The sequence below is a fragment of the Rhizobium herbae genome (assembly GCF_017873135.1).
In the GTDB taxonomy this organism is placed as follows: domain Bacteria; phylum Pseudomonadota; class Alphaproteobacteria; order Rhizobiales; family Rhizobiaceae; genus Pararhizobium; species Pararhizobium herbae.
The window spans coordinates 169,196-226,291 of record NZ_JAGGJV010000009.1 but is presented as its reverse complement, the minus strand read 5'-3'; the positions used below and the strand labels follow the sequence as shown (position 1 = coordinate 226,291).

Here is a 57,096-nt window from a genome sequence, read left to right as displayed (position 1 = left end):
GCTGATGGAGGAGGGGGCGCCGTCGAGCTGGCGGCCGCCGTGGTTGGAAACGATGATCGCGTCGGCGCCGGTGCGCGCGGCCATCTTTGCGTCCTCGACGTCGAGAATGCCCTTCAGAATGAGCGGGCCGCCCCACATCTTCTTGATTTCCTCGACATTTTCCCATGACAGCTGCGGGTCGAACTGTTCGGCCGTCCACGAAGAAAGCGACGAGAGGTCAGAGACGTTCTTGGCGTGGCCGACGATATTGCCGAAGCTGCGACGCTTGGTCTGCAGCATCTGCATGCACCAGAGCGGCCGTGTCGCCATCTGCCAGATATGTTTGGGCGTGAATTTCGGTGGGGCGGAGAGGCCGTTGCGCAGGTCCTTGTGGCGCTGGCCCAGAATCTGCAGGTCGAGCGTCAGCACCAGCGCCGAGCATTTCGCCGCCTTGGCGCGGTCGATCAGGTTCTTGACGAACTCCCGGTCGCGCATGACGTAAAGCTGGAACCAGAAGGGTTTTGTCGTCACGGACGCCACATCCTCGATCGAGCAGATACTCATCGTCGACAGCGTGAAGGGTACGCCGAATTCCTCTGCCGCCCTTGCTGCCAGCATCTCGCCGTCGGCATGCTGCATGCCGGTCAGCCCGGTCGGCGACAATGCCACCGGCATCGAAACCTTCTGGCCGATCATCGTACTTTCGAGCGAGCGGTTGGTCATGTCGACCAGCACCCGTTGGCGCAACTTCACCTTGCGGAAATCCTCCTCGTTGGCGCGATAGGTACCCTCGGTCCAGGCGCCGCTGTCGGCATAGTCGAAGAACATCTTCGGCACGCGGCGCTTGGCAAGGGCCTTCAGATCGCTGATTTCGAGGATTTTGGACATGGGTTCGGGTTTCCATCTCAAGGGATGCCCCGGCAATATCATGTTTCGGGAACGGTTGTTAAGAGCAGAAGGTCAAAGAGGTAAAATTATTTTACCTCTTTGACGGTGAACGGTCAGCCGCCGTCGGCGATCTGTCCGTTCACCGTCGCATGCACCTCGCGCGCCCGCGGCGGCTTGGCGAGACGGCGCCGGAACGTTCCCGGTTTCGTGCCGAACCGATCGTGAAAGGCTTCATAGAAGCGGGAAAGAGAACCGAAGCCAGCCTCGAAGGCGATGGACGTGATCGGCAGGTCGGTGGAAATCAGCAGCGACTGGGCGGTGTCCAACCGATGCCGGATAATCGACTGGTTTATGGTCACGCCGACCGTGCGTTTGAAGATACCCATCGCGTAGTTCGGGTGCAGGCCGACATCGCGCCCGACATCCTCGGCCGATATGTTTTCCAGCGCATGCTCGGTGATGAAGCGCATCATGCGCTCGACATGGAACATGCGGTCGGCATCGTGATGCTCGAAGGAGGCTATGGCCGAGCCCTGCTCGCGCAGGTCCTGCCAGCCTTCGCGGTCAAGCCGGCGCACGCGGGCGCCCAGTTCCTCGCGGACGATCTGTTCCAGCTCCGCGTCTCCGGACAGAAGCTCTTCGCGCCAGCGTATGAAAATGTCGCGGTCATAGGGGCGAATATCCAGCGCCTCGATCATCGCGCCGCGAAACACCGCATCGCGGAAACGGCTGAGGCTCGGCAGCGCGAGGAAAACCGACATCGGCACGTAGAGGCAGATGAACCGGGTCGGGTCTTTGATATCCGTCACCTGATGCGGGATCATCCCCCAGAACAGGCAAAGCCGGCCTTCGGAAACGCTGAGTTCGCGCCCGTCGAACCAATAGGTCATCTCGCCTTCGAGCACGAAGTTGAGTTCGATCTGGCTGTGCATGTGCGGGCCTTCCATGCGCCGCACATTGATGTTGTCGCCGGCACAGAACCGGTGGTCGCCAAAGACCACCAGCGGATGGGCCGGGTCGCGTTCCGGATGCACAGCGGTAGCGCCGAGCAGGTTCACGGGTTTGCGGCGTCTCGTCATGGTATCGTGCAGACCTTAGGATAGCGGAATTTAATGCCGGAATATCGGAAGTAGATTGCGGGTTTCGGCAGCAAGGTCAAGCGGCTCATGCGGGGAAGAGGAACAGACCAGCCGCAGGATGCAACGGCACCACACGCTGATCCTTGGGAGGATATCATGAATTCTTTTAAAGCCGCGCTCGCGCTCGGCTATGCGCTGACCGTCTCGACCGCTTTCGCCGGCGAGCTTGTGATCAACTCCGACCAGTCCGATCCGGCGCCGAAAAAGGCGATGGAAACGCTGCTCGAAGGCTTCAAGGCCGCCAATCCGGACGTTACTGTCAAGTGGAACAATTTCGACCACGAAGGCTACAAGTCGGCGATCCGCAACTTCCTGACCGCCGATGCGCCCGACGTGGTGTCCTGGTATTCCGGCAACCGCATGGCGCCTTTTGTCAAGGCCGGCCTTTTCGAGGATGTGACCGACCTCTGGACCGAAAACAAGCTGGACGACCAGCTGAAATCGGCCGTCAAGTCGATGGAAATTGACGGCAAGAAATGGGGCATCCCCTATTCCTACTATCAGTGGGGCATCTACTACCGGAAGGACATCTTCGAAAAGGAAGGCATCACCCCACCAAAGAACTGGGCCGAACTGATCGCAGCCTGCGAAAAGATCAAGGCGGCCGGCATGACACCGTTTGCAATCGGCACCAAGGCCTTGTGGCCGACCGGCGGCTGGTTCGACTATCTCGACCTGCGCGTCAACGGCTATGAATTCCACATGGACCTCACGGCCGGCAAGGTTCCCTACACCGATCCGAAGGTGAAGGCCGTGTTCGAAAAGTGGGCCGAACTAGTGAAACCGGGCTACTTCCTGGAAAACCATGCCGCCATCGACTGGCAGGATGCCATTCCGCAGTTCGTCCAGGGCAAGGCCCCGATGTATCTGATGGGCAATTTTGCCGTCGCCGCTATGGTGGACGGCGGGTTGAAGGCTGACCAGATCGGCTTCCTGCAGTTCCCGGAAATCACCGCAGGCATTCCGATGGCCGAAGACGCACCGACCGAATCCTTCCACATCCCGTCGGGTGCGAAGAACAAGGAAGACGCCCGCAAGTTCCTCGCTTATCTTGCGACGCCTGAAGCGCAGACCAAGATGAACGAGGTTCTAGGTCAGCTTCCGGTCAACAACCAGTCGGCAAAATCGAACGATCCGTTCCTGAAGGCCGGTTTCGAGATGCTGGCGAACGCCTATGCGCTTGCCCAGTTCTACGACCGCGACGCACCGGCGGAAATGGCCAAGGTCGGAATGGAAGGCTTCCAGCAGTTCATGGTCAAGCCTGATAATGTCGATACGATCCTCGAACGCCTCGAAAAGGCGCGCGGGCGTATCTACAAGTAACGCCCTTGGGTGTCGGCCCCTCATCCGCCCTGTCGGGCACCTTCTCCCCGTTGTGACGGGGAGAAGGGACAAGCGGCAACCTCTGTCGTCCCTTCTCCCCGCCTGCTGGGAGAGGGCTAGGGTGAGGGGCTACCGCCGGTTAAGGTCGATTGTTTTCAAATTACTTCAGCAAAGGGGCCGCGATGAGCAGCACCGTTCCCGCGACGTCGAGTTACTGGAAACGCAACCAGCAGCGCCTGGCGCCCTGGCTGTTTCTGGCGCCCGGCATGATCATGTTTTCGATCTATGTGATCATCCCGATCTTCGAATCCATCTGGATCAGTTTCTACGATTGGGACGGTCTGGGTGCCAAGACCTGGATCGGCATGGCCAACTATGTCGAGCTTCTCGATGACGAGGCGTTCTACACTTCGCTGAAGAACAACATCCTGTGGCTGGTGCTCTATCTGCTCGCAGTGCCTGCCGGGCTTGCGGTGGCGCTGTTCCTCAACCAGACGGTCGCCGGTATCCGGCTTTACAAGTCGCTGTTCTTCTTTCCATTCGTCATCAGTCAGGTCGTCGTCGGCCTGATCTTCACCTGGTTCTATGCGCCGGACTTCGGCCTGCTCTCGGCGCTGATCAAGGCGGTGAGCGGCGAGAATATCGCCATCCTGGCCGACGAGCGCTACGTGACGCTCGGCATCATCGCCGCCGGCCTCTGGCCGCAGATTGCCTATTGCATGATCCTCTACCTGACGGGCCTCAACAACATCAATCCGGAGCAGGTGGAAGCCGCCCGCATGGACGGTGCCAAGGGCTGGTCGCTCTTGTGGAATATCGTGCTGCCGCAGCTTGGTCCCGCCACCTTCATTGCCATCGTCGTCACCGTCATCGGCGCGCTGCGCTCCTTCGACCTGGTGTCGATCATGACCGACGGCGGACCCTACGGATCGAGCCGCGTGTTGTCCTTCTACATGTACGAGCAGGCGCTGTCGGAATACGGCTACCGCATGGGTTACGGCGCGGCGATCGCGGTCGTTCTGTTCATGATCATGATGGTCTTCATCACGCTGTTCATCGTGCGCATGCTGATGCAGGAAAGGAACGCCTGATGTTTCCAACCCCTGTCCAGAAGGCCCCGGCCTGGGTGCGCCACGCCTATACGATTATCCTGCCGATCGCGCTGATCGTCTGGCTGTTGCCGCTGATCGGCGTTGCCATCACCTCGATCCGCCCCTCCGGCGACCTTGCCGCCGGCAACTATTTCGGCATGCCGTCGCGCTTTGCCGGTTTCGAGAATTATACCGCCGTGTTCCGGGATTCGCCGATCGGGTGGTATATCCTCAATTCCTTCAAGGTGACGATCCCGACGGTTATCGGCGCGGTCGGGCTTGCCTGCCTGTCCGGCTTTGCGCTGGCGGTCTACAAGTTCCGCGCCAACCTCATCGTCTTCTTCCTGTTCGTGGCCGGCAATTTCATCCCTTTCCAGATCCTCATGGTTCCGGTGCGCGACATGACGCTGAAGGCGGGGCTCTACGACAGTATTTCCGGCCTCGTGCTTTTCCATGTCGCCTTCCAGACCGGATTCTGCACGCTGTTCATGCGCAACTTCATCAAGTCCCTACCGTTCGCGCTGATCGAATCCGCCCGCGTCGAGGGTGTCAGCGAGTGGCGGATCTTCCGCTATATCGTCCTGCCGCTGATGCGTCCGGCCATCGCGGCCCTTTCCGTATTGGTCTTCACCTTCATCTGGAACGATTATTTCTGGGCGACGGTGCTGGTGCAGGGCCAGCATGCGATGCCGGTGACGGCAGGGCTCTACTCTTTGAACGGCCAGTGGATCGCCGCCTGGCATCTGGTCTCGGCCGGCTCCATCGTTGCTGCCATGCCGCCGGTCCTGATGTTCTTCCTGATGCAGAAGCATTTCATCGCCGGTCTGACGCTGGGAGCGACCAAGGGATGATCGCCGCCTGCTTTTCCACCATTCATCTAATCTCGGGAGGCAAGGCCAATGGCTGATGTCACGCTCCACAATGTCAAGAAACAGTTCGGCGCCGTCAGCGTCATCAAGGGTGTTGACCTCACCATCGCCGATGGCGAGTTCTGCGTCTTCGTCGGTCCGTCCGGCTGCGGAAAGTCCACCCTTCTGCGCATGATCGCAGGCCTTGAGGAAATTTCCTCCGGTGACCTGAAGATCGGCGGCAACGACATGACCCATGTCGGCCCGTCCGAGCGCGGCGTCGCCATGGTGTTCCAGTCCTATGCGCTCTATCCGCACATGACTGTCGCCGACAATATCGGTTTCGGCCTGCGCATGACCGGCCACGACAAGGCCGAGATCGAGAAGCGCACCAAACATGCCGCGAAGATGCTGCAACTCGAGCCGCTTCTCACCCGCAAGCCATCCCAACTCTCCGGCGGCCAGCGCCAGCGCGTCGCCATTGGCCGTGCCATCGTGCGCAATCCGGAGGTGTTCCTGTTCGACGAACCGCTCTCCAACCTCGACGCGGCGCTGCGCGTGCAGATGCGCACCGAGATCAGCACGCTGCATCAGGACCTCAAGGCAACGATGATCTACGTCACCCACGATCAGGTGGAAGCCATGACCATGGCCGACAAGATCGTGGTTTTGAGTGCCGGTTCGATCGAGCAGATCGGTTCGCCGCTCGAACTTTACCACCGGCCGAAAAACATCTTCGTCGCCGGCTTCATCGGCTCGCCGAAGATGAATTTTCTGAAGGCGACGGCAGCACCCGCCGGCGACCAGATCCGCGTCACGCTGCCCGACAGCGTCGATATTCTGCTGCCCGCCGGCAATTCCAGCGTCAGCCAAGGCCAGAGCGTCACGCTGGGCATTCGCCCCGAGCATATCGATGCGGACGCCAGGGACGGGGCCATCCTGCCTGCGAAGCTCAGGCTCGCCGAATATCTCGGCTCCGAGACCATGTTCTATGTAAGCCTTGCCGATGGCAGCGATATCGCCGTCAAGGCCGATGGGCTGGCCACGGCGAAGCCGGGCGCGGATTTCCGCATTGGCATCCCGCCGAAGGCCTGCCATCTCTTTGACGCCTCGGGCGTCGCCATCATCAACGGGGATCTGACGAAATAATGCTTGGCGTTTGTTATTATCCGGAACACTGGCCAGAAGCCTGGTGGGCAAAGGACGCCCGCCGTATGCGGGAGCTTAACATCTCCTTCGTCCGCATCGGCGAATTCGCCTGGTCGCGGCTGGAGCCGAAGCGGGGCGAGTTCGATTTCGGCTGGCTCGACCGTGCGATGGACACGCTCGGTGCCGCCGGGCTGAAGGTCGTGCTTGGCACACCGACGGCGACGCCGCCGAAATGGCTGATGGACGAATATCCGGAGATCGCTCCGGTCGATCATCAGGGCCATGTGCGCGGCTTCGGTTCGCGCCGGCACTACACGTTTTCGTCCGAAGTCTGGTGGCGCGAAAGTGCGCGCATCGTCGAGATCATCGCCAAGCGCTACGGCGAACATCCGGCACTCGACGGCTGGCAGACCGACAACGAATATGGCTGCCACGACACGACGCAGTCCTGGGGACCGGAAGACCTGAAGGCGTTCCGCCGCTGGCTGCGGCTGCGCTACCAGTCGACCGAACAGCTCAACGAGGCCTGGGGCAATGTGTTCTGGTCGATGGAGGTGAACAGTTTCGAAGACGTGGTTCTGCCGAACCTCACCGTCACCGAGACGAACCCGGCGGCACGACTCGATTTCTGGCGCTTCCAGTCGGGGCAGGTGGCGGCCTACGACAAGATGCAGTGCGAGATCATCCGCAAGCATTCGCCGGGCCGCTGGATCACCCATAATTTCATGGGCTTCATCAACGATTTCGATCACTGGAAGGTCGGCGAAAATCTCGATATCGCCTCCTGGGACAGCTATCCGATCGGCTTCGTCGAGAAATTCCCGTTCAGCCAGGAAGAGAAAAACCGCTGGGCCGAGACATCGCATCCCGATATCGCACCGTTCCACCACGATCTCTACCGCGGCGTCGGCCGCGGCCGGTTCTGGATCATGGAGCAGCAGCCGGGGCCGGTGAACTGGGCGCCGTGGAACCCTGTGCCGAAGCCGGGCATGGTGCGTCTCTGGACCTGGGAAGCCTTGGCGCATGGGGCCGAAGTGGTCAGCTATTTCCGCTGGCGCCAGGCACCCTTCGCGCAGGAGCAGATGCATGCCGGTCTCAACCTGCCGGGCTCGGATGAGTTGTCTGTCGGTGGCTTCGAGGCGGAAACCACTGGCCGCGAGATTGTCGAGACCGGCGCGTTGCCGGCAACCGAACAGGCGCCGGTCGCCATCGTCTATGATTACGAGACCTATTGGGCCACCGCCATCCAGCCGCAGGGCAGGGATTTCCAGTATCACGATCTGGCCTTCCGCTGGTACGAAGCGGTGCGCAAGCTCGGCCTGAACGTCGATTTTGTTCCCCCCGGTGCCCCGCTTGACGGCTACAAGCTGGTGCTGGTTCCGTCGCTGATGATGGTATCGGACGCTGCTCTTCAGGCTTTCAGCGCCGCTCATGGCATCGTGCTCTATGGCCCGCGCACCGGCTCGCGCACACGCCAGTTTGCCATTCCTGACAATCTGCCGCCGGGTCCGCTTGCCGCACTCACCGGCATCCGTCTGACACAGGTTTCATCGCTGCGTCCCGGTCTCGAGGATGCCGTTTCCGGCACGGTCTCCGGTGCCGCCATCCGCTGGCGGGAATATGTCGAGACGGACAGTGAAGTGCTGGCGCGCTTCGGTAACGGCGATGCGGCGTTGACCGCGAAGGGCGGGCACCACTATCTCGCCTGCTGGCCGGATCAGAGCCTGCTTCAGCAGACGCTGACTCATCTGGCGGCGAAAGCCGGTCTTGAGACGGTGGCACTGCCCGATCACATCCGGCTGCGCAGGCGGGGCGGGGTGACCTTTGCTTTCAACTACGGGACGGAGGCCTGGGCAAGCCCGGCCGCTGGTAAGCTCATTCTCGGCGAGGCGCAGGTGAAGCCGCAGACCGTGGTGGCCTGGCGGGAATAAGCAATCCTCCTCATTGCCCTTGCGTAAAAAGCGATCTTCGTCACAAGAGGAGATCGCTTTTTTGTATATTGGGATTTTGAATGAGAACCAGCTTGAGAGAGAAAATCATAGAAGTCTGCGATCGCAAGATCGCAGAAAAAGGCCCCGGTGTCGGGCTCTCCTTCTATGCGTTCTTCGCCAACAGGAATGATGACCCCGAATTGCTGATGGAAGCCGCGGAATGGTGGATCCGGACACATAAGCTGGATCACTTCGAAAAGGCCGTGAAGATCAGGGCAATGGTTGAAGAGATGGCTTAGCCGGTCAACTCAGCCTTCGCCGCCATGCCCGCCACATAGGTCTCGGCAATCGCCCGGTCATCCCCCATCGTTTGCAGCAGGAAAAGCTCGTCGGCGAGCGAGGTCACAACCTCCGCCTTCAGCGCCATGGCCGGGGTTGCCGCCATGTTCAGCACGATGAAATCGGCATCGGTGCCGGGCTCCAGCGTGCCGATCTTGTCGGTAAGCGACAGTGCTTCGGCATTGCCGAGCGTCATGTAGTAAAAACTCTCGAACGGGTTTAGGCGTTCGCCCTGCAATTGCTGGATCTTGTAGGCCTCGTCCATGGTACGCAGCATCGAATAGCTCGATCCGCCGCCGATATCGGTGGCGACAGAGACACGGACGGGTTTTTCGCGATTGACCAGCTTTTTCAATGGAAACAGCCCGGAGCCGAGGAAGAGGTTGGACGTCGGGCAGTGGACGGCGATCGACCCGGTCTCGCTCATCGCGTCCATTTCGCGCTCCGACAGATGGATGCAATGGCCGAACAGCGTCTTTGGGCCGAGCAGACCGTAGCGGGCATAGACGTCGGTATAGTCGGCGGCATCCGGATAGAGGGAGCAGGTGAAATCGATCTCGTCGCGATTTTCCGACAGATGCGTCTGCACATGCAGGTCGGGGAATTCGCGCACCAGCGCTCCCGCCGCTGACATCTGCTCGGGCGTCGAGGTGATGGCAAAGCGCGGCGTAATGGCGACGTGGTTGCGGCCCTTGCCGTGCCATTGTTCGATGACAGCGCGGGTTTCGTCATAGCCCATTTGCGGCGTGTCCAGCAGGCCCTGCGGCGCGTTGCGATCCATCATCACCTTGCCGGCGACCATGCGCATGTTGCGGGCAAGCGCTTCGGCGAAGAAGGCGTCGGCGGAGGTCTTGTGCACGGAGCAATAGGCGACGGCGGTCGTCGTGCCGTGGCGGACCATTTCGTCGAAGAAGTGCGTGGCAATGCGCTGCGCATGCGCCGTCTCGACAAAGCGGCATTCCTCCGGGAAGGTATAGGTGTTCAGCCATTCGAGCAGGTTGGCGGCATAGGAGCCGATCACCTGCATCTGTGGGAAATGCAGGTGCGTGTCGATGAAGCCGGGCAGGATCAGGTGCGGGCGGTGGTCGATTTCCGGCACGCCGTCAGGTGCCTGCGTCTTCACGGCCTCGTAGGTGCCGCTCGCGACGATCAATCCGTTCTCGACCAGCAGCGCGCCGTCGGTCTCATAGCTATAGGCGTCAGCGTCATCCAGGCTCGCTGGCACGCGGCGAAAGCTTAATGTGCGGCCGCGAATGAGGGTGGCGGTCATTCTGTCCTGCCTTCCGAAACGGCGCTTTCGAACCATGCTGTCAAAAGCTTGCGTTCGTCATTGGTCATGTCGGTGATATTGCCAGGCGGCATCGCGTGGCTGCGGCCGGCCTGAATGTAGATTTCGCGGGCGTGGGCGGCGATTTCCGCGTCATTTTCCAGCGTCACGCCCTTCGGCGGCCGGTTGATGCCTTCATAGACGGGCTCCGCCGAATGGCACATGGAGCAGCGTGTCGAGATCGTATCCTTCACGGCCGGGAAATGCGCATTGGAGGCGAACTGTTTGAAGGCGGGCGCGACCTCGGCCGTGCCCTCGCCGGTCAGAACCTTCGGTACGGTCGAAAGCCACATGATCACGATGAAGATCAACAGCGTCACCAGCCATGTCCATGTCGGCCGTCCCTTGCGGGCATGGGTGGTGTTGAACCAGTGGCGAATTGTGACGCCCATCAGGAACACCAGCGCCGCGATCACCCAGTTATAGGCGGTGGCGAAGGCCAGCGGATAGTGGTTCGACAGCATGAAAAAGATGACGGGGAGGGTCAGATAGTTGTTGTGTAGCGAACGCTGCTTGGCAATGACGCCATATTTCGGGTCCGGCGTGCGCCCGGCGATCAGGTCGGCGACGACGACGCGCTGGTTCGGCATGATGATGAAGAAGACATTGGCCGACATGATCGTCGCGGTGAAGGCGCCGAGATGCAGGAAGGCGGCGCGTCCGGTGAAAACCTGTGTATAGCCCCAGGCCATGACGACGAGCGCGGTATAAAGAATGCCCATCAGCGTCCAGGTGTTCCTGCCGAGCGGCGACTTACATAGCAGGTCGTAGAAGATCCAGCCGACGGCGAGCGAAGCCAGCGAAATCAGGATTGCCGTGGTCGAGGAGATATCCAGCACATGCCGGTCGATCAGGAAGAGGTCGGCGCCGCCGTAGTAGACCAGACAGAGCATGGCAAAACCGGACAGCCAGGTGGCGTAGCTCTCCCATTTGAACCAGGTGAGGTGTTCCGGCATTGTGGCGGGGGCGACGAGATATTTCTGGACGTGATAGAAGCCGCCGCCGTGCACCTGCCACTCCTCGCCATAGGCGCCGGCGGGAAGATGATCGCGTTTCACGAGGCCGAGATCGAGCGCGATGAAATAGAAGGACGAACCGATCCAGGCGATTGCGGTAATGACGTGCAGCCAGCGGACGGCAAAGGCCAGCCATTCCCAGGCGATAGCGAACTCATACATTCAGTGTCCCCATTCTTGCCTCCCGCTTCGCTACTGTGCGAAAAAATGGCGGCATGGGAAAGAGGCAAACGCGATGTCTTTATCGCCCTGCAAGAATTGCGATCATTTCTTTCGTCTTCACGCCCTGGCGACCCTTCTCAAAGCTGGAATACGACAGGCGCCCGCTGGCGAGTGCAGCGGTCAGGCGCTGGCAGCCGACTTCGAGCGCCTTTGCGGACGACGTGTGCGTATAGACCGCCATTTCGGCGATAATGTCAGGCTTCCCCAGCTTCTTGCGGCAAAGCTGCAAGACTTTTTCCCGCAGCTTGGCATCCTTTTTCAGTTCGTTCTGCATTGCCCTGTAGTCTTTGGCATCCGTCTTTTTCGGTTTCTCGGGCGGAGTGACCGTCAAGGTATAGTCGCGGTAGGGTTTGGGATCGGGAACGAGTTTGCTGAACCGGCGTCGCGCTTCGTTGGCTATGGCGCGATCGCGCGCGTGATCCCCGGAGGACGTGCCAAGCTTCACATCCGCCAGTCTTCCATAGGCGTCGGTTTCAAAATGGACGACGGTTGCCCCGGTGCATGAGGAAAGTGCAAGCATCATGAAAAGGCAAATGGCAAAAGTTTTCGGCATGAATGATCCCCTCGAATGCACGCACTTTTGACCGAAGCGTGGGGAAAAAGAAAGTACGCCCTATGCGTGTTTTACGCATTTCGAACGGAATCCTTCGGACATGATTAATTCGCCGTTTGGTGAGCCGCATCGGGGTTGGAGGCACTTGCGGAGGGCGCGAATTCATTGAGTATCCAGTCGCGGAAGCTTTTGATCTTGGGGGATTTTCGCCTCGCCTGCTGATAGACCAGCCAATATTGGTGGCCGTCATTGCCGCGCAGTTCGAACGGTTGGTAGATTCGTCCAAGGGCAATGTCGTCAGGATAGAATTCCGGGGTGAGGATCGCCACACCCTGTCCGGCAATCGCCGCCCGGGCCTCGAAGGACTGAGCGCCGAGACGACTCGCCGGTCGACTTGCAAGATCTGCGTCGTGTACGCCCGCCGCGGCAAACCAGTGTGTCCACCAAGGATCACCGGGGTCGATAATCGGCAGTTTGAGAAGATCGCGGGGCGTGTGGATGCCGCCGACACTTTCGGCGAGTTGCCGACTGAGCATCGGCGTAAAATCGACGCTCATGAGCGGATGGCTGATCAGTCCCGGCCAATCTCCCGTGCCTGAGCGGATAGCGAGATCGACGGCTTCGTGATTGAAATCGATAATGGTTTCGCTGGTCGTCAGGCGCACGGCGACGCTTGGATGTTTGAGTTGGAACGAGCCGAGATGGTGAGCGAGCCACTGCGACGCGAAAGTCGGCGTCGAATGGATGAGAAGCGTGGCTTCCGCATCGTCGCGAACACTTGCCATGGCGTCCCGCAGCATGTCGAAAGCCTCCCCGACTTTCGGCGCCAGCCTCTGGCCAACCTCCGTCAGCACAATCTGCCGGGGCCGGCGCAGGAACAGCGGTTCGCCGACATTCTCCTCTATCAGCTTGATCTGGTAGCTGACTGCCGTCTGCGTCATGCCGAGTTCAGCGCCCGCCTTGGTGAAACTGCCCAGACGGGCTGCCGCTTCGAAGACCCGAAGCGCATTCAATGGAAACTGTTTCGACATCTTCATGGATAAGTTCTCTTGATGCATCCAGACGGTTGTTCGATTGGAATTTGAGCATGTTTGCGCGCATGCTGCAATCACCTTCACAGGAACAACAGGTGTCGTTATGGATTGCCAAGCAATTGAAAGATATGAATCAATGCCGAAAAAGCGCCGCCAGGGATGGCGTTCGATGCTGGCACGCATGCTGCACGGCCTTCGGCCAAGCTACCCGAAACTCGATCTCGAAGTGATGTCCGACTATATGAAGAGAGATATGGGTTTCATGGATGGTCGCGACTCACGTCAGGATTCGGATCTGACCCGATAGCTCTCGATCGCGACAAGGATTTCGGCCGATGTCATGGCGGCGATTACGGCCGGGCGTTTGTCACTGACGGCCTTGCCGCCAATCGGCAGCACCAGTCTGCCGACCAAATCGTCGCCCAAACCCTCTTTTTTCGCCCAGTTTGCAAAAGTGGCGCGCTTGGTCTTCGAGCCGATCATGCCGATATAGGCGAGATCGTCGCGAGCCAGCGCCTCTTTTGCAATCAGGAAATCGAGCGCATGGTCATGCGTGAGGATGACGACGGCAGAGCCAGGCGCAATATCCTTGACGATTGATTCCGGCATGGCGACCAGCCGATGGCTGGCGCCGGCCGACATCAGGTCGAGTTCGCTTTTTCGCGTTTCCACGGCGTAGGTCTTCAACGGCAGCAGCAACAGCGCATCGGCCAATGCCCGGCCGACATGACCGGCACCGAACAGCCAGACTTCCGGCAGCGTCTCGACATTGTGCTTCAGCTTCGCCTCAAGCGCTTTGCGTGCGGCATCATCGCCGATGCGGAACGTCAGGATCACGCGCCCCCCGCAGCACTGGCCGATATCAGGCCCAAGCGGGATATCCATCTCGACCTGGTCACTGACGCCGGCCAGAAGCGCGCGGGCGTTGTCGATCGCCAGATGTTCCATCTGGCCGCCGCCGATGGTTCCATGTGCATCAGTCGGTGATACCAGCATGAAGGCACCAGCCTCACGTGGCGTCGAGCCGAAGGTCTCCCTGATCTCGACGATGACCAGCTTGTATTCGCGCTCAAGGAAGGCTTCGAGACTATCGATTGCAAAGTTCATTTCAATGTCTCTTCAAGCTTTCGCCGTGCGCAGGCGCTCGATCGCCATCAGCGCGCGTTCCGGCGTTGCCGGCGTGTCGAGCCTTGGGCATTCGCGGTAGTCCGCAACGCTGGCGACGGCCATGGAGAGAGCCTCCAGCACCGAGATCGGCAGCATGAAAGGCGGTTCGCCGACCGCCTTGGAGCGGCCGATGGTCATCTCGGCATTCTCGGCCCATTCCGCCAGTTTGACGTTGAAGATTTTTGGCCGGTCGGAGGCAAGCGGGATTTTGTAGGTCGATGGCGCATGGGTGCGCAGACGGCCCTTGTCGTCCCACCAGAGTTCTTCGGTCGTCAGCCAGCCCATGCCTTGCACGAAGGCGCCCTCGACCTGGCCGATGTCGATGGCCGGATTGAGCGACTTGCCGACATCGTGCAGCACGTCGACGCGGTCGACCATGTATTCGCCGGTCAGCGTGTCTATGGACACCTCGGAGACGGAGGCGCCATAGGCGAAATAGTAGAAGGGCGTGCCGCGTCCGGTATTGCGATCCCAATGTATTTTCGGCGTCTTGTAGAAGCCGGCGGCGGAAAGCTGGATGCGGGCGAAGTAGGCCTGCTTGATGAAGTCGGGGAAGGGCACCAATTCTTCACCGATCTTCACATGGTTCGGCACGAAGCTGATGTTTTCCGCATCCGTCTGCCAGCGCTCGGCGGCAAACTCCACGAGACGTTCCTTGATCTGCCGGGCGGCATCGTAAGCCGCCATGCCGTTGAGGTCGGAGCCGGAAGAAGCGGCGGTCGCCGAGGTGTTCGGCACCTTGCCGGTGGTGGTCGCGGTGATCTTGACGTTGGTGATATCGACCTGGAAGCTCTCGGCCAGAACCTGCGCCACCTTGGTATAGAGCCCCTGGCCCATTTCCGTGCCGCCATGGTTCAGGTGGATCGAGCCGTCCTGATAGACGTGCACCAAGGCACCCGCCTGGTTGAAGGCGGTCATGGTGAAGGAAATGCCGAATTTCACCGGCGTCAGCGCGATGCCCTTGCGGATGATGCGGCTGGTCTTGTTGAAATCGAGGACCGATTGCCGCCGCGCCTGATAGTCGGCATTCTCTTCCAGTTCAGCGACGATACGTCGGATGATGTTGTCTTCCACCTGCTGATGATAGGGTGTCAGATCGCGACCGGACCCTTTCTCGCCGTAGAAATTCAGCTTGCGGATCTCCAGCGGATCCTTGCCGAGCGCATAGGCGATCTCCTCGATGATCCGCTCGCCGCCGACCATGCCCTGCGGTCCGCCGAAGCCGCGATAGGCTGTGTTGGAGACGGTGTGCGTCTTCAAGGGCTGCGAGGTCAGCTTCACATGCGGATAGAAATAGGAGCTGTCGGCATGGAACAGGGCACGGTCGGTGACCGGCCCCGAGAGGTCGGAGGAATAGCCGCAGCGTGCCGCATAGTTGGCCTTGACCGCATGGATGCGGCCGTCGTCGTCAAAGCCGACATCGTAGTCGACGAGGAAATCGTGGCGTTTGCCCGTCGCGGTCATGTCCTCGTCGCGGTCAGGGCGAAACTTGACGGCGCGGTTAAGCTTCTTGGCGGCGACGGCGGCAAGTGCTGCAAACTGGTTGCCCTGCGTTTCCTTGCCGCCAAAGCCGCCGCCCATGCGCCGGACATTCACCGTTACTGCATTGGAAGGAACTCCGAGTACATGCCCGACCATATGCTGGATTTCGCTCGGATGCTGGGTGGAAGACCAGACGGTGATCTCGTCGTCTTCGCCTGGAATGGCCATGGCGATGTGGCTTTCGAGGTAGAAATGCTCCTGGCCGCCAATGCGCATCCGGCCGGTGAGGCGCCGCGGAGAAAGCTCCAGCTCCGCTTCTGCGTCGCCTCGGGCAAGCGTCAACGGCTTGGTGACGATCTCGGCGCCATTTTCCAACGCGTCGAGGATATCGGTATGGTGCGGCAGGTCGCGATAGGTGATCTTCGCCTTGCGGGCGGCACGCCGGGCGATATCGCGGGTCTCGGCGATTACCGCGAATGCCGGCTGGCCGTGGAACTGCACCAGGCCATCGGCCAGCACCGGCTCGTCATCGAGATGGCTGGGGCTGATATCGTTGGAATGCGGCATGTCCCTGGCTGTCAGCACGCAGACGACACCGGGGTATGATCCGACCTCCGACAGGTCCATGGCGATAATTTCGGCATGCGCGCGATCAGTCATCCCCAAGGCACCGTGCAGCGTTCCCGCCGGTTCCGGAATGTCGTCAATATAGTCAGCGGTGCCGGAGACATGCTTGTGGGCGCTGTCGTGGCGCAGACCGGAATGCATCGATCCGGCGATGGTCTTGCGCTCGTCGAAGGTGGATTTGTCCATCAGCATGCGCCTCCGCTTCGTTCTCTTCTCCCCAGCGGGGAGAAGGTGGCCCAAAGGGCCGGATGAGGGGGAGCCGCATAAACCGGTGTTTGCCGCAAGACCCCCTCATCGCCTCGTTTCACTCGGCAATTCTCCCCGCGGGGGAGAAGAGGAAAACCGCCGCCCGCACTCATGCCGTCACCTCAAAGCGGACAAGTTCCGCCTTTTGTCCCGATGTCTCCAGGAAAAACCGCAACAGCAGGTTCTTCGCCGTCAGCATGCGATAGGCGGCCGTTGCCCGCCAGTCGGTCAGCGGCTGGTAGTCCTGCTCAAATGCGGCCTGCGCCAGATTAACCGTCTCCTCGTTCCAAAGCTTGCCGATCAGCGCCGCCTCGACGGTTGCTGCCCGTTTCGGGGTGCCGGCCATACCGCCAAACGCGATCCGTGCCGAGGTCACGAGGCCACCGCTATCGAGTGCAATGCGAAAGGCGCCGCAGAGCGCTGAAATATCCTCGTCGCGCCGCTTGGAGACCTTGTAGACAGCGAAATGCTCATCGGCGGGTAGGTTGGGTACGAAAATGCTCTCGACGAATTCGCCGGGTTTGCGGTCCTGCCGGCCGTAGTCGATGAAATAGTCCTCGAGCGGCACGGTGCGCTGTCCGGCCTTCGATCGCAGGGTGACGCCGGCGCCGAGTACGATCAGCGGCGGCGGGGTATCGCCGATCGGCGAGCCGTTGGCGACATTGCCGCCGATCGTGCCCATGTTGCGCACCTGCTCGCCGCCCAGCCGGTCCAGCATGCGGCCGAAGGCAGGATAGCGGGCGGAAATCAGATCGAAGGCGACTGAGTAGCTGACGCTGGCGCCGATGGTGATGCCATCGTCTGTTTCGCCAATGGTTTGCAGGTCTTCGAGCCCGTTGATGAAGATGACAGGGTTGAGCTCGCGCATCTGCTTGGTCACCCAGAGGCCGACATCGGTTGAGCCGGCGACGATCGTTGCCTGCGGATGCTCCGCGAGCGCGTCGACAAGGTCAGCGGTTGTGCCGGGGACGATCAGGGTGGCGTCGCCGCTCACCATGCGGATTGTCGTCGTCGAACGGATCGCCGCCAGCCTGGCAATGATCTCTTCGCGGACCTTGACGATGGGATCGAATACTGCGTCAGGCCTTGCCTGCGTGACGGCCTCCGCGGCCTTGACGATCGGCTCGTAGCCCGTGCATCGACAGAGATTGCCCTGCAATGCCTTTTCGATGTCTGCCCGGCCCGGCTTGTCCTTCGACAACCAGAGGCCATAGAGCGACATGACGAAGCCGGGTGTGCAGAAGCCGCATTGCGAGCCGTGATAATCAACCATGGCCTGTTGCACCGGATGCAGCGTTCCGTCCTTGGCCGCCAGATGTTCGACGGTGACGACATGGGTGGCGTTGAGCGAACCGGTGAAGCGGATGCAGGCATTGACACTTTCGTAGACGAGTTTGTCACCCGCCAGCCGCCCGATCAGCACCGTGCAGGCGCCGCAGTCGCCCTCGGCGCAACCTTCCTTGGTGCCGGTCAGCCGCAGTTCGAGACGCAGGAAATCGAGCAGTGTTCCGGTTGGCGATAGAGATGTCAGCGTGACGTCCCGCTCGTTCAGGATGAAACGGATGCTGTCGGTCGTTTCTGTCATGCGGTCTCTTCTTCTCATTTCGACTCTTGAAACTATGCCCAAAACAAGCACGGTGACAATTGTGTTTTTACCATTGCAGGTGCCTTGCAGGCGCAGCCTTGTTGGCGATCGAATCTGCGTTTTGTTTTCGTTTGACATTCGTTTTTGTATCGTATTGAAGTTTTTGAAATGGCCTGCGGTCTTGAGGAGAGATTGCGAGCAGAAGAAACGCTGGGAGGGGCAAGATGAGCGGATATGTTCTCGCAATCGATCAGGGCACGACATCGAGCCGTGCGATCGTCTTCGACAAGGACCAGAAAATCGCCGGGTCCGGGCAGAAGGAATTCAAGCAGCATTTTCCCAAATCCGGCTGGGTCGAGCATGATCCCGAGGAAATCTGGGAGACTGTCGTCTGGACGATCAAGGAAGCCATCCGCAAGGCTGGGATCAAGGCGAGCGACCTTTCGGCGATCGGCATCACCAACCAGCGCGAGACCGTCGTCGTCTGGGAGCGCGACAGCGGCAAACCGATCCACAATGCCATCGTCTGGCAGGATCGCCGGACCGCGTCCTATTGCGACAAGCTGAAGCGCCAGGGGCTGGAAAAGACGTTTACGAAGAAGACCGGCCTGCTGCTCGACCCGTATTTTTCCGGCACCAAGCTTTCCTGGATGCTGGCCAATGTCAAAGGCGCGCGCACCCGCGGCGCCAAGGGCGAACTCTGCTTCGGCACGATCGACACATTCCTGATCTGGCGGCTGACTGGCGGCAAATCCTTCGTTACCGATGCGACCAATGCGTCGCGCACCCTGATGTTCAATATCGCCACCAACGACTGGGACCGCGACCTGCTGGAAATCCTGCGGGTTCCAGAGGCGATGCTGCCGGCGGTGCTGGATTGCGCTGATGATTTCGGCGTGACGGATACGTCCGTCTTTGGCGCGGCGATCCCGATCCTCGGCGTTGCCGGCGACCAGCAGGCGGCAACCATCGGTCAGGCTTGCTTCCAGCCCGGCATGATGAAATCCACCTATGGCACCGGCTGCTTCGCGCTGCTGAACACCGGCAAGGACATCGTCCGCTCGAAGAACCGGCTGTTGACGACGATTGCCTATCGCCTTGACGGCGAAACCACCTATGCGCTGGAAGGCTCGATCTTCGTCGCCGGTGCCGCGGTTCAGTGGTTGCGCGACGGGCTGAAGGTGATCAAGGCGGCTTCCGATACCGGCACGCTGGCCGAAAGCGCCGATCCGTCGCAGGAGGTTTATCTCGTCCCGGCCTTCACCGGGCTTGGAGCCCCGCATTGGGACCCGGATGCGCGCGGCGCCATCTTCGGCATGACGCGCAACACCGGCCCGGCCGAGTTCGCCCGCGCCGCGCTTGAGGCCGTCTGCTACCAGACGCGCGATCTGCTCGACGCGATGCACAAGGACTGGAAGAGCGACGGCAAGGAGACGGTTCTGCGCGTTGACGGCGGCATGGTCGCCTCCGACTGGACGATGCAGCGTCTCTCCGACCTGCTCGATGCGCCAGTGGATCGACCGACCATTCTCGAGACAACGGCGCTCGGCGTCGCCTGGCTTGCCGGCAGCCGGGCAGGGGTCTGGCCGAACCAGAAGGATTTTGCCAAATCCTGGGCGCGCGACCGGCGCTTTGAACCGACGATGGACGAGGCAACACGCAAGACCAAGATCAAGGGCTGGAAGGATGCCGTGCGGCGGACGCTGAGTGAATAATCTGACTTGTCCGGACTTCGGCAATTCCTGTTCTCTGGAAACACAGCGTTTCAGGGCAGGGCCTGTGATATGCCTCGACGAGCGACTATTTGTGATGCCAATCAGTAGCTTCGCCCCTCGGGCTGATCGAACAGGCAGGACGCAATGGAACTTGGTCTTTATACCTTCGGCGATGTGCACCCGCAGGCGCCGGACGGGCGCGGCAGGGAAGGCGAGGAGCGGGTTCGTCATCTGATCGAGGAAATCGAGCTGGCCGATCAGGTCGGGCTTGATGTGTTCGGTCTCGGCGAGCATCACCGGCCGGACTACGTCGCCTCGGCCCCGGCGATGATCCTTGCGGCTGCGGCTGCGCGGACCAAAAACATCAAGTTGACCAGCGCCGTCACGGTGCTGAGTTCCGACGATCCCGTGCGGGTGTTCCAGCAGTTCGCCACACTCGACCTGATCTCGAACGGTCGCGCCGAGATCATGGCGGGGCGGGGCTCGTTCATCGAATCCTTCCCGTTGTTCGGCTACGATCTCGAAGACTACGACCAGCTGTTTTCGGAAAAGCTCGATTTGCTGCTCGCTATCCGCGATGGCGAAAAGGTCACATGGTCCGGCGAGAAGCGCGCACCGATCAACGGACGCGGCGTCTATCCGCGCCCTGTGAACGATCCGCTTCCGGTCTGGATCGCCGTCGGCGGCACGCCGCAATCGGTGGCCCGCGCCGGGGCGCTCGGCCTGCCGGTGGCGCTGGCGATCATCGGCGGCGAGCCGGCCCGCTATGCGCCGCTGTTTGATCTCTACCGCGAGGCCGCGCGACGCGCCGGACAGGATGCCTCGAAGCTGAAAACCAGCATCAATGTGCACGGCTTCATCGCCGAGACGACGGAAAAGGCCGGCGACCAGTTCTATGGTCCGCAGGCCGAGGTGATGAACCGCATCGGCCGCGAGCGTGGCTGGGGGCCGACCAGCCGTGCGCATTTCAACCAGTCGATCGGACCGAACGGCAATCTCTTCCTCGGCGACCCCGATACGGTCGCGGAAAAGATCGTCCGCCATCAGAAGATCTTCAAGAATGATCGCTTCCTGCTGCAGATGGCGATCGGACTGATGCCGCATGACCAGATCATGCGCGGCATCGAACTCTACGGCACCAAGGTGGCGCCGCTGGTGCGCGCGGCACTGGCGGAAGAGAAGAAACAGGCGGAAACGGCCTGATTTTGCCGATTTTCCTGCTTGTGATGTCTGGATCGACCGCTTTCGGCGCGTTACATAAACAGCCGAAAGCGAGAGACGATGACACTCAACAATGACGAAGACCTGGAGCGGCTGAAGGAAATCGGCCGGATCTGTGCCAACGCGATCCAGGTGATGGCAACGGCGCTCGAGCCCGGCATGACGACGGCCGAACTCGACGCGATCGGCCGCAAGGTTCTGGAAGATGCCGGCGCCCGTTCCGCACCGGAGCTGTCCTATAATTTCCCCGGCGCCACCTGCATCAGCGTCAACGAGGAGGTTGCCCACGGCATTCCGGGCACGCGCATCATCAAGGCCGGCGATCTCGTCAATATCGACGTTTCGGCCGAAAAGAACGGCCTGTTTGCCGATACCGGCGCGTCCTTCGCCGTTCCCCCCGTAAAGCCGCAGATCGAGCGTCTCTGCCGCGACGGCAAGCGGGCCATGTGGGTGGGCCTGAACGAGGTGAAGGCAGGCAAGCCGCTGGCGGCGATCGGCAACGCCATCGGCAGCTTTGCCAGGAAAAACCGCTATACGCTGGTGACCAATCTTGCCAGCCACGGTGTCGGACGCTCGCTGCACGAGGAGCCGACGGAAATCGCCACCTGGCCGGACAAACATGAAAAGCGGCGTATGACCGACGGTATGGTCTTCACCGTCGAGCCATTCCTGTCGCTGGGCGCCCAATGGGCCGAGGGTGGCGATGACGCATGGACGCTCTATAGCGAGCCACGCGCGCCGACGGTCCAGTACGAACACACGGTCGTCGTCACCCGCAACGGGCCGCTGGTCATTACGCTGCCGGGCTGATCTCTCCTCAATCAGGTCGCTCTTGCATTCACGCCGCTGAACGGCACCATCAAATTTTGTCGTTTGTCGTCGCCATGCTGCATTGCGATAGATAGGGGATGACGACGCTGGACCGCCCCTTGAACCAGAGCCTTGCTCCCACCGCCTTCGCAGGCGCCATCGCCATGGCTGTTGCCATGGGCTTCGGGCGTTTTTCCTACACCCCGATCCTGCCGGGCATGATGGCCGATCTCGGCATGACGCCGGCCGATGCCGGGCTGATCGCCTCGGCCAATTTCATCGGCTACCTCGTCGGTGCGGTTGCAGCGGGCTACGGCTGGGGGGCGGGGCGCGAGCGGCTGATCAGCCTGTCGGCGCTGGTGATGACCGCGGCGCTGCTCCTTGCCATGGGGCTGACATCGTCGTTGGTCCTGTTTTCCGTCATCCGCTTTCTGGCCGGTGTCGCCAGTGCTTTCGCGATGATCTTCACCTCGGCAATCGTGCTCAGTAGGGGGCTCGCCGCCGGCAATTCGCATGTTCAATCCGTCCATTTCGGCGGCGTCGGCATCGGTATCGCCGTGTCGTCGCTGATGGTCTTCCTTCTGCCCACCGGCGGTTTCGGTGGCTTTGCGGACTGGCAAGTGGCCTGGTTCGGCGGTGCCATCATCGCTTGCCTTGGCACCCTCGTCGTCGCGGCCCTCCTGCCGACAGGCCCGGCTGCGGGAAAAAACACCGAGAGGGAAAAGCCGCTGGTCTGGACCCGGCCGCTGGTGGTGATCACGCTCACCTATGGCCTGTTCGGCTTCGGCTACGTGATCACCGCGACCTTCCTCGTCGCCATGGCGCGGCAAGGGGCGACCGATCACACCGTCGAGTTTCTCGCCTGGCTGATCACCGGGCTTAGCGCCGCCGTGTCGGTTCATATCTGGCGTCGCGCGGTGCCGCGTCTTGGGATCGTCGGGGTCTATCTGGCGGGTCTGCTGGTCGAGGCGGTCGGCCTCGTCCTCGTCGTTGCCCTGCCATCGCCCTACGCGCCGCTCATCGGTGGCCTGATGCTTGGACTGACCTTTATCATGGTCACCGCCTATGGCCTGCAGATCGGCCGGGCGCTGGCGCCGCAAAGCCCGCGCAAGGCACTCGCCTTCATGACCGCCGCCTTCGGCGTCGGCCAGATCATCGGTCCGTTGGTTGCCGGCTGGCTGGCCGAAGGCAGCGGCAGCTTTACCGCGCCGACGCTCGTGGCGGCCGGGGTGCTGCTTTTCTGCGCGGCGCTGATCGGGCTGGAGATGCGGCGACTCGTGGCGGCTACAGGCGAATGACCGGCCCGTGATTAAATAACGGTAACATTAGCTTGACGTGATTGGCAGGGCAGGGGTTTTGCCTTAGGTTCGGCGCATCGAAGCAGGGTGGTCGTGCCCTCAAGAAACGTGAGTGCCCGCCTTGTTTCATTCCTTCTTCCCCAAACCGAAACTATTTTTTATCTCGGCTTTCGTATGGGCCATGGTCATCATCGGATCCTGGTACGGGGGCGGAAGCACACTCGGCCCCGCACTCGGCTTCGCGGCTCGCGATCCCAATGCCGGGGTGGATGTTTCGCTATTCTGGTCCGGGGCATTCTTGTGGTTCTACATTTATTACGCGGTGGCCACTGCGGTCTTTTCCGCCTTCTGGTTCTGGTACGCTCCCCATCGTTGGCAATATTGGTCGGTGTTGGGAAGCTCTTTGGTTGTGTTCGTGACCTATTTTTCGGTGCAGGTCAGCGTTGCATTCAATGCCTGGTATGGCCCCTACTACGATCTCCTCCAACAGGCTATGGCGAAGACTGCCCCGGTGACCGCGGAGCAGCTCTATACCGGGCTTCTGGGGATCACAGGCATTGCTTTCGTCTCCATAACGGTCAGCGTGCTGAACTTATTCTTCGTCAGCCACTACATCTTTCGCTGGCGCACCGCGATGAACGAATTCTACATGGCGAACTGGTCGAAGCTTCGCCACATTGAGGGCGCCTCGCAGCGCGTGCAGGAAGATACGATGCGTTTTTCCACGACTGTCGAAGGTCTCGGTGTAGGCTTCGTCAGGGCGATCATGACACTGATTGCATTCATGCCAGTGCTATTCTCCTTTTCCGACAGGATCAACGAACTGCCGATCATCGGGGTGGTCCCGCATGCGCTGGTCTGGGCAGCGATCTTCTGGTCGTTGTTCGGCACCCTTTTTCTGGCAGTCGTCGGAATTAAGCTACCTGGTCTCGAATTCCGCAACCAACGCGTCGAAGCAGCCTACCGCAAGGAGCTCGTCTATGGCGAAGACCATGAGGATCGGGCTCAGCCGGCGACGGTGGCGGAGCTTTTCACCAACGTTCGGAAGAACTACTTCCGGCTCTATTTCCACTATCTCTACTTCAACATTGCGCGCTTTTTCTATCTCCGTGCGGATGACCTCTTTAGTCTGCTCGTGCTGATTCCGTCAGTCGCCGCCGGGAAGGTGACGCTGGGCGTCTTCACTCAGGTCAGCAACGTCTTCGATCAGGTGCGGTCATCGTTTCAATTCCTGATCAACTCCTGGACGACGATCGTTGAACTGATATCCATCTACAAGCGCCTGAAGGCTTTTGAAGCCACGATCGATGATGCGCCGCTGCCGGCGATCGACCAACGCTACCTCGCACGCGAGGAAACGGACGGCGAGCTCGCAGCCGACAAGCCGTAAACGCTGACGTTATGACGATAACCTTCAAAAGGCGGAGCGATCCGCCTTTTTCTGTTTGGCAATCATTGGTAGAGCCTGCGCGTAGCTGACGCAGGCGACATCCGGTTTGCCGCAGGTCTCGGTCAGGAACCGGTCGAGCGCCCGCCAATAGGCGCCGCCGTTCATTTCGACGAAGTGGAAGCCGAGTTGCAAAGGGATGCGATCGCCGCGATATTGCGCCTCGAAAGCCTTCCGGTAGGCTTCGAACGCGCGCTCTTCGAAGGCGACGCTGTCCTTGCGGTTTTCCACGCCCATCGAGTGGCGGATGAAGAGATTGTAGTCCATGCCGATCACCCGGCGCTGCTGCGGGCCTTCCGGGATCAGCGGTAGGCCGAAGCGCGGCATTCCCTCCGCATTGGATGGCCAGCCGGGACCTTTGGTGACGAGGCTTGCATCATAGGTAAAGCCGTCCTGCTTCAAGGCCGGCAGCAAGCCGTCACTCAGCGACAGGTAAGGCGCGCGAAACCCTTTGATGTCCTTGGCCGCGAAATCCGCCCAGCCCTGCGGTTCCTCCTTGTCGATGCCGCCGGCTTTCCAGGCGTTCGCCACGGCGGTGTGGAACGAGGAAAGTTCCTGCTTCCAGTCTGCCTCGCTCCAGCCCTTGCCGTCAAAATGGCCGCAGGCATGGCTGCCGATGTCATGGCCGTCCTGATGCGCCTGCCAGATATGGCGGACGCGGGCCTGGATCTCCTCGCGGCTCTGGGCGAAGCCGACATTGGAACGTCCGGCCTTCTGGCCCGGCGCCTGATAGCTTCTGCCACCCTCTGTTCTCGTCATCAAAAAAGTACAGGAGAGGAAATAGGTGAAATGCGCGCCCGTCCGCTTGCCCATCTCAAGGCTCTTTTCCCAGAGCCTGTTGTCATGGGCGCCGTCGAAGGAAATGATGACGAGCTGTTTGCGCTCCTCCGGTGCCGGCGGCTTGACGGCATGGGCGAGCGCGGGGACGAGTGCCAATGCGAGAGCAAGGCCGGGAACGGCGGCAAATCTGGACATGCGGAAACCTTGGACGGCGAATGCGGAATTGATGTCCCTGACCCAAGAATGCGGCAATCCTTTGATCGCTCTTTAAACTTGGGCGCGATCCGGTTATGCGATGGGATAGAAATCTCAAACAAGACGGGTGGATATCATGGCATTGCTGGTTCTGGGGATCGTCATCTTTCTGGGCATGCATCTGGTGCGCGTCGTGGCGCCTGGCCTGCGTGCCTCGGTGATCGAGCGTAACGGCAAGAACGCCTGGATGGGCATTTACACCGTGATCAGCCTGATCGGCCTCGGTCTGATCGTCTATGGCTTCGGCGAGGCAAGGGCCGTGACCGGCATGCTTTACAATCCGCCGGTGTTTTTGAAGCATATCTCGCTGCTGTTGATGTTGCTGGCCTTCATCTGTCTGGCCGCCGGCTTCCTGCCGGCAGGCCGCATTGCTGTGATGGTCAAGCATCCGCAGATCCTGTCGATCAAGATCTGGGCGCTCGCGCATCTGCTTGCCAACGGCGAGACGTCTTCGGTGTTGTTGTTCGGCTCGTTCCTCGCCTGGGCGGTCATCATGCGCATCTCGATGAAGCGGCGGCAGCGGGCCGGAGAACTGGTGCTGCCTGTGTTCCGGTCGGCGCGATACGACCTGTTTGCAATCCTCATCGGTGTTGCCGCCTATCTGCTCTTTATCTGGAAGCTGCATGAACTGCTGATCGGTGTTGCGCCGATAGTCATGGGCTAATCGGGGCGAATAGCGGCTAAATCGCGCTGCCCCCTTACAACGGCCTCAAAATACGGTAGAAGCGCGCAAATCTTTACATTCATCTTTGCAGGGAAGGCCGGGAAACCGGAACTTAGGAATGGCGAACCAGGACGACAGCTTTATCCGCGAAGTCAACGAAGAACTGCGCTCAGAACAGGTGAAAGCCGTCTGGACGCGGTTCGGCAGCGTCATCATCGGGATCGCCATTCTCATCGTGATCGGCACCATTGGCAAGGTGGGTTACGAATACTGGCATGAGACGTCGGCCTCGCAGTCGGGCGACCAGTTTCTCGCAGCGCTGACGCTGTCGAAGGAAAACAAGACCGACGAGGCGCTCGCAGCGCTGAACACGCTGGAGAAGGATGGCTACGGCGCCTATCCGGTTCTGGCAAAGATGCGGGCTGCAACCCTGCAGGCGCAGAAGGGCGATACGGCGGCTGCCGTCCAGGTCTTCTCCGATATTGCCAAGGATGCCAGCCTGCCACAGGCCATGCGTGATGCGGCCCGGATGCGCGCCGCCTATCTGCTGGTCGATACCGGCACCTACGAGCAGGTTTCGGCCGAGGCCGAGCAGCTTGCCGTCCCTGCCAATGGACTGCGGCATTCGGCGCGCGAAGCGCTGGGGCTCGCCGCCTACAAGGCCGGCGACATGGCTAAGGCCAAGACCTGGTTCCAGCAGATCGCTGACGATTCCGAGACCCCACGCAATCTGGCAAACCGCGCCCAGATGCTGCTCGATCTGATTACCGCGAGCGGCAAGGCGTCCTGAACGGACGCCCAAGAAAACAAATTGGAGCATGCCGGTTTCGGATGCTCTGAAGACAGGATTATTCGATGAACTTCACCGTCGCCATCGTAGGGCGCCCCAATGTCGGAAAGTCGACGCTTTTCAACCGTCTGGTTGGCAAGAAGCTGGCGCTTGTCGACGATACACCGGGTGTGACCCGCGACCGCCGTCCGGGCGACGCCAAGCTCGTCGATCTCCGCTTCACCATCATCGATACCGCCGGCCTCGAGCAGTCCGGGCCGGAAACGCTGCAGGGCCGCATGTGGCTGCAGACGGAAGCGGCGATCGATGAAGCCGACCTGACGCTGTTCGTCGTCGATGCCAAATACGGGCTGACGCCCGCCGACGAGACGCTTGGCGAGATGCTGCGCCGTCGCGGCAAGCCGGTGGTGCTGGTTGCCAACAAATCCGAGGCCAAGGGCTCCGACGGCGGCTATTACGACGCCTTCACGCTGGGACTCGGCGAACCCGTCGCCATCTCTGCCGAACATGGACAGGGCATGATCGACCTGCGCGATGCCATCGTCGCTGCCATCGGCGAGGACAGGGCTTTTCCGCCCGAGATCGACGAGCCAGAGACCAATGTCGATCTGCGCGGCGAGCAAGGCGACGATGTTGATGACGACTATGAACCGGAATATGACGACACCAAGCCGTTGCGCGTGGCGATCATCGGCCGTCCGAATGCCGGCAAGTCGACACTGATCAACCGTTTCCTCGGTGAGGACCGCCTTTTGACCGGCCCCGAGGCCGGCATCACTCGCGACAGCATTTCGGTGGAATGGGACTGGCGCGGCCGCACCATCAAGATGTTCGATACCGCCGGTATGCGCAAGAAGGCCCGTGTGCAGGAAAAGCTCGAAAAGCTCTCCGTCGCCGACAGCCTGCGCTCGATCCGGTTTGCCGAATCCGTCGTCATCGTCTTCGACGCGACCATTCCCTTCGAGAAGCAGGACCTGCAGCTGGTCGATCTCGTCGCCCGCGAAGGCCGCGCCGCGATCCTCGCCTTCAACAAGTGGGATCTGGTTGAGGACACCCAGGCGCTGCTGGCCGACCTGCGCGAAAAGACCGAACGTCTTTTGCCGCAGGTGCGCGGCATCCGCGCCGTGCCGATCTCCGGCCAGACCGGCTACGGTCTGGACAAGCTGATGCAGTCGATCATCGACACCGACAAGACCTGGAACCGCCGCATATCCACCGCCAAGCTCAACAAGTGGCTGGAATCGCAGCAGATCCAGCATCCGCCGCCGGCCGTTTCCGGCCGTCGCCTGAAGCTGAAATACATGACGCAGGTCAAGGCCCGTCCACCGGGTTTCATGATCTCGTGCACACGGCCGGAATCCGTTCCGGAAAGTTATATCCGCTATCTGACGAACGGCCTGCGCGCCGATTTCGAGATGCCGGGCGTGCCGATCCGCATTCACTTGAGGGCGTCGGAAAATCCGTTCGAAAACCGTAAGAAGCGCAAGATCCACTGATTTTCAGCGCTTGTGGCCGCGAATGGCGCTCGGGGCAAAACCGAACCTGGCGCGGAACCGCAACGCGAATCGCGATTGCGATTCGTAGCCGACTTCCTGGGCGATGTGCAGGACCGACAGGTTGGTCGATTGCAGCAGCTGCATCGCCACCGACATCCGCACGTCGGCAAGCAGCGACTGGAACGACCACCCCTCGGCCGAAAGCTTGCGCCGAAGCGTCGCCTCGCTGACGCCGAGCGTCCCGCAGAGCCCGGCACCGGACCAGTCCTCTGCCGGTTCTGACATGAGGAGGGCCCTTACCCGTGGCGCGAAACCGCCTGGGCGGGGCGAGGTGAAACGGCCACCTGAAAGATCGAGCCAGATGAGCAGTTCCTTGACGCGGTGAACGGCGATCGCCTCGGGCACGCTGTCCGGAGTGGCAATGGCCTCAGTTGCCAAGCGATAGGCATCAAGAAAACCCCTTTCCGGGGCCTTCAGCGCCAGCGCCCTTTCGATTGGTGGTGTCATACTCGCCGGGGGCGATTGGGCAAGCACGAGATCTGGATCGAAGGCGATCCACCGGGCCTGATAGGCGCCAGCGGCGTCCGCCGCATTGATCACGTCGAATACCTGGTCCTGGCACAGCGCCACCGCACCGCCGGCCTTGATCGTCAGCTCATAATCGCCGTTGCGCAGGATTTTGGTTCCATGCTCGACGAGGATGATCACCGGCCGGTTGATGACGATATTGGAATATCTCAGCCGGTTGTGCTGGACGATCCGCGCGGCGACGCCCACGGCCGGGCGGACAAAAATCTTATGGTCCATAGGCGCCGATATGACGCCGGGCTTGGGTGTCGCTGTGATGGCCGCCGCTTCTCCGGAAGCTACGACGGAATGCCGCGGCCGGCTGTCGCCGCGCGGCATCTCCTGCTCGCCCTTTAAAAGCTCCTCGCTCATCGATTCCTATCGGCTACCCTTGGCTGAGATCGTCGCCACGGCGAGCGTGTTCATGTTGCTGACAAACCCGATCAGCGCCGGCGTTGCATTTTCAGGCACCGGCAGCGTGTCGATGCCCAATGCCTTCACCGTGATCGTATAGTCGTGCTCCGTGCCCTTAGGCGGGCAGGGGCCGCCATATCCGGCCATGCCGGCATCGGTGGGCGTCATCAGGGCACCTTTGGGCAACTGGCCGGCGCCATTTCCGGCACCTGAAGGCAGGGATGTCGCGCTTGCCGGGATATTCGTCACCACCCAATGCCACCAGCCCGAGCCCGTCGGCGCATCCTTGTCGTAGAGCGTGACGACGAAACTCTTTGTTCCTTCCGGCGCGTTCGACCAGGAAATTTCCGGTGAGATATTCTTGCCTGTGCAGCCCATGCCATTTGCGAATTGCGCCTGCTCGACCTTGCCCGAAGCGAAATCGCTACTGGTCACCTTGAAATCCGCGGCGGAAACCGTGTTCGCGCCCAAGCTTGCCATCGCGAAAACAGCCGTTGTCATCAATTTTCCGATCATTCCGATCTCCTTTGCTTCGTGGGTAAGCGCAGGATAGGGTGATAATCGATGCCGATCGATGCCGTTCGGATCGAACTTGGTGCCGAACCGATCAAATGTCGAGTGGTTTCACGCGAAGGGCAGCTTGTCCCGGGCGACCAGGGCGCCGTGATGCTGGATGACCGACGCCGCTGTCGCGGCTGCAAAACCGGCTGCTGCGATCGGATCGCCGTCGACGGCATAACGGGCAAGGAATGCACCGTTGAAGCTGTCGCCGGCGCTGGTGGTATCGACGATCTTTTCAGCCTTGGCCGAAGCGACGAATTCGGGGGCGGCATTGCCGAAGCTCAAGGTAACGCCATTCGCCCCGTCCTTCACCACGATGTTTTCGACGCCCAGACCACGATAGCGCGCAATGGTCGCGGCGATATCGGTATCGCCGAAATGTGTGGCCTCGTCGTCGAAGCTCGGCATGACGAGACTTGCTGCCCGAGCGCCTGCGGAGATCGTTTCGAGCATGTACGACTTATCGTCCCAGAGGCGTGGCCGGATGTTGGGATCGAAGACCACGAGCTTGCCCGCGGCCTTCGCCCGGCGCAGTTCGGAAAGCAATGTTTCGACGGCAGCCGGCGCAAGAATGGCTAGGGTGATGCCGGAAAAGACGATGATGTCGGAGGCTTCGATGGCTGCACGCAGATGGTTGGCGTCGTCTGCCAGCGTCTTGGCGGCGGAGACCGAGCGCCAGTAGGAGAAGCTGCGTTCGCCATCCTTCAGGTGGATCATGTAGAGGCCGGGCGAACGACCCTCTATGCGGCGGATATGGCTGGTGCCGACGCCAGTCTTTTCGATGAAGGCGAGCATTTCGCCGGAAACCGTGTCGGTGCCGACGGCCGTCAGGTAATCGACCGACCAGTCCTTGGGCAGGAAGAGCCGGGCGTAATAGGCAGTGTTGAAGGTATCGCCGGCATAGCCCTTGCGCAGGAGATCGCCCTCGGCCTGCATCAGTTCCACCATGCATTCGCCGATCGAAAGCAGCCTGCCCGCCATGAAAGTTCCCCCGCTAGTCACGCCCTTTTGCGAAAGCCGAGATACGGCTTACCAGCGCGGAAGGCAAGCGGATGCCGTCGTTGCGGGCGGCGATGAAGGACGTGAATTTCGATGCGCCCGGGATATGGATGCCGTAGCCGGTCGATAGCCGTGTCAGCTGCGCGTCCAGCCGAATCTCGAAACTTTCGTCGAGCAGTGAGGGTGCAATGGCGATGACCGTTAGCCCGCTGCCGGGCGTCCTGTCGCCGCTGACGAAATCCGGCGCATCGAGCGACCAGTTGGCGCCGCCGAGACCTGCGGCCAGTACCTCGACCATCAACGCGATATTGGCGCCGCGTGGCCCTCCGAAGGCGATCATGGCGCCTTTCATGGCTTCCTTGGCGTCCGTGGTCGGCTGGCCCATCGCATCGACGGCCCAGCCAGCCGGTATCGGCTCGCCGCGTGCTGCTGCCTCGCGGATGTTGACGAAAGCCGTGGCACTGGAGGATTGGTCGATGAGCAGCGGGGCACCATTTTTGCGGGGGGCGGCGAAGGCGAGCGGGTTGGTGCAATAGACCGGTTTGCCGCCGCCGGAACCGGCGATCAGTGCCGGGCCGTTGGTCGCGGCGATGCCGACAAGTCCCTGCTCCGCGAGCCGGAAGGCATAGTCGCCGAGTTCGCCGGAAGTATAGCTGTTTGCCTGGGCAAACAGCGCGATGCCGAACGTTCGGGCCTTTTCGGCAAGGTCGTCAAAGGCGAGATCGAACCCGAGTTGCGCGATGCCGCCGTCTGCATCGACGTGGATGAGGGCAGGGGCGGGGTCGGTTCTCAGGGGCTCTGCCTTCCCGTTGATGCGTCCGGCGACGAGGCTTTCGAGATAATCGACCAGATGGGAAAAGCCGACGGCGGACGGGCTGCGCGCGTCGGCATTGACCGTCGCGTGGGCGAGTGACGCTGCCATTGCTGCGTTGGCGCCAGCGCCGGTGAGGGCGGCGACTGCAAATTCGCGTGCGTCCGAAAGACTGAACGTCACCATGTCTTCGGTCATTTCGATCTCCAGCGCAGTCTTGCCACCATCATCATTTTTGCATCGGTGCCCGTCAATGTCTTCAAACGGCAGGGAATGCCGTTTACTCGTTGTTCCCGCAACGTTACATCTTGCAGGCATATCCTTGTGATCGCGGAGTTTTTTGATGGCATCTCCCTTGAAGTCCAATCCCGATTGGTGGCGCGGCGCGGTGATCTATCAGGTCTATCCACGCTCCTTCCAGGATACCAAGGGGGATGGGTTCGGCGATCTGAAGGGCGTGACGCAAAGATTGCCCTATATTGCCAGCCTCGGGGTCGATGCCATCTGGCTGTCGCCGTTCTTCACCTCGCCGATGGCCGACATGGGCTATGACGTTTCGAACTATTGCGATGTCGATCCGATGTTCGGCACGCTGGCCGATTTCGATGCGATGCTGAAGAACGCGCATCAGCTTGGCATCAAGGTCATCATCGATCAGGTGATCTCGCATACCTCCGACCAGCACCCGTGGTTCAAGGAAAGCCGCTCGGACCGGACCAATCCGAAATCCGACTGGTATGTCTGGGCCGATCCGAAGCCGGACGGCACGGCGCCCAACAACTGGATGTCGATCTTCGGCGGCCCGGGCTGGGAATGGGACGGCGTGCGCAAGCAGTATTACATGCACAATTTCCTCGGCTCGCAGCCGGATCTGAACTTCCACAATCCGGACGTTCAGGAGGCTCTCTTGGAGACCGTCCGCTTCTGGCTGAAGCGCGGCGTTGATGGATTCCGGCTCGACACGGTGAATTTCTATTTCCACGACAAGGAACTGCGCGATAATCCGCCGCTAGTTTATGATCCCGATGCCATCGGGCTGGATGCGCCCGACGTCAATCCCTATGGCATGCAGAACCATCTCTACGACAAGACGCAGCCGGAAAATATCGGCTTCCTGCAGCGGTTTCGCGCCCTGCTCGAGGAATTCGACGATCGCGCGTCCGTGGGCGAGGTCGGCGATGGTGCGCGGTCACTGAAAACGGTGGCCGCCTATACCGGCGGCGGCGACAAGCTGCATATGTGCTACACCTTCGATCTTCTCGGGCCGGATTTCACTGCCACCCATATCCGCCGCTGCGTCACCGCCTTTCAGGATGCGGTGACCGATGGCTGGGTCTGTTGGGCGTTTTCCAACCACGATGTCACGCGTCACATCAGCCGTTTCGCGCAAACTGTGGAGGAGCGCGAACGGATTGCCAAGCTGGCGATCTCGGTGCTGGCCGCGCTGCGGGGTTCGATCTGCCTTTATCAGGGCGAGGAACTGGCTTTGCCGGAAGCCGAGCTGGAGTTCGCGGACCTGCGCGATCCCTACGGCATCCGCTTCTGGCCGGCCTTCAAGGGCCGCGACGGATGCCGCACGCCGATGGTTTGGGAAAAGGATGCCGATTTTGCCGGCTTTTCGGAAGCGAAACCGTGGCTGCCGGTGCCCGCCGAACACCGGCCATTGGCCGTCGATCAGCAGGAGGAGGCTGGGTCTGTGCTCGATCACTACCGGCAGACGCTGGCTTTCCGCAAGGCGCATGCCCCGCTGCTCGATGGCAGCATGATCTTCCTCGAAACCAATCAGGACATTCTGGCCTTCACCCGGGAAAAAGGCGGCGAGAAACTGCTCTTCGTCTTTAACCTGCATCGCGGCCCGCAGACGGTGCCATTGCCGAAGGGCGTGAAGATCGCCGACCTCGTGCCGATGCCGGGCTTTGCGCCGCAGATAGAAGACGGTGAGATCGTGCTTGAGGCGATGGATGTGTTTTGCGGGCGGATTTCACTTTAGGAGTTTGTCGTATTCAGCGTGGGAGCCGATCCAGAACCACACCATGTCATCGTTTTGACGGACAGCCAGCGCGTGCCACGACGCCCCCACTCTGACAGACCAGAAACGGCCGGCCTGCTTGAAATGCAGGGAAGGATGTTTGGGCTCTGTCTTCAGTTTTTCGAAATTGCGATCAGCCAGTTCTCGAACATGAGTGGGCAGTGCATCGTAGGTCTGCCAGAACGCTGTGGTCGCGTGGTTTTTCAAAGGCTGCGAGACCGGCCAGCCTTGAATTCCGCAAGAGCACCATCCGCCAGGGCATCCAGAGCGCCGCTCTTGGCATCCTGCTCAAACTGGATATCCCAGCGCTCGGCCTGAAGCTCACGGAACCATGTCGCAAAAGCCTGCAACTCGTTTGCGTCGAGCTCGGAAACCGATTTTTCGATCTGTTCCAACTTGGTCATGTCAAACTCCTGTCTCCGCAAATTTAGGCGGTTCACAAGGTTATTCCAAGACAAATATTCTCACCCGATCAGCGCAAACTTGTCGACATCCACGAGACCCATATCCGAAATCTTCAGGTGCGGGATGACCGGCAGGGGCAGGAACGCCAGTTGCAGGAACGGTTCCTGCAGCGTTGCACCCAGCGCGAAGGCGGCCTCGCGCAGGTGGTGCAGCGTATCGCGCACGCTTTCATAGGGCTCAAGGCTCATCAGGCCGGCAACGGGCAGCGAGATTTCGCCGGTCACCTTGCCGTCCTCGACCACGACGAAGCCGCCCTTGATCTCACCGAGGCGATTGGCGGCCAGCGCCATGTCGTCCTCGTTGACGCCGACGACGCAGATGTTGTGGCTGTCATGGCCGACGGTCGAGGCGATGGCGCCCTTCTTCAGGCCGAAGCCCTGGACGAAGCCGTTGGCGTGGTTGCCGTTGATGCCGTGGCGCTCGATGACGGCGACCTTGATGATGTCGCGGCCGAGATCGACGCCGGCCTGATTGCCCGAAGCCGGCAGCTTGAAGCGGCGATGTTCGGTGATGATCTTGCCGGGCAGCACGCCGATGACCGACGTCTCGCCCTCGGCATAGGGCACGCCGAAATCGGCGGCATTGACATGACCGGCCTTGACGCTGTCGAGGCCGACGGGGGCAACGGCGCGGCGGGTGTCAAACAGGTCGTCCGTGACGAGACGGCCGCCGGCAAAGACCTTTTCGGCCTTGCCGTTTTCGAGGCTGTCGATCACCACCAGATCGGCCCGCCATCCCGGAGCGACGAGGCCGCGGTCGCGCAGGCCAAAGGCGCGCGCGGCCGAAATCGAGGCAGCGCGGTAGACCACCAGGGGCTCCACGCCTTGGGTGATCGCCTCGCGGATCATGTAGTCGAGATGCCCCTGTTCGGCGATATCCAGCGGATTGCGGTCGTCGGTGCAGAGCGCCAGAAACGGCGACAGGCGCTCGGTGAGGATCGGCATCAGCGCATGCAGATCCTTGGAGACCGAGCCTTCGCGGACAAGGATATGCATGCCCTTGCGGATCTTTTCGAGGGCCTCTTCAGCTGTCGTGCATTCGTGGTCGGTGCGGATGCCGGTGGACAGATAGCCGTTCAGATCGAGCCCGCGCAGCAGCGGCGCATGTCCGTCGATATGACCGCCCTGAAAGGCTTCGAGCTTGGCGAGGCAAATCGGGTCCTTGTGGATGACGCCCGGGAAGTTCATGAATTCCGCAAGGCCAATGACCTTTTCATGATCGCGGAACGGCAGCAGTTTTTCGATCGGCAGGTTGGCGCCGGACGTTTCCAGGTGCGTCGCCGGCACGCAGCTCGACAGCTGTACGCGGATATCCATGATGGTTTCGAGTGCGCTATCGAGGAAGAATTGGATGCCTTCGGTGCCGAGCACATTGGCGATCTCGTGCGGGTCGCAGATCACCGTCGTCACACCATAGGGCAGAACACAGCGATCAAATTCATGCGGCGTGACCAGCGAGGATTCGATGTGCAGATGCGTGTCGATGAAACCGGGAACGACGATCTTGCCGGTGATGTCGATCTCGCGGGCGCCCGCGTAGGTTCCGCAGGTGCCGACGATGCGGTCGCCGCAGATGGCGATGTCCGAGGCCACAAGATCGCCGGTGACGAGATCGAAGAAGCGGCCCCCCTTGAGCACGATCTCGGCGGGTATGCGACCTGTGCCCTGGTCGATGAGGTCGGGGAGAGTTGGACGCATTATGGGCTCCTGTTCAGATTGAGGCACCATAGCGGGGAGGGTGGCCCTGATGGAAGGCGCAAGCCATCCAAAACTGCCAAAGATGTCATTCAGATGTACAAGGCGGCCATCTTGCGCCAGGCGGAGCCACGATGGGCCCGGCCATCCCAGCGGTGCAGCTGGTGGCGGACACCTCTTTCTGTCAACAGATGGGTCAAATGGAGATTGTTGTCGAGAAACGGATCGGCATCGCCGATGGTCAGCACGATATCGACCTGGCGCAGCCTGTCCAGCTGCCACTCGCAGGTGAGGCCCGGCAGGAAATGTGTCGGGGTGTGGAAATAGATTTCGTCGTCGTAGTAGCCCTGGAACAGGTTGCCGAAGGATTCGACCTGCATGGTCAAATCGTAGCGTCCGGAGAAGGCCACGAGTTTGCGAAACAGATGCGGATGCCGGAACACCAGGCTGGCGGCCTGGAAGGCCCCAAGACTGCATCCGTGCACAATGGTGCAGCCATTCGGGTTCTTCTGCGCCATCAGCGGCAGCACTTCGTTGAGGACGTAATCCTCGAGTGCTGCATGGCGGCGAATGCGCGCGGCGGGATGGCGATGGCCGTCGTAGAAGCTTTCATTGGCCAGCCCCTCGATGCAATAGAGCTGAAGGTGGCCGGCCTCGATCTTGTCGGCGAGGCTGGCGACCACGCCGAGCTGTTCATATTCCCAGAAACGTCCGTCACGCGTCGGAAACATCAGTACCTTCGAGCCGGCATGGCCAAAGACCAGCAGCTCCATATCACGATGGAGTCGCGGACTGTACCAGCGGTGATATTCGCGGTTCATGGTGTCCTGAAGAATTGCCCGACTTTTGCCATTAGCGCAGCATGCTGCGCTTCTGCTTCAGGATAATCGAAATGCCCGGCGTCTAGGATGAAGATTTCATTATAATTTGATTTCGGCAGGGCATTCGCCACCGAAAATTGGCAGGGCGGTGCGACGGCCGGGTCGAACAGGGCAACCGCCATCAGCATGGGTATCCGGATGCGCGATGCCGCCGTTGCCGCGTCGAAGAAACGCAGCGTCTCCAGCACATCGGGATGTCTTCTTCGATAGGCCTGGACGGACGCGGCGCTGCCTATGGTCGTAAGGGTCAACCAGAGTGGGCGGTTGCCGAATGTCGGAACGATCAGATGGCCGCGATCGATGCGTGTGTCGAAGGGGATGGCCAGCGCGCCGATGCCGCCGCCAAAGCTGATGCCGCTGTAGCCAATCCGGCCATCGGTCTGTGGAAAAATTGCCGCCAGCGCGGATACGGCCACCCAGAGATCCTCGACACAGCCGCCGATGACATAGCGCTCCGGCTTGTCGATATCACACAGGACATGCCAGGCGGCATCCGGCGATATCGGTTTGCGGGCGCTTCGCGACAGGCCGCGAAAGCAGGGAAACAGGATCGCCGTCTCCTCGACGGGAATGTCGTAGTCCGGCGCATCCCGCCCGCCATAGCCGTGACCGACGACAAGCCCGCGCCGCACCGGGCCATCGCGCGGTACTAGCAGCCAGCCACCGATCAAAAAGCCGTCCGTCGATGTGTAGGTGATGTCACGGACCAGCCAGTTCGGATGGCTGGTCGCGCTTTCGCTGATCGTCGGCTTGGGGTCCACTGTCAGCGCATGGGCATAGCGACCGCCCCAGAAGGTATCGAAACCGGCCGGCACCTCGGGCGGAACGATCGCCAGAAGCGCGTCAAGTGTCATCCCGTAGGTCGGGTCGAACTCGAAGGGATGGCGTGTCGGTATGCTCACGGAATGTTCGTTTCACTTATAAAAAAAACGGCTGCGAAACTGTTCGCCCGACAGCCGGTTCCCATCGCCTTCAGAGGCTCAGTCAGATGTTGCTCTCCAACACCTTGCGAATACCGTCGATCAGTTCGTCGATCTCGGCCTTTGAGATAATCAGTGGTGGCGAAAGGGCGATGATGTCGCCGGTGGTGCGGATCAGGTAGCCGCTTTCATAGGCCTTCAGGAAGGCCGAGAAGGCGCGCTTGGTCGGCTCGCCGGCAATCGGCGCCAGTTCGATGGCACCGATCAGGCCGATGTTGCGGATGTCGATGACATGCGGGCAATCGCGCAGCGAATGCAGCGCGTCGCCCCAGTAGGACGCAAGCTCGGCACCGCGGGTCAAAAGGCCTTCGTCGCGGTAGGTGTCGAGGGTGCCGAGAGCCGCGGCGCAGGCGATCGGATTGCCGGAATAGGTGTAGCCGTGGAAGAACTCGATCATGTGCTCCGGACCGCTCATGAAGGCATCATGGATTTCAGCGGTGACGAACACCGCACCCATCGGGATGACGCCGTTGGTGAGGCCCTTGGCGGTGACGATCATGTCCGGCTTGACGTCGAAATATTGCGCCGCGAACGGCGTTCCGAGACGGCCGTAGCCGGTGATGACTTCGTCGAAGATCAACAGGATGCCATGCTTGGTGCAGATCTCGCGCAGTTTCTGCAGATAACCCTTCGGCGGGATGAGGACGCCGGTGGAGCCTGCGACCGGCTCGACGATGACGGCGGCGATGGTCGAGGCGTCATGCAGCGTGACGATGCGTTCCAGTTCGGTCGCGATGTCGCCGCCATGTTCCGGCTCGCCCTTGGTGAAGGCGTTCTTTTCCGGCAGGTGGGTGTGCGGCATGTGATCGACGCCGGAGAGCAGCGTGCCGAACATCTTGCGGTTGGAAACGATGCCTCCGACGGAGATGCCGCCGAAATTGACGCCGTGATAGCCGCGCTCGCGGCCGATCAGGCGGGTTCGCGAACCCTGGCCCTTCACCTTGTGATAGGCCAGCGCTACCTTTAGCGCGGTCTCGACCGATTCAGAGCCCGAATTGGTGTAGAGGACATGCTCCATGCCGTCGGGCGCGATGTCGATGAGGCGGTTTGCCAGTTCGAAGGCCTTGGGATGGCCGAGCTGGAAGGCGGGGGCATAGTCGAGCTCGCCCGCCTGTTCGCGGATGGCTTCGGTGATCAGGGGGCGGCAGTGGCCGGCGTTCACGCACCAGAGGCCCGCGGTTCCGTCAAGCACCTGGCGGCCGTCGTGTGTGGTGTAGTGCATGTCCTTCGCCTTGACGAACATGCGCGGTTCTTTCTTGTACTGCCGGTTGGCCGTAAAGGGCATCCAGAAGGCGCTGAGATCGTTGGGCGTGGCATTGAGGCGGTTCGACATCGTATTCTCCGTGGCGTTTTTTATGTCTGGCGGCCAAGTCCAGATGGATGAGGTGAATCTTTACCTGCCGGTCAAACTATCAGGGCGCCTTTCCGGGTCAAGTCTTGGCCCAGCAACGACCGAACGGGTTTCCGGGCTGGCGAAAGTCGAGAATCCTTCGGGCGGAAACATTTGGAAACAAGGCTTGCAGCCCTGTCTTTTCCGAAGTTTAACCTGTTTGCAGCAGAGTGGCGCCGCGTTCCCCGAAACCCGGGCTCAGGATAGAGACCTTGCCAAAAATTCCAGCCAGCCTCGTGCTCGCGCTCTTCGTTTGCCTCACCGGGCCGGCGGGCGCGGCCGACATGATTGCCGATGGTGCCTTTGAAAAGGGACAGGACGGCTTCTGGGCCACCGGCGGCGTTGCCTTGTCGCGTGAACGCGGCAAACTGTGCGCGGACGTCGAGGCTGGCGGCGAGCCCTGGGACCGGTTGCTCGGTGTCAACGACCTGGAGTTTTCACCGGGTACATCCTACCGTGTGACGGTGGCGATGGAAGCCAGGGAACGGCATTCCTTTCCAATCATGGTTCAACGCAATGCGGAGCCGTGGACAGCGCAGGCGACGTTCAACGCCGAGACCAAAGCGGGAAAGGCGGAGTTTTCAGCCGTTTTCCAGGCGACGGAAGCCGAGCCGGCGCAGATCATTTTCCAGTTGGGGGGAGCGGAAAAGTCCTGGCGCGTCTGCCTCGACGACGTGGCGATAAACGAGGCGAAATCCGACGAGATCACGTCGGCTGCCAGGGACGCGATGCACGCCCTGCCGGCGCTGGTCAACCAGGCAGGCTATTTCCTCGATGGACCGAAGCGGGCGACGATCCTGTCGGACGCCGCCGAGCCGCTGCCATTCAAGCTTGAAGATGCGGCGGGCATGGTGGTCGGCGAGGGCGTGGCGGCGCCTGCCGGCTTTGACGAAACGGTTGGCGCAGACACCCAGATCGCCGATTTCTCGGCCTTTGCAACCGCTGGCGAGGGGTACCGCCTGATCGTCGGCGACAAGAAGAGTTATCCATTCTCTGTCGGCCATGATGTCTACGGTAAATTGCGCGTCGACGCGCTGTCATGGTTCTATCCGCAGCGCAGCGGCATCAAGATCAAGGGGGACATCGCCGGCGAAGCCTATGCCCGTCCTGCCGGGCATGTGCAGGAGAGCCCGAACCGGGGCGATAGCCAGGTCACCTGCCTTACCGGCAAGGTGGCCGCAAAGCTCTACGGCAAGGACTGGACGTGCGACTACACACTCGACGTGTCCGGCGGCTGGTACGACGCGGGCGACCAGGGCAAATACGTGGTCAACGGCGGTATTGCCGTGGCACAGCTTCTCGGCACGTTCGAACGGGGCCTGGTCTACGGCAAGGGTGCGTCGCCGGTTATGAGCGACAGCCTGTCGCGCATCCCGGAGAACGGCAACGGTATTCCCGACATTCTGGACGAGGCACGTTGGGAACTCGAATTCCTGATGAAGATGATGGTGCCCGACGGCCAGCCGCTGGCCGGTATGGTGCATCACAAGGTTCACGATACGAAATGGACCGAGGTACCTATGCCGCCGCATCTCGATCCGGAGCTGCGCGCCCTGCATCGTCCGTCGACGGCAGCAACGCTCAATCTCGCCGCCACTGCCGCGCAAGGCGCGCGGCTTTTTGCGTCGTATGATGAAGTGTTTTCCAAGCAACTCCTGGCCGCGGCGCAAAAGGCCTGGCTGGCCGCTGCCGCCAATCCGGTTCTCTATGCGCCGGATTCGGATGGCCATCAGGGTGGCGGTGACTATGGCGACACCGATATCACCGATGAAACCTACTGGGCCGCCGCCGAGCTTTATATCACCACGGGCGAGGCCAAATATCTGACGACGTTGAAAGCCTCGACCTATTGGGCGGGGCCGGTCTTTCCTGCCGTCGGCGCCTTCGACTGGCGCAGCGTCGCGGGTCTCGGCCGTCTCGACCTCGCACTTTACGGCGATAATCTTCCCGAAGACGACAAGGCGATGATCCGCGCATCGGTGGTGTCCGCCGCCAAAAACTTCATCGGCCTGCAGAAGAAGGAGCCGTTCGGGCATATCTACCGGCCGGCCGACAATCGCTATGACTGGGGATCAAACCAGCTCATCCTGCAGAACATGATCGTCGTTTCGGCCGGCTATGACCTGACGGGCGAGCGACCGTTTCTCGACAGCGTGCGCGAAAGCATGGACTATATCTTCGGGCGGAATGCGATGAACATCTCCTATGTCACGGGTTACGGCAGCGTTTTTGCGAAGAACCAGCACAGCCGCTGGTATGCCCATCAGATCGACGATGCATTGCCCAATCCTCCCGTCGGTACCCTGGCTGGCGGGCCGAATTCGACGCTGGTCGACGATGTCGCCAAGGCACGTCTCAAGGGCTGCCGGCCGCAGACCTGCTATATAGACGACATCATGTCCTGGGGGACGAACGAGATGACGATCAACTGGAACGCGCCCCTGGTCTACATCGCGTCCTTCCTGGCGGATGCGCGATGAGCGGACGGACGGGCATCGCTTTCATTGGCACGGGTTTCGTTGCCGACTATTACATGACGACGCTGGCAAACCATCCGCAATTACGGCTGGCCGGTGTCTGGGATGTCGATCCCGCCCGGCTGCGCCAGTTCAGCGACTATTGGAAGGTCCGCGCCTTTGCCTCGGCCGATGAAGCCTTCGCCGATCCTGCCGTTGCCATCGTCGTCAACCTGACGCCACCGGAAAGCCATCACGCCGTCAACAAGGCGGCGCTGCTTGCGGGAAAGCATGTCTATTGCGAGAAGCCGCTGGCGATGACGGTGGACGAGGCGCGCGAATTGGTCGGTCTCGCAGCGGAGAATGGGTTGATCCTGGCGGGCGCACCGGCCAATGCGCTCAGCGACGCCCGCGCCCATTGCGCCGACATCCTTGCCTCCAGTGTCATCGGCACGCCGCGCCTTGCCTATGCCGAAATGGAGGACGGGCCGGTCTTTCTCGACAAATGGCAGGAATGGCGCAGCCGCTCGGGCGCGAAATGGCCGGCCGTCCATGAATTCGAGATCGGTTGCACCTTGGAGCATGCCGGCTATGCGACAAGCTGGCTCGTATCGCTGTTCGGGCCGGTGGCCAATGTCGCGGCCTTTTCGGCGCTCACCTTTCCGAACAAGGGGCCGGGGACCGAAGCCCTCGCGCTCGGGCCGGATTTTTCCGTCGGTTGCCTGACCTTCCGGTCGGGTCTTGTCGCGCGTCTGACAAGTGGACTTGCGGCACCCAGGGATCGGTCGCTGACGATCGTCGGCGACAAGGGGACGATCGTCGTGCGCGATCTCTGGGACAATCGCTCGCCGATCCATGTCGAACTGGCAGGCGCCGGACGGCCGCTGTTGCATCGCCTGATCGAGCGTCTCGAATGGCAGTTTCAGCGGAAATTCCCGTTTCGTCTCACCGCCGGAAAGTCCGTATCCTATCCGCACGCTGCGGAGAAAAGCGTCCTCCCGGCCTATCCGTCGCAGATCGATTTCGTGCGCGGCATCGCGGTGCAGGCGGACGCGATCAGGACAGGCACCAAGCCGTTCTTTTCCGGCGAGACCGCGCTGCATCTGACGGATATCGTGCTGGCGCTCAACGCCGGCAGGCGGGATCATACGCCGACCGCGCTATGATGCGCGCTGCGCCAGAATGGTTTCGATGATGTCGAGGGCAGCGATGCTGGCGCCAAGCGGCATCAGCGGGTGCTCGCGCTTTCCCTCCAATATGGCCTTGCTTGCAGCTTCGATCTCGAACTGCAGCCCACTGCCGGGAAATCCGTGTTCGTGGACCGTGAGGCCGGGCAGGGGCAATCTGCGCGCAATTTTGCTGATGGCACGAGACAGGCGGCCGGAACGGGGTGGTGCCGCGACGTAGTTGGCAAGACGATTTCTCGTCACCAGGATACGGTTTGCTCGCAGAAAAGGCGCATCAATGACGAGTCTGCCCGCCTCGCCTTCGATGATGAAGCGATTGCCACCATTGCGATCGAAGCCGCAGGAGATTGATGCTTCGAAGGCGCCGAAGCCAAGCCGGATGTCTGCCGACATATCGACGCCCGTGGGCGCTGCAAGCCAGCGACCTGCGATCGATTGCGGAGAGCCGAACAGCGCCAGCACCAGCGCGATCGGATAGATGCCTAGGTCGAGAAGAGAGCCGCCGCCGAGCACTTGCGAAAAAAAGCGGCTGTTGCCGTCGAAGGTCTTTGCATAGGCAAGCTCGGCGCGGATGCCGGTGATTGCGCCGATGGTATTGTCTGCCAGAAGGCTGCGCACCCGGTCGATCGCCGGCAGGAAGACGGTCCAGAGACCTTCCATCGCGAAGGTCTGCTGGTTTGCTGCCAGTTCGGCAAGCGATCGCGCCTGCGCGGCCATTGTGACAAGCGGCTTTTCGATGAGAACAGGTTTTCCTGCGTTCAACAGCGTCCATGCCTGGTCGAAATGAGCGGTATTCGGCGTGGCCAGGTAGACGGCGTCAACCAGAGGGTCACCGGCCAGGGCCTCGATATCCGCGATGATGCGAAGGGGGCCGACGCGTTGCGAAAAATTGGTGGCGGCTTCGACCGTCCGTGAACACACGGCAACAAGCTCGGCATTTTCAGCCAGCCGGATGTCGTCGGCAAAGGTCGAGGCGATTGCGCCTGTCCCAAGCACGGCCCATTTGACGGTCGCTGCGGCCGCCAGCCGGTTTTTGTCTGTCGTGTCCATGGCGCAGATACTGCATGCCAAGTCTCAAAGGCGCGTAAACGTGAAGGATGGATGCCGCGGCAATGATGCTTCAAGGCAAGGTCCACGGTCTGGACAGTTCGGGGCCGGCACGCGGCCCCGAACTGTATCAGGCGGTACGGCGCTGGGCGACGCGTTCGGTCGCGCTGCTTTCGTCGCCGTAGATATCCTTCAGTGTTTTCAATACTTTCAGGACGGCATCCGAAGAACTCGAATAGTAGATCGTCTGCGCATCCCTACGGGTGGTGACGAGATTCTGGGCACGCAGTTTCGAGAGATGTTGCGACAGGGCAGACTGGCTGAGGCCGACCTGGTTTGCCAAGGCGCCGACAGCCATTTCCTCGTTCACCAGTGAACTGAGAATCAGCAGACGCTTCGGGTTGGCCATAGCCGACAGAAACTCCGCAGCTATTTCAGCCTTACCGTGTTTCTGAGGAGAGATCGTTTGCATTCGGTACTCCATGCGAAGTTCACATCACGCTTGGTTATGAATGTGAATATGAGATAATTAGACGTGATGAATAAAAGGACAACCTCCCACTACAAGAATTCGGGGTAGGTGAGGGTTAGTTAACCGTAAAGTTTTACCAGCATTGTCCGTAACTCCCCCTCAGATTGTAGGGGTTGCTCATATTCCAGTCGCTTCAGCTGGTCGCCCGACGCCAGATCGATCCCGGCGGCATCGAGGCCGCAGATTCGCCAGCCCGTGCCCTTTGCTTTGCAATAGGCCTTTGCATATCTGTTTGCCGCATCGGAATGGTCGGTGTTCATGTGGACGATCGCCCGGGTTTCCATCGCGGCAAGATCGTCGATTGCCGGAGAGCGGATGAGCAGGTCCTCGCCGTCAAGCGCATAGGCCCGGCCGAAGCCGCCATTGAGGCTGGCCTTCAGCGGCGTGAGCCGCAAAAAGGCGAAATCCGGGAAATCGACATAGAGCTGCGCTTTCGGATGGCGGCGGATGAAGCGCTCGCGGATGCGCGTATGGGGTGGGCTGTCGCGCTCGACCTTTTCCGCCTCGCACTGGACTGTCAGCCGGGCATGGGCGAGCGGATCGCCCTTACCGATTTCGCCTGTCAGCAGCGAGCAGCGGCTATCGGCGGCGAGCGCCTGCGTATGTGTCGACAGGGCGGAGACCAGAATGACCGGCGTCCCGTCGGTATCGATGCCGAGGAGCACACGGCTGACGAAGGGAAAACCGCTGCTTCCCGGTTCAATGACGGCGATGGCGGCGTGGCGAGCCGAGCGCAGCAGAACGCGGGCAAGCCTGCGTGCCTCGTCGTCTGTTTCGCGCAGGACGGAAGGTTTGTCGGCCATCGGCTTTGCCTCGTGTTCGAATGCGAAACGCCCGGAACGATTGCGTCCGGGCGTCACTTATAGCGGCATTCAGGCTCGACCGGTCAACTCTTGTTGCGGTGCCTCGTCAGGCCTTCCACGACGTTCTGGGCGTTGATGGTGCCGACGATGGCCCCATTTTCGACGACGCCGATGCTGCCGGGTTGACGCGACATGGCATCGAGAATGTCGATCAGCGGCGTTGTCGGCTTGGCGGTCGCCGAGACGCCGGCGGCGCTGTCGGTGCGGTTGACACCCTGGCTCATGACGTCCATCGCGGTCAGCATGGTGATCGGGTTCATGTGCTGGACGAAATCGGCGACATATTGGTTGGCCGGGTTCTTGACGATATCCTGCGGCGTGCCGCACTGGATGATGCGTCCGCCTTCCATGATGGCGATGCGGTTGCCGATGCGGAAGGCTTCGTCGAGATCGTGGCTGACGAACAGGATGGTCTTTTTCAGCCGCCGCTGGAATTCCAGCAGTTCGTCCTGAAGCCGGGTCCGGATCAGCGGATCGAGCGCCGAGAATGGCTCATCCATCAGAAGGATCGGTGCGCCGGTGGCAAAGGCGCGGGCCAAGCCGACACGCTGCTGCATGCCGCCGGAGAGTTCCTTGACCTGGCGGCCGGCCCATTTCGTCAGGTTGACCAGTTCCAGCTGTTCGGCGACACGATCCTTGCGTTCCTTGTCCGGCACGCCGGCAAGTTCCAGCCCGAAGCCGACATTGTCCTCGACGGTGCGCCAGGGCAGCAATGCGAATTGCTGGAACACCATCGAGACATCATGCATGCGGAAGTCGCGCAGCGACTTGGCACTGGTCTTGTACGGATTGATCATTCCGTGCCCGGTCTTCACCTGCACTTCGCCGCGCACGACCGGCGCCAGGCCATTGACGGCGCGCAGCAGGGTCGACTTGCCCGAGCCAGACAGTCCCATCAGCACGAGGATTTCGCCCTCAGTGATGGTCAGCGATGCGTCGGCGACGCCGAGCACCAGCCCGGTCGCAGCGCCGATTTCGTCGCGGGTCTTGCCCTGATCGACCATGGCGATGGCGGCTTCCGGCTTGTTGCCGAAGATGATGTCGACATTCTTGAAAACGACGGCTTCGGTCATGCGCCTTCTCCTTCATCGGACGAACGGAACAGGCGGTCGAGAATGATCGCGAGAATGACGATACAGAGGCCGGATTCAAAGCCCATGGCGATGTTGACCGTATTCAGCGCCCGCACCACGGGAACGCCCAGACCGGCTGCGCCGACAAGCGCCGAGATGACCACCATCGACAGCGACAGCATGATGGTCTGCGTCAGGCCGGCCATGATCTGCGGCATGGCAAACGGCAGTTCGATCTTGCGCAGGACCTGCGATGGCGTCGCGCCAAAGGAGACCGCCGCCTCCACCAGCGATGGCGGCGTCGAGATGATGCCGAGGCGGGTGAGCCGGATCGGTGCCGGAATGGCGAAGATCACTGTTGCGATCAGGCCCGGCACCATGCCGAGGCCGAACAGAACAAGGGCCGGTATCAGATAGACGAAGGTCGGGATCGTCTGCATCAGGTCGAGGATCGGCCGCATCACGGCGTAAACCCAGGCACGCCGTGCCGCGGCAATGCCGAGCGGAATACCGACGGCCATGCTGACCGCGCTGGCGGCCAGGACCAGGGCCAGCGTTTCAGTCGTTGCTTTCCAGTAGCCGAGATTGATGATCAAGAGCAGGCCCAGCAGCGTGAACACCGTGACGCCAATGGAGCGGCGGAACCAGTAGGACGCTGCCGTCACCACGGCCACCACGATCAGCGGGTGCGGCGTCTGCAATATCCAGAGGATAATGTTGACGACACCCGACAGCAGGGCGGACAGGTGATCGAAAAAGCTTTCGAAATTGGTGGTCAGCCAGGTGAAGAAATCCTTCGCCCAGCGGCCAATGGGGATGCGTCTTTCAGGGTCGGTGAGCCATTCCACGGAGATTCGCCTGGTTCTTGAGGTCGATGATGGGGCGGATGTGCTTTTAAAAAAGGCGGGGACTCTGCCCCGCCTTCGTCTGTCGATCAGAGACCGAGCGCGGTTTTGACCGCTGGCAGACCTTCGCCGCCGTCCTTCGTGGTGACACCGGCGAGCCAGGGGTCGATCGCCGTCGGATTGGCCTTCAGCCATGCGGTCGCAGCGGCTTCCGGATCCTGGCCATCATTGAGAATCTTGCCCATGATCTCGTTTTCCATCGGAAGCGAGAATTTCAGGTTGGTGATCAGCTTGCCGACATTCGGGCATTCGGTGGTGTAGCCGGCGCGAACATTGGTGAACACGGTGGCGCCGCCAAAGTTGGGGCCGAAGATATCGTCGCCGCCGGACAGGTATGTCAGCTTGAAATTGGCATTCATCGGATGGGGCTCCCAACCGAGGAAGACGACCGGAGCGCCGTCTTTCTCGGTGCGGGCAACCTGCGCCAGCATGCCCTGTTCCGAGGATTCCACAACTTCGAAGCCCTTGAGGCCGAAGGTGTCCTTGTCGATCATGTCGATGATCAGGCGGTTGCCGTCATTGCCCGGCTCGATGCCGTAGATCTTGCCTTCCAGTTCGTCCTTGTGGGCGGCGATATCCTTGAAATCCTTGATGCCGAGTTCGGCACCCTTGGCGTTGGTCGCCAGCGTGTACTTGGCGCCCTCAAGGTTCGGACCGAAGGATTCGACCGACTTGTCGTCGAGGAAGGGACGAACGTCATTTTCCTGTGTCGGCATCCAATTGCCGAGGAAGACGTCGATGTCCTTGTTTTTCAGCGACTGGTAGGTGACCGGTACCGACAGGACCTTGATGTCCGTCGCGTAGCCAAGGCCCTTGAGGATGGTGGAAACAGTCGCGGTGGTCGCGGTAATGTCGGTCCAGCCGACATCGGCGAACCGCACGGTGCCACAGCTTTCCGGCTCGGCGGCATTGGCGTTCGCAGTCAGCGCGGCCAGCGATACGGCTGCGGTCAGCATGAATTTCAGTGTCAGTCTGTTCATCGTTATCATTCCCCTGCTTTTGTGATTTAGCCAATCACCAAATGTCCGCCAATTCAAGCGCCCTGGTGTTGCCTGCGATTGTATTGGCACATTCGCCGGACACGCCCGCGTAAAACGACGCGGGATGTCGCATTGCTCATGTTCTGCCGCCTGCCCTCGATTTTCTGTGACTTTTGCGCTTGCGCTCTGGCCTTCCTCGCCCGGTCTGTTCATGAACAATCGACAGCATACAGAAGAGGACGCCATGGCAAAACTGTATTTCAGCTACGCCACCATGAACGCCGGCAAATCGACCCTGCTCCTGCAGGCGTCCTATAATTACCGCGAGCGCGGCATGCGCACGGTCATCCTGATCGCCGCCTTCGACGACCGGGCGGGTAAAGGGAGGGTGTCCTCGCGCATCGGGCTCAGCGAGGATGGCATCTCCTTCCATCACGATGACGACCTTTATGCCCTGATCGAACGGCTGCATGCCGAAGAGACGATCGCCTGCGTTTTCGTCGACGAAGCCCAATTCCTCGGTGAAGATCAGGTCTGGCAACTGGCGCGCATCGCCGATCGCATCGGCATTCCCGTGATGGCCTACGGGTTGCGCACGGATTTCCAGGGCAAGCTCTTTCCCGGCTCGATGGCGCTGCTGGCGATCGCCGACGAGATGCGCGAAGTTCGCACGATCTGCCATTGCGGCCGCAAGGCGACCATGGTGGCGCGAATGGATGCCGAGGGCAACATCGTGCGCGAAGGCGCCCAGGTCGATGTCGGCGGCAACGAGAAATACGTGGTCTATTGCCGCCGCCATTGGGAAGACAAGATGAACGAGGGCTGAGGCGGGCTATCGCCGGGTGGCTGTGCCGTGCCATGATGGCGGCGATCCTGTCCACGTTCGGGGAAGCTGTCCATGTCTCTGCGTTTCGTTTCACTCAGCCTTTTTCTCTGTCTTGGAGCGGGCCTTGCCCACGCCGCCGGCGATGCGGAGGCTGGCGCGCAGGTCTTCAAGAAATGTGGCGTCTGCCATACCGCGAGCGAGCCCGTGAACAGGGTCGGCCCGAGCCTGATGGGCGTCATCGGCCGTCCGGTTGCAACCTTTGCGGGCTATAGCTACTCAAGCGCCATGAAAGCCTTTGGCGAGGATGGCAAGGTCTGGAGCGAGGACGAGCTTTCGGAATATCTTCTCAGCCCGAAGGCGATGGTTCCCGGCACGAAGATGACCTTTCCGGGGCTGAAGAAACCGCAGGATATAGAAAACGTCATTGCTTATTTAAAGACGACGGCTACGAAATAGGGTGTTCCCCGAAAGGCAGGTTGCCGGCGAGGGGGTGTGCAACTGAAAATCAACGGTTGAAGCCCTTGTGCTTCAAATCACCGCTCCCATTATATAAGCTGATGTCACGACTGAATAATTAAGCTGCGCGGTACGTCTGCACCGGAGCAACCAGGGGGAAAACCGATGGCGACACTTCAGAATTTTGAGAGCGAAATCGAGAAAACGCGCGGCATCGTCGAACAGATGCGCGGCAAGATGAATCAGTCGGCTGTCGTGCTCGACCAGTTCGCCAAGTCCGATACCAAACTGGGCGACGCGAATTTCGATATCGAGAATGCCCGCATCCAGGACGTCATCAACCAGCAGAAGGTGATGGAAGGCAACATTGCCGACCTGATCATCGGCCTGGAAGACGCCACCAACGTTTTCGGCGCCGAATTCGAGAGCATGAAGAGCTATACCGGTTACGAGAAGTTCATCGGCATTTTTTCCAAGCAGAGCGCGCAGCGCATGCGCACCGACCGCGTCCGCAACATGTCGCTCGCCGGCAATCTGCAGGAGTTGCTTTCCAAATCCGATACGATCGTCGGTATCCTGAAGGAACAGAAGGGCGTTCTCGACCAGCGCTACAAGACCTCGGAGGCAAGCCTGCTGCAGGTGATCGAGCGCCGCAAGGGCACGATGGCAAACCTGCAGGACACCCAGAAGCGGATCGAGGAACTGAACCCGCTTCTGATGGACATCGAGAACAGGATTGCTGCCTCCACCGACCAGATTTCCCGCACCCAGCTCGAAGGTGAGCGTTCGGTATTGGCGACCGAATACAACGAGAAGCAGGCCAAGGAGCAGGAACTCCTGGCCGAGAGCCAGACCTACGAGCGCTACACCTCGATGTTCCAGACCTTCGTCGACAGCCTCAACAACCAGATCGCCGCGCAGAATACGCTGATCAACAAGCTGACGATCGATACCGAGCAGCGCATCGTACTCTACAAGGCGCTGGAAGATTCGCTGAAGACGGCGGCCCAACAGGACGTCGCCCACAAGATCAACACGCTCGGCAGCCAGGTCGATACGGCGGCGGAAGAAACCATGGCCGGCATCGGCTCGGCCTCGCAGCGGCACATCGGCGATCTCCTGGAAATGCACGAGAAGAACATGCTCTCGACGCAGGACATCCAGCGCCGCAAGAAGCTCGCCGACGACGCGTTCGCGCGGCGGTTCCAGGCGGTGATGGACAAGCACAATTCGGCGAATTACGTGAAATCGTGATTGTCGTCCACGATGATGCCGTTTGATCGAAAGTGGGATGGGTTGTTCCATTCTAGCCGCATGGCGGCTTCTACCTCCCCCTTGAGGGGGGAGGTCGCGCGGAACGCGCGGGTGGGGGTGACAGTTGGATGTCGCGGAAGGTCACCCCGCCCCGGAGCTTCGCTCCCACCCTCCCCCTCAAGGGGAGGGTGGACATCATGAACGCCGCATCAGAAGGCGCCGTCGGCCAGTATTTTGCCTCGATCCGGGCAGCGCTCGGCGGGCTTGAGATTTTTCTGGGTGATCGCAACTCGCCGCTTTATCGCAACACGGTGGTGGGCGAGGTAGTCGTGCCCTATCTGGCGCGGCTGAAGGCGTCGTTCTCCTGCTGGGAAAACCGCATCGGCTTCATCGAGCAGTTCCGGATTTCACGGGCGGAAAGCGGCTTTCCGGTGTTCCAGAATGTGCTGGAACTGGAAAACGATCGGCAATCGGCCGAAAAGCGGCTGTCTGGCATTCCGGTCGCAGACGCGCTGCGACAGGAAATGGCCGATTTCATCCTGCGCCAGAAAGCATTTCCGACGGAGCTGCAGTCACGCATGGCCGAGCGGCTCTATCTCGAGCAGATCGGCAAGGGCGATATCTTCTCGCCCTTCATCATGCCCGAGACGATCCGCGTTGCCGTCAATCCGAAGACCATGCGTCCTTATTACGTCGTCTGCTGGGGCGCCTTCGATGGCGCAAGCACCTTGCCCATGGTCTATATGGCCACGATCGAGGATTCCTCGGAAAAGATCGCCAAGCTGCTGGTGACGCCGGACGGCAAGCTTAATCCGGAGACGGACATTCCGTTGCCGATCGGCGGACTTCTCAATCCGGAATTTGCCAGCCGTTTCGACGATTTTGCGCTGAAGAACAGCGCCTACTCGCTGACGCCGGTGACGATCGCCACCAATCTCGACAAGGATTTTCCGGAACTGCATCCCAAGCAGCTGCGGCGCATCGTGCTTGGACCGTTCTACTCGGCTGGCATTACCGAGAACAATGCCAAGATCAACGACATCCTCTCCAAGGTCCGCAAGACCGAAAACGCCTGGCTTCTGACCTGGACGGTGCAGGAAGTGTTTTCCAAGGCCGAACGGCCGGCCCAGCGCGGTTTTTTCTCGTCGACGCCGGCGTCGGAAGAGTTCCATATCGATACCGACAATCTCGAAGCGACGCGCATGGGCGTCAGCTCCTACGAGAAGCACGCTTTGGTGCCGCACGACGCTTACCAGGCGCTCTATGCCGCTGGCGATGCGGCGCAGGTGTTCGGCGACTACAAGGTGCATGTGATTTCCGGAAACCAGGTCATCAGCGAGGTGTAGGACAATGTCACTGAACGCGGGCTTGACGACGCTGCATGAGGACGACATTGCCAAACATCAGGCGGTGGCGCAGGGATTGGTCACCCGGCTGATCATTCTGGAGGCGGACGATCCGTCCGCGGGAACGGCGCTGGCCGGGACCGGCCGCCGCTTCGTTTCCACGGTCTCGACCGGCGGCCAGCGACGCACCCGCGAGGTGGAGCTGATAAAGACCATTCAGTCGGTACGGTCAGCCGATCCGCTGATGTCTCCGGCCCAGCATACGCTGCTCTATCGTTCGCGGCGCGGCGTCCAGGTGGCGCTTGCCGTCGCCGATGTGTTTGCCCGCCAGAGCAATCTGGAAGGGCTGCAATCGCGCAACGCGACCGCGCCGCTATCGGGCGAGGATGCCACCCAGTTCAAGGCGCTTCTGTCGGCATCGGCCTATATCGCTGCCTTCACCTTCGCGGCCTATCTCGGCGCGACGCTTGCAGGCGAGGGCGAGCCGGTCGAGGACGGAACGGAGCCGGATTTCCTGTTCGACACGCCGCAGGATGCGCTGAAAGGCATGATCTCGGCCTTGGACAAGACCATCGCCGGTGCACCGGACGATGCGGCGCTGACCAGCCGGGCGCGGGCTTTTGCCCGGCTTGCCATCGAGGGGCTGATCGGCCGCAAGGCGCGGTTCACCGGGCTTGCGAGCTTCGAGAACGTCCATATCCGCCTCGATCAGGACGATTTCACGCTCAACGGCTTCGATGTGGCGCCGGGGCAGAAGCGCAAGCCTCTGGTGATGACCTTCAAGAAGCCGGAAGAGATCATCGGCAACCACATCGCCAAATATCAGGCGCTGAAGCTCGCCAAGATGCTGATGGCCTATGACTTCGACCGGCAGATGAACCCGTTCGTCGAACTCGGCGGGTTCCTCTTCACCTTCATCGGCGACGGCATGCCGGGGACCGGCAAGACGATCCTGATCCAGATGCTGGCCGGTCTGCTCAACGACTACTGCGAGATCGCCGGTTATGCCTTCCACTACGAGAATTTCGGCGTCGACCAGATCTCCTCCTATCAGGGAAAATCGGGGCAGAACTGCAAGGAATTCGTCAACAACGTCATCAATCCGCGCGCCATCGGTTTCGGAACAATCGACGATGTCGACCAGGTGGCGGCCAAGCGCTCGGACGACCGGGCGTCTGCCGGCCAGCACGAGGTGACGGCGGTGCTGATGGAAAGCTTTGCCGGCGCTTCGACGGTGATCCGCGGCAACTGCACCTTCGGCATGTTCTCCAACTATCCCGAGAACGTCGATGACGCCCTGCGGCAGCGCGCCGGCGCCCGTTGGCTGGTCGATGGGCCGCAGTCGGAAGGCGATTATATCGACATCTTCGCCATGCTGGTCGGCAAGAATCACAAGATCCCGCTTGGAGAACACCAGCTGTTTGCCGGCCAGGAGATCAAAAAGGCCGTCTCGCAATCCTACGCAGAACATGCCCGTCCGAAGGAAGAGGGCTTGCTTGCCGTCTGGGAGCGCTACGAGAAGGAGGAAGGCAGGATCGAGACATTGGCCGATGTCGGCTCCTATCTGCACATGATCAAGGAGGCGGAGCCGCGCTTTACGGGCCGGGCGATCAAGAACATCACCGATGCGGTCAAGATGCGGGCGATGGACGTGGAACTGCCCGACGACTGGTTCGTCGCGCCGGAAGCTTTCATGCACAAGGCGTATGACGAGAAGAAGGCGATGATCGAGGAGCTGCGCGGGCCGATTACGCTCGACATGGTGATGCAGGAGATCAACCGCTACGCTGACAGCGAATTCCGCTACACCGACAAATCCGACGATGCGGCAGTGACAGATATCATCCGCCGGGAGCGCCAGAGGGAGAAGGCGATCCGCGAGATCGAGGCGATGAAGGCGGACGGGCGGTGGCAGGGGTAGGGCTGCCAAACGGTTCTGGAAGTCGAACCCTGACCATGCTATATGGTATACACGTATCCCACATGGAAAATTGTCATGGCCAAGCAAACGGCAATCCGTCTCCCCGACGAGACTTATGAAAGATTGCAGGCTCTCGCTGCTCGCACGGGACGGACGGCGACGTTCTATATCCGGCAGGCGATCGAGGAGCATCTGGAAGATCTCGAGGACATCTATCTTGCAGAGCAGGAACTCGAACGCGTCCGGCGTGGGGAAAGCCGTATCTACACGTTGAAGGAAGTCGAGGACGAATTTGGCTTGGGAGATTGAATTCACCGAAGGTGCCAAGAAGCAATTAAGCAATCTAGGGTATTCCGAGGCCAAGCGCGTTCGCGATTTTCTTTTCAAGAGAGTTGCCGCACATCAAAATCCCAGAATTCTTGGTGCAGCACTTCAGGGTTCAGAACTGGGTGGATACTGGCGGTACCGCTTGGGGGATTACCGTATAATCTGCGAGATTCATGATGAGCGGGTTGTGGTCTTGGTCGTTGGAATTGGGCATCGCCGTGAAATCTATTCGTAACATTCTGGTGAGCCAGACTTTGTCGCCATCCGCTCATCGCATGGTTTTTGGATGAAACTTCTCCTCGAAGCCGAACTCATCTATGGACGCCTGCTCGAAATCTCCGAGCCGCATCTGATCGCGCGCTATAACAAGGCACTCCAGGGCTTCGGTCTTCGCCCGACGGCGCTGCCGTCCTTCCAGATCGACATGACCGGGTTTTCGCCGGAGATCGCCGATGAACTGGGCGATCGTGACTATCTCGACCCCAATCGCGTCAACCGCCGCTTCATCATCATGACGCCGGACCAGGAAGAACTGCCGGTCGTTCATACGAGCTTCTCCAATACCGCCGCGCTGATGCACGAGTTTTTCGCCGCCAATACCCGCGCAATCAATGCGGTGACGATCAAGGATGCGCTGTACGGCGAGATCGAGGATTCGGTATCGGTCGTCAATGATATCGACGACCTCTTGTCGATCAACGAAGTTCGCTTTCGCGTGCTGTCGGCCGAGGACATGCTCGGCAAGGCGGCCGAACTGCGCACCCTCGTTGACCGGCTGAAGACCGTGCCGACCGCCTGGGCTGACGATGCGTTGCTCAATCGGATGGTCGAGCTTGCCAGGATCACCGGCGATATCCGCGAGAATGCACTGGTGCCGGACAAGCTGGTCTTCCGTCATGATGCCTTCTGGGCCAATCATTTCGGCGGCGTCTATGTCTTTCTGGATGAAAAGACGACGACGGTGATCTGCGATCCGTCGGTGCCAGGCTTTCGCCGGTCGCGGCCCTGGCAGGTCGGTTATATCAGCCTGTCTGACCACCAGCGCATCTACGAGTTCCTGGCATCGACCAACCGGCTGCAATTGCCGCAGGCATCCTGGGTGGAGAGTTCCGGGCTCTATCAGCACCGCGCGGACATGATCCTGCGCGGACTTGTCAATCAGGCCGACCCGACCACGGATCTCAACGCGATCGATTCGATCTGGCTGCAGACCTGGATGCATCGCAATTCTGCGCTGGTGTCATCGGATGGCGCCTATCCGTTCCTGCAGACCATGCTGCGCACTGTCCTGGCTTCAGGCACCATCAAGATGCAGGACGTGGCGCCGGAAAACCGTTTCCTGCTGGTACGCGCCGCACCGGAACATCCCGATCAATGGCTGACCAACCGCTTGATTTCGCAACTGGTCCCGCGCGATTTTGTCTCCCGCTTCGTCTTTGACAAGCAGGGGTTTTATGCGGCCTATGAACATTATAGTGAAAAGTTCAGGGAATATGTTGTGGCGACGCTGACCGGGACATATCTCAAGGACAAGGTGGCGTTCCGAAAACGCCTTTATGGCCTCAAGGAGGATAACAGCAATGCTTGATCCGATCGTCGCGTTTTTCCAGCGTATATTTGCAGCGATCGGCCGGGGCATTGGCCTGGTGGTGGCCTGGATCCTCTTTCCGTTCATCGCGGTTGCCAACTGGTATCGCGGACGTGCCTGGATCATCAAGGGACCGATCGGCATTGCCCTTCTCGCCCTCATTGGCCTCTATGGCTATTTCTTCTGGCAGACACAGGCCTGGACCAATTTCGATCCGGATTATCCAAACCGCTATAATCTTGCCGGGCGCAAGAACGATGCCGGTCTCCCGGTCAAGGTAGCGGCAGGGCAGACGGCGCCCGCCAATACCTGCGAGCGTTCGGCCATCGTCGACGTGACCGCCGATTTGATCGACTACAACGTCAACCAGAATGCCTGGATCTCGTCGATGATCCTCTACAAGACCGGACTGTTCGGCATGGATTGGGACCAGACGCCGTGGTTCGACAACAAGGCGTCCTTCCAGCGCGGTGTCAACGAGGCGGTACGCCGCACGACGGTCGAACTGGTCGATTCTCTGGTGCGCATGCGCGGCACGTCCGGCATCAATCCGCTGCTGCAGAGCGTGCGCAGCAAGATGCAGTATGAGGAAACCAACTGGTATTTCGGCCTGTCGCCGTTCGGCCCGCTGACGCCGACGCCGTCGCAGTATCGCGCGGCGATGAACGATCTTCGCACCTTCAACGATGAACTGGCGAAATGCTCCGCGACGTTCGATGCGCGCGCCGACAATTTCCTGGAATTCATGGATCGCGTCGCAAGCTCGATCGGCAGCACCTCTGCGATGCTGCGCGAGCGCTCGGAAAACTTCAATGGCGGCTGGTTCGACACGCGGGCGGATGATCGCTTCTGGTTCGCCTACGGCCAGCTTTACGGCTACTACGGCGTGCTGACGGCGGCCGGCGCCGATTTCGACGGGATCATCACCCAGCGCGGTCTGACGCCGATCTGGACCGAAAGCATCAAGCAGCTGCGCGCGGCCCTGCGTATCCAGCCGTTTATCATCTCGAACGGTCAGGAGGATGGCTGGATCATGCCGACCCATCTGGCGACGCTCGGGTTTTATGTCCTGCGGGTCCGCTCGAACCTCGTCGAAATGCGCGACATTCTGGCGAGGTAGCA

General features: G+C 60.7%; 52 protein-coding genes (1 of these 52 running past the window's edge). 26 read left to right on the top strand and 26 right to left on the bottom strand.

Annotation, left to right across the window (positions count from 1 at the left end):
- Both J2Z75_RS23240 and J2Z75_RS23235 read right to left on the bottom strand, forming a co-directional pair.
- Nucleotides 1–867: the 5' portion of an alpha-hydroxy acid oxidase gene (locus J2Z75_RS23240; protein ID WP_209855209.1), read on the bottom strand. It extends 270 nt beyond the left edge of the window; 867 of the gene's 1,137 nt are visible here — the first part of the coding sequence; its start codon is at nt 865–867; its stop codon lies off the left edge, out of view.
- 113 nt (nt 868–980) lie between these two features.
- Nucleotides 981–1,946 (bottom strand): helix-turn-helix domain-containing protein, encoded by a 966-nt coding sequence (locus tag J2Z75_RS23235; protein WP_209855207.1) that lies wholly within the window; start codon nt 1,944–1,946, stop codon nt 981–983.
- Between the two features lie 156 nt (nt 1,947–2,102).
- On the opposite strand from J2Z75_RS23235, the gene J2Z75_RS23230 reads away from it, so the two are divergent.
- From J2Z75_RS23230 to J2Z75_RS23205, 6 genes are all read left to right on the top strand, one after another.
- Nucleotides 2,103–3,329, top strand: a complete 1,227-nt coding sequence (locus J2Z75_RS23230) for an ABC transporter substrate-binding protein (protein ID WP_209855205.1) — start codon at nt 2,103–2,105, stop codon at nt 3,327–3,329.
- A 182-nt stretch (nt 3,330–3,511) separates the two neighbouring features.
- The gene (locus J2Z75_RS23225) at nt 3,512–4,420 is read left to right on the top strand and encodes a carbohydrate ABC transporter permease (RefSeq protein ID WP_209855203.1); all 909 of its coding nucleotides are present in this window, start codon (nt 3,512–3,514) and stop codon (nt 4,418–4,420) included.
- Nucleotides 4,420–5,271: a carbohydrate ABC transporter permease gene (locus J2Z75_RS23220; protein ID WP_209855201.1), complete on the top strand. Its 852-nt coding sequence runs from the start codon at nt 4,420–4,422 to the stop codon at nt 5,269–5,271. Before J2Z75_RS23225 ends, J2Z75_RS23220 begins: the two co-directional genes overlap by 1 nt.
- 48 nt (nt 5,272–5,319) lie before the next feature.
- Nucleotides 5,320–6,417, top strand: coding sequence for an ABC transporter ATP-binding protein (locus J2Z75_RS23215; RefSeq protein ID WP_209855199.1), 1,098 nt, complete (start codon nt 5,320–5,322; stop codon nt 6,415–6,417).
- Complete coding sequence (locus J2Z75_RS23210; RefSeq protein WP_209855197.1) at nt 6,417–8,348, top strand: beta-galactosidase; 1,932 nt, start codon at nt 6,417–6,419, stop codon at nt 8,346–8,348. Before J2Z75_RS23215 ends, J2Z75_RS23210 begins: the two co-directional genes overlap by 1 nt.
- Nucleotides 8,349–8,428: 80 nt before the next feature.
- Nucleotides 8,429–8,647, top strand: coding sequence for a DUF6500 family protein (locus tag J2Z75_RS23205; protein WP_209855195.1), 219 nt, complete (start codon nt 8,429–8,431; stop codon nt 8,645–8,647).
- On the opposite strand, the gene guaD is transcribed toward J2Z75_RS23205, so the two are convergent.
- From guaD to xdhA, 7 genes are all read right to left on the bottom strand, one after another.
- The gene (gene guaD, locus J2Z75_RS23200; protein WP_209855193.1) at nt 8,644–9,957 is read right to left on the bottom strand and encodes a guanine deaminase; all 1,314 of its coding nucleotides are present in this window, start codon (nt 9,955–9,957) and stop codon (nt 8,644–8,646) included. The two genes, J2Z75_RS23205 and guaD, sit on opposite strands and share 4 nt — an antisense overlap.
- On the bottom strand, nt 9,954–11,192 hold the full coding sequence (gene puuD / locus J2Z75_RS23195) for a urate hydroxylase PuuD (protein ID WP_209855191.1): 1,239 nt from the start codon (nt 11,190–11,192) through the stop codon (nt 9,954–9,956). Before puuD ends, guaD begins: the two co-directional genes overlap by 4 nt.
- Nucleotides 11,193–11,271: 79 nt before the next feature.
- Nucleotides 11,272–11,805: an energy transducer TonB gene (locus tag J2Z75_RS23190; RefSeq protein WP_209855189.1), complete on the bottom strand. Its 534-nt coding sequence runs from the start codon at nt 11,803–11,805 to the stop codon at nt 11,272–11,274.
- A 104-nt stretch (nt 11,806–11,909) separates the two neighbouring features.
- The gene (locus J2Z75_RS23185; protein WP_209855334.1) at nt 11,910–12,842 is read right to left on the bottom strand and encodes a LysR substrate-binding domain-containing protein; all 933 of its coding nucleotides are present in this window, start codon (nt 12,840–12,842) and stop codon (nt 11,910–11,912) included.
- Nucleotides 12,843–13,121: 279 nt separating this feature from the next.
- The gene (gene xdhC / locus J2Z75_RS23180) at nt 13,122–13,934 is read right to left on the bottom strand and encodes a xanthine dehydrogenase accessory protein XdhC (RefSeq protein WP_407692809.1); all 813 of its coding nucleotides are present in this window, start codon (nt 13,932–13,934) and stop codon (nt 13,122–13,124) included.
- 24 nt (nt 13,935–13,958) lie between these two features.
- Entirely contained in the window at nt 13,959–16,301 is a 2,343-nt protein-coding gene (gene xdhB / locus J2Z75_RS23175) for a xanthine dehydrogenase molybdopterin binding subunit (RefSeq protein WP_209855185.1), read from the bottom strand.
- A 169-nt stretch (nt 16,302–16,470) separates the two neighbouring features.
- Nucleotides 16,471–17,946: a xanthine dehydrogenase small subunit gene (xdhA, locus tag J2Z75_RS23170; RefSeq protein ID WP_209855183.1), complete on the bottom strand. Its 1,476-nt coding sequence runs from the start codon at nt 17,944–17,946 to the stop codon at nt 16,471–16,473.
- Between the two features lie 224 nt (nt 17,947–18,170).
- Between xdhA and glpK the strand changes: the two genes are divergently transcribed.
- The 5 genes from glpK to sbmA all read left to right on the top strand — a co-directional run bounded on the left by glpK (nt 18,171) and on the right by sbmA (nt 24,380).
- Nucleotides 18,171–19,661 carry a glycerol kinase GlpK gene (gene glpK / locus J2Z75_RS23165; RefSeq protein ID WP_209855181.1) on the top strand — a complete coding sequence of 497 codons (1,491 nt, stop codon included), beginning with the start codon at nt 18,171–18,173 and terminating at the stop codon, nt 19,659–19,661.
- A gap of 144 nt (nt 19,662–19,805) precedes the next feature.
- Entirely contained in the window at nt 19,806–20,864 is a 1,059-nt protein-coding gene (locus J2Z75_RS23160; RefSeq protein ID WP_209855179.1) for an LLM class flavin-dependent oxidoreductase, read from the top strand.
- Nucleotides 20,865–20,942: 78 nt separating this feature from the next.
- Nucleotides 20,943–21,692 carry a type I methionyl aminopeptidase gene (gene map, locus J2Z75_RS23155; RefSeq protein WP_209855177.1) on the top strand — a complete coding sequence of 250 codons (750 nt, stop codon included), beginning with the start codon at nt 20,943–20,945 and terminating at the stop codon, nt 21,690–21,692.
- A gap of 98 nt (nt 21,693–21,790) precedes the next feature.
- Nucleotides 21,791–22,990, top strand: a complete 1,200-nt coding sequence (locus J2Z75_RS23150) for an MFS transporter (protein ID WP_234937516.1) — start codon at nt 21,791–21,793, stop codon at nt 22,988–22,990.
- Nucleotides 22,991–23,111: 121 nt separating this feature from the next.
- Nucleotides 23,112–24,380 (top strand): peptide antibiotic transporter SbmA, encoded by a 1,269-nt coding sequence (gene sbmA, locus J2Z75_RS23145; protein WP_209855330.1) that lies wholly within the window; start codon nt 23,112–23,114, stop codon nt 24,378–24,380.
- A gap of 24 nt (nt 24,381–24,404) precedes the next feature.
- Here sbmA and J2Z75_RS23140 read toward each other — a convergent pair whose 3' ends face one another.
- Nucleotides 24,405–25,412 (bottom strand): polysaccharide deacetylase family protein, encoded by a 1,008-nt coding sequence (locus J2Z75_RS23140; RefSeq protein ID WP_209855175.1) that lies wholly within the window; start codon nt 25,410–25,412, stop codon nt 24,405–24,407.
- A 136-nt stretch (nt 25,413–25,548) separates the two neighbouring features.
- Between J2Z75_RS23140 and J2Z75_RS23135 the strand changes: the two genes are divergently transcribed.
- The 3 genes from J2Z75_RS23135 to der all read left to right on the top strand — a co-directional run bounded on the left by J2Z75_RS23135 (nt 25,549) and on the right by der (nt 28,422).
- Complete coding sequence (locus J2Z75_RS23135; protein ID WP_209855173.1) at nt 25,549–26,136, top strand: NnrU family protein; 588 nt, start codon at nt 25,549–25,551, stop codon at nt 26,134–26,136.
- 118 nt (nt 26,137–26,254) lie between these two features.
- Nucleotides 26,255–26,926 carry a tetratricopeptide repeat protein gene (locus tag J2Z75_RS23130; RefSeq protein WP_209855171.1) on the top strand — a complete coding sequence of 224 codons (672 nt, stop codon included), beginning with the start codon at nt 26,255–26,257 and terminating at the stop codon, nt 26,924–26,926.
- A gap of 65 nt (nt 26,927–26,991) precedes the next feature.
- A complete protein-coding gene (der, locus tag J2Z75_RS23125; RefSeq protein ID WP_209855169.1) occupies nt 26,992–28,422 on the top strand; it encodes a ribosome biogenesis GTPase Der in 1,431 nt (476 codons plus the stop codon).
- Nucleotides 28,423–28,425: 3 nt separating this feature from the next.
- On the opposite strand, the gene J2Z75_RS23120 is transcribed toward der, so the two are convergent.
- The 4 genes from J2Z75_RS23120 to J2Z75_RS23105 form a co-directional block, all read right to left on the bottom strand.
- Complete coding sequence (locus J2Z75_RS23120) at nt 28,426–29,361, bottom strand: helix-turn-helix transcriptional regulator (protein ID WP_209855167.1); 936 nt, start codon at nt 29,359–29,361, stop codon at nt 28,426–28,428.
- 6 nt (nt 29,362–29,367) lie between these two features.
- Entirely contained in the window at nt 29,368–29,919 is a 552-nt protein-coding gene (locus J2Z75_RS23115) for a YbhB/YbcL family Raf kinase inhibitor-like protein (RefSeq protein ID WP_327791285.1), read from the bottom strand.
- 108 nt (nt 29,920–30,027) lie between these two features.
- A complete protein-coding gene (locus J2Z75_RS23110; protein ID WP_209855165.1) occupies nt 30,028–30,945 on the bottom strand; it encodes a sugar kinase in 918 nt (305 codons plus the stop codon).
- A gap of 13 nt (nt 30,946–30,958) precedes the next feature.
- Nucleotides 30,959–31,972, bottom strand: a complete 1,014-nt coding sequence (locus J2Z75_RS23105) for an Ldh family oxidoreductase (protein ID WP_209855163.1) — start codon at nt 31,970–31,972, stop codon at nt 30,959–30,961.
- A 145-nt stretch (nt 31,973–32,117) separates the two neighbouring features.
- On the opposite strand from J2Z75_RS23105, the gene bglA reads away from it, so the two are divergent.
- On the top strand, nt 32,118–33,764 hold the full coding sequence (bglA, locus tag J2Z75_RS23100) for a beta-galactosidase BglA (protein WP_209855160.1): 1,647 nt from the start codon (nt 32,118–32,120) through the stop codon (nt 33,762–33,764).
- Here bglA and J2Z75_RS29805 read toward each other — a convergent pair.
- The 6 genes from J2Z75_RS29805 to J2Z75_RS23075 form a co-directional block, all read right to left on the bottom strand.
- Nucleotides 33,756–34,010 carry a ParE family toxin-like protein gene (locus J2Z75_RS29805; protein WP_234937515.1) on the bottom strand — a complete coding sequence of 85 codons (255 nt, stop codon included), beginning with the start codon at nt 34,008–34,010 and terminating at the stop codon, nt 33,756–33,758. The genes bglA and J2Z75_RS29805 overlap by 9 nt on opposite strands.
- A complete protein-coding gene (locus J2Z75_RS23095; RefSeq protein WP_209855158.1) occupies nt 34,007–34,207 on the bottom strand; it encodes a hypothetical protein in 201 nt (66 codons plus the stop codon). Before J2Z75_RS23095 ends, J2Z75_RS29805 begins: the two co-directional genes overlap by 4 nt.
- A 60-nt stretch (nt 34,208–34,267) precedes the next feature.
- Nucleotides 34,268–35,965: an adenine deaminase gene (gene ade, locus J2Z75_RS23090; RefSeq protein ID WP_209855156.1), complete on the bottom strand. Its 1,698-nt coding sequence runs from the start codon at nt 35,963–35,965 to the stop codon at nt 34,268–34,270.
- Nucleotides 35,966–36,054: 89 nt separating this feature from the next.
- Entirely contained in the window at nt 36,055–36,783 is a 729-nt protein-coding gene (locus J2Z75_RS23085; protein WP_209855154.1) for an esterase family protein, read from the bottom strand.
- A complete protein-coding gene (locus J2Z75_RS23080; RefSeq protein ID WP_209855152.1) occupies nt 36,780–37,745 on the bottom strand; it encodes an acetylxylan esterase in 966 nt (321 codons plus the stop codon). The genes J2Z75_RS23085 and J2Z75_RS23080 overlap by 4 nt, the downstream gene beginning before the upstream one ends.
- A gap of 82 nt (nt 37,746–37,827) precedes the next feature.
- Entirely contained in the window at nt 37,828–39,156 is a 1,329-nt protein-coding gene (locus J2Z75_RS23075) for an aspartate aminotransferase family protein (RefSeq protein WP_209855151.1), read from the bottom strand.
- A gap of 269 nt (nt 39,157–39,425) precedes the next feature.
- Between J2Z75_RS23075 and J2Z75_RS23070 the strand changes: the two genes are divergently transcribed.
- Complete coding sequence (locus tag J2Z75_RS23070) at nt 39,426–41,693, top strand: glycoside hydrolase family 9 protein (protein WP_234937514.1); 2,268 nt, start codon at nt 39,426–39,428, stop codon at nt 41,691–41,693.
- The gene (locus J2Z75_RS23065; protein ID WP_209855149.1) at nt 41,690–42,835 is read left to right on the top strand and encodes a Gfo/Idh/MocA family protein; all 1,146 of its coding nucleotides are present in this window, start codon (nt 41,690–41,692) and stop codon (nt 42,833–42,835) included. The genes J2Z75_RS23070 and J2Z75_RS23065 overlap by 4 nt, the downstream gene beginning before the upstream one ends.
- Here the strand turns inward: J2Z75_RS23065 and J2Z75_RS23060 are convergent.
- The 6 genes from J2Z75_RS23060 to J2Z75_RS23035 form a co-directional block, all read right to left on the bottom strand.
- On the bottom strand, nt 42,830–43,906 hold the full coding sequence (locus J2Z75_RS23060) for a Gfo/Idh/MocA family protein (RefSeq protein ID WP_209855147.1): 1,077 nt from the start codon (nt 43,904–43,906) through the stop codon (nt 42,830–42,832). The two genes, J2Z75_RS23065 and J2Z75_RS23060, sit on opposite strands and share 6 nt — an antisense overlap.
- 127 nt (nt 43,907–44,033) lie before the next feature.
- The gene (locus tag J2Z75_RS23055; protein WP_209855145.1) at nt 44,034–44,375 is read right to left on the bottom strand and encodes an ArsR/SmtB family transcription factor; all 342 of its coding nucleotides are present in this window, start codon (nt 44,373–44,375) and stop codon (nt 44,034–44,036) included.
- Nucleotides 44,376–44,494: 119 nt separating this feature from the next.
- Nucleotides 44,495–45,238: a HugZ family pyridoxamine 5'-phosphate oxidase gene (locus tag J2Z75_RS23050; RefSeq protein WP_209855143.1), complete on the bottom strand. Its 744-nt coding sequence runs from the start codon at nt 45,236–45,238 to the stop codon at nt 44,495–44,497.
- Between the two features lie 83 nt (nt 45,239–45,321).
- A complete protein-coding gene (choV, locus tag J2Z75_RS23045) occupies nt 45,322–46,371 on the bottom strand; it encodes a choline ABC transporter ATP-binding protein (protein ID WP_209855141.1) in 1,050 nt (349 codons plus the stop codon).
- Nucleotides 46,368–47,219, bottom strand: coding sequence for a choline ABC transporter permease subunit (choW, locus tag J2Z75_RS23040; protein ID WP_209855139.1), 852 nt, complete (start codon nt 47,217–47,219; stop codon nt 46,368–46,370). Before choW ends, choV begins: the two co-directional genes overlap by 4 nt.
- 86 nt (nt 47,220–47,305) lie before the next feature.
- A complete protein-coding gene (locus tag J2Z75_RS23035; protein WP_209855136.1) occupies nt 47,306–48,256 on the bottom strand; it encodes a choline ABC transporter substrate-binding protein in 951 nt (316 codons plus the stop codon).
- Between the two features lie 244 nt (nt 48,257–48,500).
- Here J2Z75_RS23035 and J2Z75_RS23030 point away from each other — a divergent pair, with 244 nt between their 5' ends.
- The 9 genes from J2Z75_RS23030 to J2Z75_RS22990 all read left to right on the top strand — a co-directional run bounded on the left by J2Z75_RS23030 (nt 48,501) and on the right by J2Z75_RS22990 (nt 57,094).
- The gene (locus J2Z75_RS23030) at nt 48,501–49,082 is read left to right on the top strand and encodes a thymidine kinase (RefSeq protein WP_209855134.1); all 582 of its coding nucleotides are present in this window, start codon (nt 48,501–48,503) and stop codon (nt 49,080–49,082) included.
- Between the two features lie 66 nt (nt 49,083–49,148).
- Nucleotides 49,149–49,538 (top strand): c-type cytochrome, encoded by a 390-nt coding sequence (locus tag J2Z75_RS23025; protein ID WP_209855324.1) that lies wholly within the window; start codon nt 49,149–49,151, stop codon nt 49,536–49,538.
- A gap of 165 nt (nt 49,539–49,703) precedes the next feature.
- Nucleotides 49,704–50,792, top strand: coding sequence for a hypothetical protein (locus J2Z75_RS23020; RefSeq protein WP_209855132.1), 1,089 nt, complete (start codon nt 49,704–49,706; stop codon nt 50,790–50,792).
- A 197-nt stretch (nt 50,793–50,989) separates the two neighbouring features.
- The gene (locus J2Z75_RS23015; protein ID WP_209855130.1) at nt 50,990–52,138 is read left to right on the top strand and encodes a hypothetical protein; all 1,149 of its coding nucleotides are present in this window, start codon (nt 50,990–50,992) and stop codon (nt 52,136–52,138) included.
- A gap of 4 nt (nt 52,139–52,142) precedes the next feature.
- Nucleotides 52,143–54,059 carry an AAA family ATPase gene (locus J2Z75_RS23010; RefSeq protein WP_209855127.1) on the top strand — a complete coding sequence of 639 codons (1,917 nt, stop codon included), beginning with the start codon at nt 52,143–52,145 and terminating at the stop codon, nt 54,057–54,059.
- Between the two features lie 75 nt (nt 54,060–54,134).
- Nucleotides 54,135–54,368, top strand: coding sequence for a type II toxin-antitoxin system RelB family antitoxin (gene relB / locus J2Z75_RS23005; RefSeq protein WP_209855125.1), 234 nt, complete (start codon nt 54,135–54,137; stop codon nt 54,366–54,368).
- On the top strand, nt 54,352–54,621 hold the full coding sequence (locus tag J2Z75_RS23000) for a type II toxin-antitoxin system RelE family toxin (protein ID WP_209855123.1): 270 nt from the start codon (nt 54,352–54,354) through the stop codon (nt 54,619–54,621). The genes relB and J2Z75_RS23000 overlap by 17 nt, the downstream gene beginning before the upstream one ends.
- A 51-nt stretch (nt 54,622–54,672) precedes the next feature.
- A complete protein-coding gene (locus J2Z75_RS22995; protein ID WP_209855121.1) occupies nt 54,673–55,974 on the top strand; it encodes a DUF6638 family protein in 1,302 nt (433 codons plus the stop codon).
- Entirely contained in the window at nt 55,967–57,094 is a 1,128-nt protein-coding gene (locus J2Z75_RS22990) for a DUF2333 family protein (protein WP_209855119.1), read from the top strand. Before J2Z75_RS22995 ends, J2Z75_RS22990 begins: the two co-directional genes overlap by 8 nt.
- Nucleotides 57,095–57,096: the final 2 nt, after the last annotated feature.

Bases quoted from the DNA above. Each gene is read 5' to 3' on its own strand.
- J2Z75_RS23235 (WP_209855207.1), bottom strand. From the start codon at position 1,946: ATGACGAGACGCCGCAAACCCGTGAACCTGCTCGGCGCTACCGCTGTG.
- J2Z75_RS23230 (WP_209855205.1), top strand. From the start codon at position 2,103: ATGAATTCTTTTAAAGCCGCGCTCGCGCTCGGCTATGCGCTGACCGTC.
- J2Z75_RS23225 (WP_209855203.1), top strand. From the start codon at position 3,512: ATGAGCAGCACCGTTCCCGCGACGTCGAGTTACTGGAAACGCAACCAG.
- J2Z75_RS23220 (WP_209855201.1), top strand. From the start codon at position 4,420: ATGTTTCCAACCCCTGTCCAGAAGGCCCCGGCCTGGGTGCGCCACGCC.
- J2Z75_RS23215 (WP_209855199.1), top strand. From the start codon at position 5,320: ATGGCTGATGTCACGCTCCACAATGTCAAGAAACAGTTCGGCGCCGTC.
- J2Z75_RS23210 (WP_209855197.1), top strand. From the start codon at position 6,417: ATGCTTGGCGTTTGTTATTATCCGGAACACTGGCCAGAAGCCTGGTGG.
- J2Z75_RS23205 (WP_209855195.1), top strand. From the start codon at position 8,429: ATGAGAACCAGCTTGAGAGAGAAAATCATAGAAGTCTGCGATCGCAAG.
- guaD (WP_209855193.1), bottom strand. From the start codon at position 9,957: ATGACCGCCACCCTCATTCGCGGCCGCACATTAAGCTTTCGCCGCGTG.
- puuD (WP_209855191.1), bottom strand. From the start codon at position 11,192: ATGTATGAGTTCGCTATCGCCTGGGAATGGCTGGCCTTTGCCGTCCGC.
- J2Z75_RS23190 (WP_209855189.1), bottom strand. From the start codon at position 11,805: ATGCCGAAAACTTTTGCCATTTGCCTTTTCATGATGCTTGCACTTTCC.
- J2Z75_RS23185 (WP_209855334.1), bottom strand. From the start codon at position 12,842: ATGAAGATGTCGAAACAGTTTCCATTGAATGCGCTTCGGGTCTTCGAA.
- xdhB (WP_209855185.1), bottom strand. From the start codon at position 16,301: ATGGACAAATCCACCTTCGACGAGCGCAAGACCATCGCCGGATCGATG.
- xdhA (WP_209855183.1), bottom strand. From the start codon at position 17,946: ATGACAGAAACGACCGACAGCATCCGTTTCATCCTGAACGAGCGGGAC.
- glpK (WP_209855181.1), top strand. From the start codon at position 18,171: ATGAGCGGATATGTTCTCGCAATCGATCAGGGCACGACATCGAGCCGT.
- J2Z75_RS23160 (WP_209855179.1), top strand. From the start codon at position 19,806: ATGGAACTTGGTCTTTATACCTTCGGCGATGTGCACCCGCAGGCGCCG.
- map (WP_209855177.1), top strand. From the start codon at position 20,943: ATGACACTCAACAATGACGAAGACCTGGAGCGGCTGAAGGAAATCGGC.
- J2Z75_RS23150 (WP_234937516.1), top strand. From the start codon at position 21,791: ATGACGACGCTGGACCGCCCCTTGAACCAGAGCCTTGCTCCCACCGCC.
- J2Z75_RS23140 (WP_209855175.1), bottom strand. From the start codon at position 25,412: ATGTCCAGATTTGCCGCCGTTCCCGGCCTTGCTCTCGCATTGGCACTC.
- J2Z75_RS23135 (WP_209855173.1), top strand. From the start codon at position 25,549: ATGGCATTGCTGGTTCTGGGGATCGTCATCTTTCTGGGCATGCATCTG.
- J2Z75_RS23130 (WP_209855171.1), top strand. From the start codon at position 26,255: ATGGCGAACCAGGACGACAGCTTTATCCGCGAAGTCAACGAAGAACTG.
- der (WP_209855169.1), top strand. From the start codon at position 26,992: ATGAACTTCACCGTCGCCATCGTAGGGCGCCCCAATGTCGGAAAGTCG.
- J2Z75_RS23120 (WP_209855167.1), bottom strand. From the start codon at position 29,361: ATGAGCGAGGAGCTTTTAAAGGGCGAGCAGGAGATGCCGCGCGGCGAC.
- J2Z75_RS23115 (WP_327791285.1), bottom strand. From the start codon at position 29,919: ATGATCGGAAAATTGATGACAACGGCTGTTTTCGCGATGGCAAGCTTG.
- J2Z75_RS23110 (WP_209855165.1), bottom strand. From the start codon at position 30,945: ATGGCGGGCAGGCTGCTTTCGATCGGCGAATGCATGGTGGAACTGATG.
- J2Z75_RS23105 (WP_209855163.1), bottom strand. From the start codon at position 31,972: ATGACCGAAGACATGGTGACGTTCAGTCTTTCGGACGCACGCGAATTT.
- bglA (WP_209855160.1), top strand. From the start codon at position 32,118: ATGGCATCTCCCTTGAAGTCCAATCCCGATTGGTGGCGCGGCGCGGTG.
- J2Z75_RS23095 (WP_209855158.1), bottom strand. From the start codon at position 34,207: ATGACCAAGTTGGAACAGATCGAAAAATCGGTTTCCGAGCTCGACGCA.
- ade (WP_209855156.1), bottom strand. From the start codon at position 35,965: ATGCGTCCAACTCTCCCCGACCTCATCGACCAGGGCACAGGTCGCATA.
- J2Z75_RS23085 (WP_209855154.1), bottom strand. From the start codon at position 36,783: ATGAACCGCGAATATCACCGCTGGTACAGTCCGCGACTCCATCGTGAT.
- J2Z75_RS23075 (WP_209855151.1), bottom strand. From the start codon at position 39,156: ATGTCGAACCGCCTCAATGCCACGCCCAACGATCTCAGCGCCTTCTGG.
- J2Z75_RS23065 (WP_209855149.1), top strand. From the start codon at position 41,690: ATGAGCGGACGGACGGGCATCGCTTTCATTGGCACGGGTTTCGTTGCC.
- J2Z75_RS23060 (WP_209855147.1), bottom strand. From the start codon at position 43,906: ATGGACACGACAGACAAAAACCGGCTGGCGGCCGCAGCGACCGTCAAA.
- J2Z75_RS23055 (WP_209855145.1), bottom strand. From the start codon at position 44,375: ATGCAAACGATCTCTCCTCAGAAACACGGTAAGGCTGAAATAGCTGCG.
- J2Z75_RS23050 (WP_209855143.1), bottom strand. From the start codon at position 45,238: ATGGCCGACAAACCTTCCGTCCTGCGCGAAACAGACGACGAGGCACGC.
- choV (WP_209855141.1), bottom strand. From the start codon at position 46,371: ATGACCGAAGCCGTCGTTTTCAAGAATGTCGACATCATCTTCGGCAAC.
- J2Z75_RS23035 (WP_209855136.1), bottom strand. From the start codon at position 48,256: ATGAACAGACTGACACTGAAATTCATGCTGACCGCAGCCGTATCGCTG.
- J2Z75_RS23030 (WP_209855134.1), top strand. From the start codon at position 48,501: ATGGCAAAACTGTATTTCAGCTACGCCACCATGAACGCCGGCAAATCG.
- J2Z75_RS23020 (WP_209855132.1), top strand. From the start codon at position 49,704: ATGGCGACACTTCAGAATTTTGAGAGCGAAATCGAGAAAACGCGCGGC.
- J2Z75_RS23015 (WP_209855130.1), top strand. From the start codon at position 50,990: ATGAACGCCGCATCAGAAGGCGCCGTCGGCCAGTATTTTGCCTCGATC.
- J2Z75_RS23010 (WP_209855127.1), top strand. From the start codon at position 52,143: ATGTCACTGAACGCGGGCTTGACGACGCTGCATGAGGACGACATTGCC.
- relB (WP_209855125.1), top strand. From the start codon at position 54,135: ATGGCCAAGCAAACGGCAATCCGTCTCCCCGACGAGACTTATGAAAGA.
- J2Z75_RS22995 (WP_209855121.1), top strand. From the start codon at position 54,673: ATGAAACTTCTCCTCGAAGCCGAACTCATCTATGGACGCCTGCTCGAA.
- J2Z75_RS22990 (WP_209855119.1), top strand. From the start codon at position 55,967: ATGCTTGATCCGATCGTCGCGTTTTTCCAGCGTATATTTGCAGCGATC.